Source organism: Salinispira sp., from assembly GCF_059431795.1.
Window position 1 is genome coordinate 57,672 of record NZ_JBXWXS010000014.1, and the last position, 57,671, is coordinate 115,342.

At 51.5% G+C, this 57,671-nt stretch carries 50 protein-coding genes and 1 riboswitch (2 of these 51 cut by a window edge); of the genes, 15 read left to right on the forward strand and 35 right to left on the reverse strand.

The features are described from left to right. Positions 1 to 464, reverse strand: the 5' portion of a protein-coding gene (udk, locus tag AC52PS_RS05305) for a uridine kinase (RefSeq protein WP_495562003.1). It extends 142 nt beyond the left edge of the window; the window shows 464 of its 606 coding nt (coding positions 1-464); it begins with the start codon at positions 462 to 464; the stop codon falls past the left edge of the window. A gap of 376 nt (positions 465 to 840) precedes the next feature. Between udk and AC52PS_RS05310 the strand changes: the two genes are divergently transcribed. Then, on the forward strand, positions 841 to 1,389 hold the full coding sequence (locus AC52PS_RS05310) for a MarR family winged helix-turn-helix transcriptional regulator (RefSeq protein WP_495562004.1): 549 nt from the start codon (positions 841 to 843) through the stop codon (positions 1,387 to 1,389). A gap of 2 nt (positions 1,390 to 1,391) precedes the next feature. Here AC52PS_RS05310 and AC52PS_RS05315 read toward each other — a convergent pair whose 3' ends face one another. From AC52PS_RS05315 to AC52PS_RS05330, 4 genes are all read right to left on the reverse strand, one after another. Beyond that, positions 1,392 to 2,903: a hybrid sensor histidine kinase/response regulator gene (locus AC52PS_RS05315; protein WP_495562005.1), complete on the reverse strand. Its 1,512-nt coding sequence runs from the start codon at positions 2,901 to 2,903 to the stop codon at positions 1,392 to 1,394. A gap of 88 nt (positions 2,904 to 2,991) precedes the next feature. After that, positions 2,992 to 4,290 carry an O-acetylhomoserine aminocarboxypropyltransferase/cysteine synthase family protein gene (locus AC52PS_RS05320; protein ID WP_495562006.1) on the reverse strand — a complete coding sequence of 433 codons (1,299 nt, stop codon included), beginning with the start codon at positions 4,288 to 4,290 and terminating at the stop codon, positions 2,992 to 2,994. Positions 4,291 to 4,390: 100 nt separating this feature from the next. Then, positions 4,391 to 5,317 (reverse strand): cysteine synthase A, encoded by a 927-nt coding sequence (gene cysK / locus AC52PS_RS05325; protein WP_495562007.1) that lies wholly within the window; start codon positions 5,315 to 5,317, stop codon positions 4,391 to 4,393. Positions 5,318 to 5,593: 276 nt separating this feature from the next. Next, complete coding sequence (locus AC52PS_RS05330; protein WP_495562008.1) at positions 5,594 to 6,808, reverse strand: OmpA family protein; 1,215 nt, start codon at positions 6,806 to 6,808, stop codon at positions 5,594 to 5,596. A 260-nt stretch (positions 6,809 to 7,068) separates the two neighbouring features. On the opposite strand from AC52PS_RS05330, the gene AC52PS_RS05335 reads away from it, so the two are divergent. Next, positions 7,069 to 7,989: a DbpA RNA binding domain-containing protein gene (locus tag AC52PS_RS05335; protein WP_495562009.1), complete on the forward strand. Its 921-nt coding sequence runs from the start codon at positions 7,069 to 7,071 to the stop codon at positions 7,987 to 7,989. 96 nt (positions 7,990 to 8,085) lie between these two features. Here the strand turns inward: AC52PS_RS05335 and AC52PS_RS05340 are convergent, their stop codons facing one another. Then, complete coding sequence (locus tag AC52PS_RS05340; protein WP_495562010.1) at positions 8,086 to 9,180, reverse strand: hypothetical protein; 1,095 nt, start codon at positions 9,178 to 9,180, stop codon at positions 8,086 to 8,088. Positions 9,181 to 9,225: 45 nt separating this feature from the next. On the opposite strand from AC52PS_RS05340, the gene AC52PS_RS05345 reads away from it, so the two are divergent. Next, positions 9,226 to 9,909, forward strand: coding sequence for an MBL fold metallo-hydrolase (locus AC52PS_RS05345; protein WP_495562011.1), 684 nt, complete (start codon positions 9,226 to 9,228; stop codon positions 9,907 to 9,909). A 97-nt stretch (positions 9,910 to 10,006) separates the two neighbouring features. On the opposite strand, the gene AC52PS_RS05350 is transcribed toward AC52PS_RS05345, so the two are convergent. Together AC52PS_RS05350 and AC52PS_RS05355 are read right to left on the reverse strand one after the other, a co-directional pair. Next, the gene (locus tag AC52PS_RS05350) at positions 10,007 to 10,453 is read right to left on the reverse strand and encodes a hypothetical protein (RefSeq protein WP_495562012.1); all 447 of its coding nucleotides are present in this window, start codon (positions 10,451 to 10,453) and stop codon (positions 10,007 to 10,009) included. A gap of 136 nt (positions 10,454 to 10,589) precedes the next feature. Continuing rightward, a complete protein-coding gene (locus AC52PS_RS05355; protein ID WP_495562013.1) occupies positions 10,590 to 10,946 on the reverse strand; it encodes a TraR/DksA family transcriptional regulator in 357 nt (118 codons plus the stop codon). 160 nt (positions 10,947 to 11,106) lie between these two features. Here AC52PS_RS05355 and infA point away from each other — a divergent pair, with 160 nt between their 5' ends. Then, positions 11,107 to 11,325: a translation initiation factor IF-1 gene (infA, locus tag AC52PS_RS05360; RefSeq protein ID WP_024269076.1), complete on the forward strand. Its 219-nt coding sequence runs from the start codon at positions 11,107 to 11,109 to the stop codon at positions 11,323 to 11,325. A gap of 85 nt (positions 11,326 to 11,410) precedes the next feature. Here the strand turns inward: infA and AC52PS_RS05365 are convergent, their stop codons facing one another. Genes AC52PS_RS05365 through AC52PS_RS05405 form a run of 9 tightly spaced genes read right to left on the reverse strand, consistent with a single transcriptional unit; the run spans position 11,411 to position 20,806 of the window. Further along, positions 11,411 to 11,854 (reverse strand): Smr/MutS family protein, encoded by a 444-nt coding sequence (locus tag AC52PS_RS05365; protein ID WP_495562014.1) that lies wholly within the window; start codon positions 11,852 to 11,854, stop codon positions 11,411 to 11,413. Further along, positions 11,847 to 14,003, reverse strand: coding sequence for a hypothetical protein (locus AC52PS_RS05370; RefSeq protein WP_495562015.1), 2,157 nt, complete (start codon positions 14,001 to 14,003; stop codon positions 11,847 to 11,849). The genes AC52PS_RS05365 and AC52PS_RS05370 overlap by 8 nt, the downstream gene beginning before the upstream one ends. Continuing rightward, the gene (locus tag AC52PS_RS05375; RefSeq protein WP_495562016.1) at positions 13,952 to 14,551 is read right to left on the reverse strand and encodes a tetratricopeptide repeat protein; all 600 of its coding nucleotides are present in this window, start codon (positions 14,549 to 14,551) and stop codon (positions 13,952 to 13,954) included. Before AC52PS_RS05375 ends, AC52PS_RS05370 begins: the two co-directional genes overlap by 52 nt. Then, the gene (locus AC52PS_RS05380; RefSeq protein WP_495562017.1) at positions 14,551 to 15,534 is read right to left on the reverse strand and encodes a vWA domain-containing protein; all 984 of its coding nucleotides are present in this window, start codon (positions 15,532 to 15,534) and stop codon (positions 14,551 to 14,553) included. The genes AC52PS_RS05375 and AC52PS_RS05380 overlap by 1 nt, the downstream gene beginning before the upstream one ends. Next, complete coding sequence (locus AC52PS_RS05385) at positions 15,531 to 16,544, reverse strand: VWA domain-containing protein (protein ID WP_495562018.1); 1,014 nt, start codon at positions 16,542 to 16,544, stop codon at positions 15,531 to 15,533. Before AC52PS_RS05385 ends, AC52PS_RS05380 begins: the two co-directional genes overlap by 4 nt. Next, positions 16,541 to 17,518 (reverse strand): hypothetical protein, encoded by a 978-nt coding sequence (locus tag AC52PS_RS05390; RefSeq protein ID WP_495562019.1) that lies wholly within the window; start codon positions 17,516 to 17,518, stop codon positions 16,541 to 16,543. The genes AC52PS_RS05385 and AC52PS_RS05390 overlap by 4 nt, the downstream gene beginning before the upstream one ends. Further along, positions 17,515 to 18,390: a DUF58 domain-containing protein gene (locus AC52PS_RS05395; RefSeq protein ID WP_024269084.1), complete on the reverse strand. Its 876-nt coding sequence runs from the start codon at positions 18,388 to 18,390 to the stop codon at positions 17,515 to 17,517. The genes AC52PS_RS05390 and AC52PS_RS05395 overlap by 4 nt, the downstream gene beginning before the upstream one ends. Continuing rightward, positions 18,387 to 19,382: an AAA family ATPase gene (locus AC52PS_RS05400; RefSeq protein ID WP_495562020.1), complete on the reverse strand. Its 996-nt coding sequence runs from the start codon at positions 19,380 to 19,382 to the stop codon at positions 18,387 to 18,389. The genes AC52PS_RS05395 and AC52PS_RS05400 overlap by 4 nt, the downstream gene beginning before the upstream one ends. A gap of 20 nt (positions 19,383 to 19,402) precedes the next feature. Then, on the reverse strand, positions 19,403 to 20,806 hold the full coding sequence (locus AC52PS_RS05405; protein WP_495562021.1) for a bifunctional ornithine acetyltransferase/N-acetylglutamate synthase: 1,404 nt from the start codon (positions 20,804 to 20,806) through the stop codon (positions 19,403 to 19,405). Positions 20,807 to 20,863: 57 nt separating this feature from the next. Here AC52PS_RS05405 and AC52PS_RS05410 point away from each other — a divergent pair, with 57 nt between their 5' ends. Both AC52PS_RS05410 and AC52PS_RS05415 read left to right on the forward strand, forming a co-directional pair. Continuing rightward, positions 20,864 to 23,488 (forward strand): DNA polymerase domain-containing protein, encoded by a 2,625-nt coding sequence (locus tag AC52PS_RS05410; RefSeq protein ID WP_495562022.1) that lies wholly within the window; start codon positions 20,864 to 20,866, stop codon positions 23,486 to 23,488. Positions 23,489 to 23,515: 27 nt separating this feature from the next. Further along, positions 23,516 to 24,271, forward strand: coding sequence for a uracil-DNA glycosylase family protein (locus AC52PS_RS05415; protein WP_495562023.1), 756 nt, complete (start codon positions 23,516 to 23,518; stop codon positions 24,269 to 24,271). On the opposite strand, the gene AC52PS_RS05420 is transcribed toward AC52PS_RS05415, so the two are convergent. The 3 genes from AC52PS_RS05420 to AC52PS_RS05430 are packed head-to-tail and all read right to left on the reverse strand — an operon-like array spanning position 24,261 to position 27,098. After that, positions 24,261 to 25,466 (reverse strand): endonuclease/exonuclease/phosphatase family protein, encoded by a 1,206-nt coding sequence (locus tag AC52PS_RS05420; protein WP_495562024.1) that lies wholly within the window; start codon positions 25,464 to 25,466, stop codon positions 24,261 to 24,263. The two genes, AC52PS_RS05415 and AC52PS_RS05420, sit on opposite strands and share 11 nt — an antisense overlap. A gap of 38 nt (positions 25,467 to 25,504) precedes the next feature. Beyond that, positions 25,505 to 26,515, reverse strand: coding sequence for a phosphoribosylaminoimidazolesuccinocarboxamide synthase (locus AC52PS_RS05425; RefSeq protein ID WP_495562025.1), 1,011 nt, complete (start codon positions 26,513 to 26,515; stop codon positions 25,505 to 25,507). Position 26,516: 1 nt separating this feature from the next. Beyond that, on the reverse strand, positions 26,517 to 27,098 hold the full coding sequence (locus AC52PS_RS05430; RefSeq protein ID WP_495562184.1) for an ATP-dependent Clp protease proteolytic subunit: 582 nt from the start codon (positions 27,096 to 27,098) through the stop codon (positions 26,517 to 26,519). A 368-nt stretch (positions 27,099 to 27,466) separates the two neighbouring features. On the opposite strand from AC52PS_RS05430, the gene era reads away from it, so the two are divergent. The 5 genes from era (at position 27,467) to AC52PS_RS05455 (ending at position 33,048) form a co-directional block, all read left to right on the forward strand. After that, entirely contained in the window at positions 27,467 to 28,354 is an 888-nt protein-coding gene (era, locus tag AC52PS_RS05435; protein WP_495562026.1) for a GTPase Era, read from the forward strand. A gap of 95 nt (positions 28,355 to 28,449) precedes the next feature. Next, positions 28,450 to 30,504 carry a hypothetical protein gene (locus tag AC52PS_RS05440; protein WP_495562027.1) on the forward strand — a complete coding sequence of 685 codons (2,055 nt, stop codon included), beginning with the start codon at positions 28,450 to 28,452 and terminating at the stop codon, positions 30,502 to 30,504. A 126-nt stretch (positions 30,505 to 30,630) separates the two neighbouring features. Next, entirely contained in the window at positions 30,631 to 31,206 is a 576-nt protein-coding gene (rbr, locus tag AC52PS_RS05445) for a rubrerythrin (RefSeq protein ID WP_495562028.1), read from the forward strand. Positions 31,207 to 31,351: 145 nt separating this feature from the next. Then, the gene (locus AC52PS_RS05450) at positions 31,352 to 32,203 is read left to right on the forward strand and encodes a hypothetical protein (RefSeq protein ID WP_495562029.1); all 852 of its coding nucleotides are present in this window, start codon (positions 31,352 to 31,354) and stop codon (positions 32,201 to 32,203) included. A gap of 128 nt (positions 32,204 to 32,331) precedes the next feature. Further along, on the forward strand, positions 32,332 to 33,048 hold the full coding sequence (locus AC52PS_RS05455) for a DNA-J related domain-containing protein (protein WP_495562030.1): 717 nt from the start codon (positions 32,332 to 32,334) through the stop codon (positions 33,046 to 33,048). On the opposite strand, the gene rpiA is transcribed toward AC52PS_RS05455, so the two are convergent. The 6 genes from rpiA to AC52PS_RS05485 form a co-directional block, all read right to left on the reverse strand. Next, entirely contained in the window at positions 33,011 to 33,733 is a 723-nt protein-coding gene (rpiA, locus tag AC52PS_RS05460) for a ribose-5-phosphate isomerase RpiA (RefSeq protein ID WP_495562031.1), read from the reverse strand. The two genes, AC52PS_RS05455 and rpiA, sit on opposite strands and share 38 nt — an antisense overlap. Positions 33,734 to 33,868: 135 nt before the next feature. Next, a complete protein-coding gene (locus AC52PS_RS05465; RefSeq protein ID WP_495562032.1) occupies positions 33,869 to 35,437 on the reverse strand; it encodes a sensor histidine kinase in 1,569 nt (522 codons plus the stop codon). Positions 35,438 to 35,546: 109 nt separating this feature from the next. Further along, a complete protein-coding gene (lysS, locus tag AC52PS_RS05470) occupies positions 35,547 to 37,211 on the reverse strand; it encodes a lysine--tRNA ligase (protein ID WP_495562033.1) in 1,665 nt (554 codons plus the stop codon). Between the two features lie 33 nt (positions 37,212 to 37,244). Next, positions 37,245 to 38,636, reverse strand: coding sequence for an ABC transporter ATP-binding protein (locus AC52PS_RS05475; protein WP_495562034.1), 1,392 nt, complete (start codon positions 38,634 to 38,636; stop codon positions 37,245 to 37,247). A gap of 41 nt (positions 38,637 to 38,677) precedes the next feature. Continuing rightward, entirely contained in the window at positions 38,678 to 39,697 is a 1,020-nt protein-coding gene (locus AC52PS_RS05480; protein ID WP_495562035.1) for a FecCD family ABC transporter permease, read from the reverse strand. A gap of 66 nt (positions 39,698 to 39,763) precedes the next feature. Continuing rightward, on the reverse strand, positions 39,764 to 40,792 hold the full coding sequence (locus AC52PS_RS05485) for an ABC transporter substrate-binding protein (protein WP_495562036.1): 1,029 nt from the start codon (positions 40,790 to 40,792) through the stop codon (positions 39,764 to 39,766). Positions 40,793 to 40,846: 54 nt separating this feature from the next. Next, positions 40,847 to 40,971: riboswitch (cobalamin riboswitch) on the reverse strand. 202 nt (positions 40,972 to 41,173) lie between these two features. On the opposite strand from AC52PS_RS05485, the gene AC52PS_RS05490 reads away from it, so the two are divergent. The 3 genes from AC52PS_RS05490 (at position 41,174) to AC52PS_RS05500 (ending at position 43,438) form a co-directional block, all read left to right on the forward strand. Continuing rightward, positions 41,174 to 41,803, forward strand: a complete 630-nt coding sequence (locus AC52PS_RS05490) for a MarC family protein (RefSeq protein WP_495562037.1) — start codon at positions 41,174 to 41,176, stop codon at positions 41,801 to 41,803. Next, positions 41,800 to 42,714, forward strand: a complete 915-nt coding sequence (locus tag AC52PS_RS05495; protein ID WP_495562038.1) for a DUF72 domain-containing protein — start codon at positions 41,800 to 41,802, stop codon at positions 42,712 to 42,714. The genes AC52PS_RS05490 and AC52PS_RS05495 overlap by 4 nt, the downstream gene beginning before the upstream one ends. A gap of 148 nt (positions 42,715 to 42,862) precedes the next feature. Beyond that, complete coding sequence (locus tag AC52PS_RS05500; RefSeq protein WP_495562039.1) at positions 42,863 to 43,438, forward strand: hypothetical protein; 576 nt, start codon at positions 42,863 to 42,865, stop codon at positions 43,436 to 43,438. A gap of 98 nt (positions 43,439 to 43,536) precedes the next feature. Here AC52PS_RS05500 and AC52PS_RS05505 read toward each other — a convergent pair whose 3' ends face one another. The 5 genes from AC52PS_RS05505 to AC52PS_RS05525 all read right to left on the reverse strand — a co-directional run bounded on the left by AC52PS_RS05505 (position 43,537) and on the right by AC52PS_RS05525 (position 51,054). After that, on the reverse strand, positions 43,537 to 44,025 hold the full coding sequence (locus AC52PS_RS05505; protein ID WP_495562040.1) for a hypothetical protein: 489 nt from the start codon (positions 44,023 to 44,025) through the stop codon (positions 43,537 to 43,539). A gap of 83 nt (positions 44,026 to 44,108) precedes the next feature. After that, entirely contained in the window at positions 44,109 to 47,228 is a 3,120-nt protein-coding gene (locus AC52PS_RS05510; protein ID WP_495562041.1) for an insulinase family protein, read from the reverse strand. Positions 47,229 to 47,485: 257 nt separating this feature from the next. After that, positions 47,486 to 48,763 (reverse strand): diguanylate cyclase domain-containing protein, encoded by a 1,278-nt coding sequence (locus AC52PS_RS05515; RefSeq protein WP_495562042.1) that lies wholly within the window; start codon positions 48,761 to 48,763, stop codon positions 47,486 to 47,488. Between the two features lie 144 nt (positions 48,764 to 48,907). Continuing rightward, positions 48,908 to 49,546: a tetratricopeptide repeat protein gene (locus AC52PS_RS05520; RefSeq protein ID WP_495562043.1), complete on the reverse strand. Its 639-nt coding sequence runs from the start codon at positions 49,544 to 49,546 to the stop codon at positions 48,908 to 48,910. A gap of 116 nt (positions 49,547 to 49,662) precedes the next feature. Next, a complete protein-coding gene (locus AC52PS_RS05525) occupies positions 49,663 to 51,054 on the reverse strand; it encodes a class II fumarate hydratase (RefSeq protein ID WP_495562044.1) in 1,392 nt (463 codons plus the stop codon). Between the two features lie 216 nt (positions 51,055 to 51,270). Between AC52PS_RS05525 and AC52PS_RS05530 the strand changes: the two genes are divergently transcribed. Continuing rightward, positions 51,271 to 51,825, forward strand: coding sequence for a GNAT family N-acetyltransferase (locus tag AC52PS_RS05530; RefSeq protein WP_495562045.1), 555 nt, complete (start codon positions 51,271 to 51,273; stop codon positions 51,823 to 51,825). Between the two features lie 106 nt (positions 51,826 to 51,931). Here the strand turns inward: AC52PS_RS05530 and AC52PS_RS05535 are convergent, their stop codons facing one another. The 4 genes from AC52PS_RS05535 to AC52PS_RS05550 form a co-directional block, all read right to left on the reverse strand. Next, positions 51,932 to 53,077, reverse strand: a complete 1,146-nt coding sequence (locus tag AC52PS_RS05535) for a citrate/2-methylcitrate synthase (protein ID WP_495562046.1) — start codon at positions 53,075 to 53,077, stop codon at positions 51,932 to 51,934. A gap of 69 nt (positions 53,078 to 53,146) precedes the next feature. Next, positions 53,147 to 54,646 carry a dihydrolipoyl dehydrogenase gene (gene lpdA, locus AC52PS_RS05540; protein ID WP_495562047.1) on the reverse strand — a complete coding sequence of 500 codons (1,500 nt, stop codon included), beginning with the start codon at positions 54,644 to 54,646 and terminating at the stop codon, positions 53,147 to 53,149. 26 nt (positions 54,647 to 54,672) lie between these two features. Continuing rightward, positions 54,673 to 56,079, reverse strand: a complete 1,407-nt coding sequence (odhB, locus tag AC52PS_RS05545) for a 2-oxoglutarate dehydrogenase complex dihydrolipoyllysine-residue succinyltransferase (protein WP_495562048.1) — start codon at positions 56,077 to 56,079, stop codon at positions 54,673 to 54,675. A 93-nt stretch (positions 56,080 to 56,172) separates the two neighbouring features. Then, positions 56,173 to 57,671, reverse strand: partial view of a 2-oxoglutarate dehydrogenase E1 component gene (locus tag AC52PS_RS05550; RefSeq protein ID WP_495562049.1) — the 3' portion only. It continues 1,405 nt past the right edge of the window; only the last 1,499 of its 2,904 coding nucleotides appear in the window; its start codon lies beyond the right edge, outside the window; it ends in the stop codon at positions 56,173 to 56,175.

Sequence of the window (57,671 nt, forward strand, 5' to 3'; positions counted from 1 at the left end):
ATAACCGATTCCATGGTCCTGCCCCGATCATGGATATCTCTGCGCATTCTGCGGATAAAGCGGATGTCATCCGGGGTATCAACAAATATTTTCAGGTCGATAAGGTCCCGCACCCGTTTATCGAAATACACCATAATGCCCTCAAAAATTACCACCTTCCGGGGTTCCACCACAATATGTTCCTCGCCTCTGCGGTGATTGACGAAATCATATATGGGCATGCGGATGCTTTCGCCCCGGCGCAGCAGCTCAAGGTGCTCTACAATGAGGTCTGTGTCGAATGCTGCGGGATGATCAAAATTAAAGGCGGTAATATTTTCGTTGTTGATGTATTCCGCACTGCGGTAGTAGTTATCCTGTGGAATACATACCAGATCAGGGTGAACCTCGGAAATCTTTTTGACTATGGTGGTCTTCCCTGATCCGGATCCACCGGAAATACCGATCACGGTTACGTTTTTCATGTAAGCTCCTTGGGTCTGTTAAGCTGTCATTGTAACCTGCGGAAGCTGCGTCCAGGAAGAGCGCAGCCGAATTCCTTCCCAGCTGAACACCCAGATAATCATAAGAATTTTTCAAACTTAATATTAGTATTCTAAATATATTCCAAGCACATAGTCAAAATACCCGGGCATAATTCTGATTCGGACAACATAAACCTCCCGAATTATAATTGAACACCCATCCAATTATCAACAATTTGGATCAATTTTGTCCAATTTCACCCTTAGTTCTGCTTTACCTCTCCGTTTTCCACAGATTTTTACTTCGTATACTAAACTATAGGGTTGTAATTTACTAGTATTTTGATGATAATAGACATGAGAAACGGAGTATGATATGAGTTCACTTTGGGATATACATGTGGAAAATTACAGCGATTTGATACTGGCCACGCTTCGCCAGATTATTCGGGCCATAGATCTGCATTCGAAAAATCTGGCTAAAAAGTATGGACTCACCGGACCTCAGCTATTGGTTTTAAAGGAACTGCATAAAGACAGCAGCAGAACCATCGGCAGTGTGGCAAAAAATATCAGTCTCAGTCAGGCAACGGTGACCAGTATTCTTGACCGTCTGGAAAAACAGGGATTTGTAACCAGAGTACGCCAACAAGCGGATAAGCGGAAGGTCAACCTCCAGCTTTCGGAACGGGCACTGGATATTCTGGCAGCCCACCCTTCCATGCTCCAGGAGGACTTTATCCGCAGATTCGATACCCTGGAAGACTGGGAAAAGATGCTCCTCATTTCCTCCCTTCAGCGAATTGCCTCAATGATGAGCGCAGAATCTATCAAGTCTCCTCCGGTTCTGGTAAGCGGTCCCCTGGATGCCAGCCATTCAGATGTGAAGACGTTTTTTGAAACCGACGAGAACCAGTACCGCTGACATCACTCCCGCCGGGCCGCCACGTGCACCGCTTGAAGCAGGGCATTATGAAGATCGGGAAAACGGAACGGCTTTCTGAGTACCGCATCAAATCCCTGCTGCCTTAACTCATCCGCGCTATAATCCATAGGAGCGGTGGATGCGTAAATTGCCGGAAGCCCCGATTGAAGCCTTTGAAGCCGCTTGAGCGTATGAAACACGTCGGGAATTTCTTCCCCGTCGTCCTCCAGGATTACCAAATGAAAGGGATAATCGGAATCCAGCGCACGTTCGAATTTCTCATATAGCTGTGACGTACTTGCCGCAAAGCTTCCGAATATTCCCAATTGATACAGCAGACGCTCCCACACTTCCTGCACCTCCGGATTATCATCCAGTACAAGAATTTTTAATCCCGGCGGCAGAGACCTTCTTTCGGGGGCGGCAGCTGCCTCCGCATTCAAGGGAAGGTAGATATGCACCCGGGTGCCTTTTCCTGCAGCACTCTCTATGTCCAGACTGCCGTTATATTCCAGAGCGATATTTTTGGCGATAAACAGACCCAAACCGTCGGCGTTGTCCTTGGTTGAAAAAAACGGCTGCTGTACCCTGGCGAGCACATCCATGGTCATTCCCGGCCCATGATCGGCAATGCTGATGAGCACCGAATCACGTCCATTCCGTTCCACCAACTCGGTTGATATTTCAATTTTATACGCTTCGCTGCCTGCCTGTACTCCATTGAGAATGATATTCTGAAACATCTGACTGATTTTTTCATAATTCCCGTGGAACGGCGGGAGGTCCGGAGTAAGGCTGAGATCGGGATGCTTGTTGGAGCCCATAAGACTGCGCTCCGCGGCTTCTCTCAGGCATGATTCAAGGGAGAAACTATCTCCGGCGTTTCGGGAACCATTGCTGAGCCCCAGAATTGTGTCCAGTTTCCCGTTACTCCGTTCCAGATGCCTGAGAATGCCATCCAGGCTTTCCCGCATGGAGGCGGCAGTACTCTCATCAGCCGGATCAGGATCTTTGAGAATTTCCTGGAGAAAGTCCACCGAACCGTAAAGAACCTGCAAGCGTTCCTTGAAATCATTCGCATAGCCTCTGATCAGGGGAAGAAGGGACTGGATGCGCTGAACCCTGCGGTACTCCTCTTCCATCTGCCGCAGCAGTGTAACATCTTCAAGGATGAGAAGGACTCCTGAGGCATCTTTTCTGCGGTGGAGTTCGGCCCGGTATATGCTGCGTCCGGACCAGCTGTTTTTAAAGGAAATTGCGTAATCCGCCCATGGTCCCTGGGATTCTCCCCTGGGCGATTGGAGCAGCGCGTGAAAACGTCTGGCATCCCCGGGTTCCCAGGGATGAAGATAGGCGTCCAGACTTTCACCCCGAATGGAATGAACGCCTGATGGAAGGAGCTCCCGGATAACGGGGTTATGATCTACCACCACCCCATTGCCATCCAGGATCAGGATGATCTGGGGCAGGATATCCGTGAGATGCAATACTGTATTCACCGAACTTTCATTCACACCCTTAATTGTAAGTCAGGAAAGCGGGCATTTCCAGCATCTCCCGCCCCCGGAAACCCGGGGACAAAATGACGGATATAGTGCAAGATCAGCCTCCGAGAGCCTGGTCCAGATCCTCTAAAATATCATCAATATGCTCAAGCCCCACCGACAGTCGCACAAGCTCTTCCCCGATACCCGCTTCCGTATGCTGATCGGCAGACATTTGACTGTGAGTGGTACTGGCCGGGTGAATGGCAAGACTTTTTGCGTCTCCCACATTGGCCAGCAGACTGAAAAGCTTTAAATTATTTATGAAACGTTCTCCGGCCTGACGTCCGCCCTTGATTCCGAACACCACCATTCCGCCCTTCCCCCGGGGAAGCAGTTTTGCCGCGTTTTCGCTGCTTTCGGCACCGGAAGCATTGGTATCTCCAGGCAGTCCGGGATAGCTGACCCAGCTTACCTGAGGATGAGAGCCAAGATGCTTTGCAACGTTTTCCGCATTTTCGCTGTGTCGTTCCATTCTCAGACTGAGGGTTTCCAGCCCCTGGAGAAAGAGCCAGGCATTATCCGGACTCATAGCGGCTCCCAGGTTCCTCAGGGGCACCAGGCGCATCCTCAGGGCGTAGGCAACGGCTGTGAGTTCGCCCAGGTCGTGGGCGTAGCGCAAACCGTGATAGCTCGAATCCGGCTCGTTCATGGTGCTGAACTTGGGGTATTTGGACCAAGGGAATTTTCCGCTGTCCACCACTATTCCGCCGAGCCCCGTACCATGACCGCCGATCCATTTGGTGAGACTGTGAACTACAATATCTGCACCATGCTCAATGGGACGAAATAAATAGGGGGTGGCGAAGGTATTGTCCACAATCAGGGGAACTTCCGCTTCATGTGCAATCTCCGCCCAACGGGGTATATCGGACACCCGGAGGGTGGGATTGTCGATGGTCTCCACAAACAACGCCCGTGTTTTTTCATTAATGGCCGAACGGATGGCCTGTTCATCCAGAGGATCCACCAGATGCACGGTAATGCCGTATTGGGGAAGAATATCGTTAAACATGGTGTAACTTCCGCCGTAGAGATTTCTGGAAGCAACAATCTCATCACCTGCAACGGCAATATTTATGAGTGAATAAAAAATTGCACTGGTGCCCGATGCGGTCGCCAAGGCGGCAGCCCCGCCTTCAAGATCCGCAACCCGCTTCTCCAGCACGTCGGTTGTGGGATTCATCAGCCGGGTATAGATATAGCCCAGTTCTTTCAGCGCAAACAGATTTGCAGCGTGTTCACTATCCCTGAACATGTATGCTGCGGTCCGGTGAATGGGAACTGCTCTGGAAGGTGAACTCTCTTCAATTTCCTGTCCCTGGTGCAGCGCCCGTGTCTCAAAATGATGTGCCATGATTTCCTCCGTTTAATCATGAGATTGGATCCTGAATGCATTCCCGTTCTTCCATAGGTATCAGGATGGCCTGTCTGAAGCTTCTGTGTATTAACTTGTATTAGTCGTCGAAAAGCCAGGTGCTTAAATACCGTTCGCCGCTGTCGCATATTACGGTAACAATTGTTTTTCCCCTGGACTCTTCTTTCCCGGCAATTTCCAATGCGGCATGCAGATTGGCACCGGCACTGATTCCGCCGAGAACCCCGTGGCCCGCGGCCAGTTTCCGTGCAGCGGCTCCGGCATCAAAGCTGCTTACCTTTAACACTTCATCGATAATTTCCGTATCCAGCACCCCGGGAATGAAGCCGGCGCCGATCCCCTGAATCTTATGGGGTCCGGGCTTACCGCCTGAAATAACGGGACTTCCCTCGGGTTCAACGGCCACAAGACGCAGCTCCGGGTTCAGTTTTTTCAGTTCCCCTCCTGCACCGCTGAGAGTACCGCCGGTACCAACCCCTGCCACAAAGATATCAACATTTCCTCCGCTGTCCTCCCAGATTTCCTTCGCAGTGGTGAGGCGGTGAATCTCCGGGTTTGCAGGATTTTCAAATTGTCGGGTAAGCATGGCGTTTTCCATGCTCTGAGCAAGCTCTTCGGCTTTTTTCACCGCACCACCCATCCCCTCATTTCCGGGAGTGAGGACCAGTTTGGCTCCGAACGCCTTCAGTAGTCTTCGTCGCTCAATGCTCATGGTATCCGGCATGGTAAGATATACCGGATGCCCTGTAGCCGCAGCGATGTAGGCCAAAGCTATTCCGGTGTTTCCGCTGGTGGCCTCAACAATAGCTGCACCGGGGAGAAGCTGCCCCTCCTTCTCAGCTCTGCGAATCATGGACAATCCGATCCGGTCTTTCACACTTGAGAGGGGATTAAAATTCTCCAGTTTCAGCAGCACCTGACCTGCCAGCTTCTCACCCTCTGCAGGCCGGTATCGCAGCAGCGGGGTATTTCCTATGAGTTCGGTGATTGAATCGTAAATCGGCATGGCATTCTCTCCGGCATGCGGGGGAGTTATCCATTGATGAAGTGGATACCGCAGGCAATTGTTAAGTTAATATACTCGATATATATTGTCAACATTATTGGAAACATAAGGAGAAACCTCGCCTACCATCGCCTGGAAACCGGCTCATTGAGGGGAAAACGCACTTTATGCAGCGCTCTGGATGATTTTTTCGGGGATGCCGGACCGCTTCTTCGGGGGCGTCGGACTGCTTCTTCAGGACCGGCGGACCGCTATTTCGGGCCGGAGGCATGGGAATCAGTTTTCCAAAATAGTAATTTCCACCCGTCGGTTGCGCCTCATTCCCGCGGGAGTGTCGTTATCCGCAACAGGTCTGGTTGCGCCGAAGCCCTGGAACATGATACGGCTTCGGTCCCGGGCCCCGAGATCAATAAGGTATTCCACCACCGCTGCTGCCCGCTGTTCACTGAGCCGCTGCCGCCCAGCTTCTGTACCCGCAAGAGCGGTATGGCCGCTGACGAGAATATCCCGGTTGGGGTAAGCTGAGAGAATCTCTGCAATTTTCCTGATCTTTGCCTGCTCTGAGGCCACAAGCCTGGAGGAATCCGGCGGAAACTGAATGTTTTCCAGGGATATGGTTACCCCGTCCTCATCATCCCGTACCGAACTGTCCTCAACCCCCAGATCGCTCAGTCTCTGCCTCAGGTCATCTTTCAAAGCATCCCGATCCAGTTCAGGACTTTCAATTACCTCGGCAGATGCGCTGCCCTCGTAGGTGACAGTGCTGCCGTCGCTCAGATGAAGCATTATTTCATAGTCTTCTTCATATGAGTGGGGACGGCCCAGAATATTATCGAAATACAGGTTCTGATCCGAGTATCCGGTAATAAGATAAGGATACAAGGGGTTCCCCGGGGGGATACTCTTCCGGTGAAAAATATTGTAGCGGATCACAATATGATGAAGCTCTTTCCCATCCATGGTTACCGGTCCGCGGTACTCATAACTCACGGGCATGGGAAACGAGAACACCTCCCGGATATTAAAGCCCTGGCGAAGATCGTGCACCTCATACCCCGGTGCAGACCAGGTCTCTCCCGGCTGTACATCCCGATCGGGAAACATGGGCACATCCCGTACCGTGGGTACAAAGTACTCGTCAGAAATATCATATTTTCCCAGGGAGTTACGCCAGAACTCGGCGGAATACTCCCTGTCCAGCTGGTATGCGTCTGTGCTGTTGCGCCGAGCTTCCACGGAATGCTGATAGTACACCTGCTCCCGCCCCGAATCACCCCGGGTCTCCAATACCTCAACCTGTATGCGGTTGAGCAGCTCCGCACTGTGCTGAAAAGCTCCATTCAGATAGACGTTTTGATCGATTTGAGAAAGTATGCGGTAGCGTTCTCCGTCCCGGAAGCGATAACGGAACGTTTCGGCATCTGTCATCCCCACAGCAAGGACGAGAAACATGAAAAAGAGAACCGGATATCTGCGATTCAGACTGATCATATGAGTACACCTTCCCATTATTGTATCGGTACAACCACCCATTTCTTGACAAAGAAAATCGGCAAAGCTATTGTTACATAAGATACAGCGGAATAGTCTGAGCATCAGTTTTTTCGCTATTTTTTTAGAAGGAGGATCAGACAGAGAACCATAGAAAGCGTCACACACAAACCAGTATGTTATTTTCAGCCCGGGATCACATAATTACATATCATGACCGGATCCCCCATCATGCCATCATACAGTTCTGTACATCTGCGTTGCAGAAATCAGAACAGAGAAAACATGCTGAAGCACCCCAGGGTCTGATTGTTGTGCAACGGGAAACAGAGATCGACCGCTTATTTCCATTGACTGCGGATCGTGAGCCGGCCTGGCAGACATTACCTGCCGCCGACAATGCCAAGGCTTTTCAAAGCCACAGGTCCAGCCCGGAGTTGATTATAGGAGCAGCTGCTTCAATGATCGACCTCATACGACGGGAGGACATTGTTCCCGATAACATCGGTCTGCTAATTATTATCGAAGCATATCAGGAAGACAGTTTTTGGAATGATGTGGAATTTATTCTCACCAAAACCGGAAACCGCAGTATCACAACGATATTCTCCCCTGAACTGCACGAAAATCATTACGGCATTATGCCGTATCTGCGCAGACCCGCTACCCGCACGCTTCAGCAGTGGTTAAACCAACAACAGGAGATGATTATGGCAAAACGTGATTATCAAGTTAATGAAGAACAGCTTTCCGATCAGCTGGACAGTATTTTGAAGGAAATACACGAAAACGAAGACCCCCAGGAATTGGATGAATTCCGTAAAGTCTTCAAGAAGAAAGTATCAGTATTCAAGAGAGCCTATGTGGCAGCATATATGCTGAAGTATTTTAACGGCGGAGGCAAGCGCCCCTCCAAACGCCGTCGGGAATCCAATGCAAACATGACCTCTGTGTTTATCGGTATCGGCAGAACCCGCAGGGTGTACCCCCGGGACATTGTGGGCCTGGTTCTGGATAAAACCGGTCTCCAGCGGGAAGATATCGGCAATATTAAAATTCTCGATAACTATTCCTTCGCGGATATCAATAAAGACAAAACCGACGAGGTAATTTCCGTGCTCAACGGGATTGAATACCGCGGCCGCACATTGAATGTGAACTACGCGAAAAAGAAAAACTGAGGCCTTGCCTCTCTCCCTGTGTAAACGGGACTCAATACAATCCATCACTGCTCAATCCGACCGGGAGCTCCTCCTGAGCCGGGTTGAGCAGCCCGATTAATAAAAAAACAGCAGAAACATCAACACCACCAAAGAAAAATTCAATGCCATACCCAACGCGAAGAAAAACAATGCCGCCCATTCATGGAACAGTGCTTTTCGGTGACATTGGTCTGCCAGTACCTCCGGGTCGCCCTGAATTGCCAGCCATTCTGCAAAGGGATCGTTACTATCCTCAGGATAGAAACACCACAGCCGTTCCTCATCTCCTCCCCGGAATATGCTGTTGCCCAGTCTAAACCTCGGATCATTCACCATTTCCCGTCTCTCGGCGGAGCAAATCGTTTTCACATAGCGGCTTCCATCGGGCAGCATGCCTTCGGGATACCTGAGCGGCAGGCGCAGCAGATCCCGTTGGGAACGAAAATTTCTTCCAACCCGCCACTGATTACGGTACAGAAAGTAGAAAAAAATCCCCGGCGGAGCAAGGATCAGCCCCGGAAGAAGGGCAAGAGGAACCAGAAACATCAGCCGGAAATCGTCGGCATTCTGCTGAAGGACCCGTAAGAGAAGCATCAATTCCAACATCACCCCGGAGAGCATTGAAAAGGGAGTAATGCTGTTCCAGAACTCATTGCGCTGCCGTCCCGTCTGAATTGACCTGGAAAGTACCTGTTCGGTATCCACATCATGAACAATCACCAGCATCCGGCATTCGGGATCGGGGTGAAAGAGGGGAACCAATGAAGATTCATCCACCGTGCCGTACACGAAGAACCGCGTCCCTTCCGGAAGACTGCTGAGATTCTTCCATGTGGTATACACCGGAGAAGCATCGCTCCTCTGAAGATCCTCGGTATTCAAATCATGCCCCGGGAGCACAAAAATATGGGGGGTGGAAAGATCCACCCGGACACGGTGCTTCCCGTCGCTGAGCCAAATAATATTTTCATCCTCTATGGCGTCCAAACTTCCGAAAAAACGTCTGGTCCGGGAATCCCTGCCGTTGGCGGGATACACCGGGACCGAGGAGGATTCAATAACCGATTGCCTGAAACGTCGCCAGCGGCTTCTGGTATGAAATGCGCCGAGAAACGGCAGGATTCCGAAGAAAACCAAGGCTATCAGCATTGCAGACACATAGATGTTCATGATTTGCTTGCCTCCCAAAGGATGAATGTCTATTCTATATACTATATGGTAGAACGGATAATAACAGGCCCGCTGCACACAAACAGCTTCGTAGTTTCCACTGGAAGAAAATCCTGCCTTCTCATCGATCCCGGTGTGGATGCGGAAATGATCTGGCAAAGCATGGAACGGATCAACCTCACTCCCCACACTATTGTATTCACCCACGGTCATATTGACCACACCGCAGGCGCGCTGGAAATCATCGAGCATTACAGGGAAAAAGGCGTCGAGATACAGGTGGGCATTCATTCATCCGATTCGGATTATCTTGGATTAAACGGTGAAGATCTCAACCGTAGGCTTCTCCCTGAAAACAACCAAGAGGCGGATGAGGTTTTTATTCAGCTTTATAAGCCCCGCCCTCAGGCGGATTTCTTTTTTACAGAAGGCGACAGCCTGCCTGAATCGGATTTACACGTTATTCACACCCCCGGTCATACCGAAGGAAGCGTGTGTTTCTATTCAGAAAGCAACTCGGCTCTATTCACCGGAGACTCGCTATTTTTTGATGCCCTGGGAAGAACAGATTATACCAGCAGCAATAAGGATGATCTTCTGGAAGTACTGAATTCAAAGATATTTCAGCTTCCACCGGAAACGCGGATCTATCCCGGACACGGCCCCCTTTCTTCCCTGGAACGGGAAATCCGGGACGACAGGTTCAAAACCAATCACGGCATGATTTAAAACTTCTCTTAGACCTTGCAATCCCGGGCTTCCCCCTGGATGCAATTCTGAGAGAGGGGTTGGCAGTACATAATTGTTTCGAGATGGAAGGAAGTACTCAGGCGGTCATATTCAGAAGAAGTGCGTTTTGGCTGTCGTGTACTCCGAAATTTGCTCCCAGATCCTGTGAAATCCCTTCAATTCCCGTACGTTGAATGTTGCGGTATTTCTGAGCATATTCCCGTATCATTGCATCAATGGCTTCGGCACTCAAACCGCTCACATCTTTCTCGGAATCCTGATCCATGGAGCGCTCTTTCATCTGTACCAGACGATCAATCAGGGTATCAAGAACCCGCAGACGGGAAGAGGAATACCCGCTGGCATTGTCCGGAGAAGGCGATACGGTAATGTGCTTGAATTGGGCATACACGGAAAAGTCACGAACGTTCACCGCAACCTTCCCCCCAACTGTTCTGGGTCTCAACATTTGAGATAGGGGTATGGTGGTCGCAGGAAGGTGTTGCTGATTGTGTAGATTGAGGTTGGCTGCACTCAAGTCCATTACGTTCCTCCTGCTTACCTTTTCGGCAAAACAGGAGAATGTATGAGAGATTTATATGCATGCCAAAGAAATACCCACCACACAGTACTCACATTGTAGAGGGCCGGCATTCCCGGAAATTACAGTTCGGAAGAACTCAGCGGTTCCTCCGTTCCAGCTCATTTTGATATTCTATGGTATAGAGAGCATATGGGATTGCCTCCAGACGTTCAGCAGGGATCGGTTTCCCGGTTTTGAGACAATATCCGTATTTTCCGTTTTCGATTCTGGAAAGAGCGGCTTCAATGAGATTTAATCGCTTCACTTCCTGGGCGGAAAGGGTGCTGAGCAGTTTTTTATCGATATCTGAACTGGCGGCATCCACCAAGTCCTTTTTGTCGTTAGACGAGGCAAGTTCGAGAAAATCCTCATCCTCGTGAATGAGGTTTTGGATGATTTCGCTCTTCATCTGAAGAAGCTTGTCTTTCATCCTGTCTACGAATTCTCTATCCATGGAGAACTCCTCAAGAACGGGGGTTCTTATTAAAATTTGCGATAAAATGCCTGAAAGCAAGGGAAAAGTCAACAAGTTGACAAAAAAAAACCAATTTTTTATTATGCACATCTGAACCTCCGAATACGGAGGCAGTATCAACTATATATTTGGAGTATATGTGGCAAAAGAAGAGGCAATAGAAGTAGAAGGTATCGTTAAAGAAGCTCTACCCAATACCATGTTCCGTGTGGAGCTGAAAAACGGTCATGTCATTCTCACACATCTTTCCGGAAAAATGCGGAAGCATTATATCCGAATCGTTCCCGGAGACCGGGTCAAGGTTGCACTTTCCCCGTACGATCTTACCAGGGGACGGATTATCTACCGCGAACGCTAAGCATTTTTACCCAGTCTCAGTGCAGCCAGCAGGGTCGCCCATCATTCAGTCAGTGCAAAAGATTGGGCAGTTGAGACCATCGGGATCATTTGATTATCAGCCAAAGAGCACCGCTTCCACCTAATGACCTTCCGGGCACCCCATGCCGCCCTGCATGTGGATGCTCTCGCACAACCTGCATCACCGTATCCCTGAGAACCGGGCCATTCTTACTATGATTTCCTTTGCCGTGGATGATAAGAATCTTCTTCCATCCACGGCGGTAGGATTCATCGATAAACCGCTGCAACGTCAATTCAGCCCCTTGGGAAACCATACCATGAAGATCAATAGTCCCCTCAATTTTTAAATTTTTGGGGTTTACCCCGCTGTGCAGCCTCTCTTCCGTTTCGGTTTTCCGGCTGCTGAGGTCATCTGTTTCCAGATATTTCTCCAACATCCGTTCAAATTCCGAAGATGATTCACTCTCAGACCTGCCCCGGGAACGCATCCCGTCCCATTCTTCAAGAATTTTACCAAAGTCAGTCATTTCCGGCCCCCTGACCTTCCCCATTACCGTTCACCGAGGAAGCAGAAGTTTCATCACCTGTCGGCGGAAGGTATGCCCGCTGATCGGCAATCCAGGCTTCAATCCCGTATGCAGTACGGATCTGGATAAAGCCCGAGGCGGAGACTCCGGGGGAAACGGTGGTACCCTCGGGTAGAAAAATCCAGTTCTCGGCTTCCCTATCGGGGATTTTTTTCAGCATTACCCCCCCTTCCTTGATCACTGCAACCGGACTGTCAACACCGGATCGGTATACAAAAAACAAGGTGGCGCTCAACGCCAGAACAATGATTACCACAACGGTACCCACCACAAAAGATGCATTCCAGCGGGGCTTAAAATCCTTATGGACCAGGTACACGGCACTGAACAGAATGGAAACATACATCAACAGCAAAGACCAATCCCAGTGGGGAATTCTGTTGATACTGAATTGCCGGGTTAATTGAAGCTCCTGCTGAAGCGTGCGTAACGCGGAGCGGAGAAAGGGATCCAGAGGCGCCAGGCTGACCGCGTTTCTCATAAGCATTACCGCCCGGGCATTATTCCCGGCAAGATGTTCCAATCGGGCCACATCGAAATGAAGACGGGTATCCCGGGGACGGACGCCCAGAAGGCTCTGCCCTCTGAGCAGAAGAGCCTGAAGGTTCTCCCCGTCGTCCACTTGTTCGGCTGCAGTGAAATAGGACTCAAGCTGCCGGGACATCGGCACCTGGGGATCTGCATTCACCAGAATAATCAGGGCGATGCTGAGGGAGATGACGGTGTACACCAGAATTCCTGTGGCGGAAATTGCCGAACGCTTTTTCCCGATGATCCGCTGAATAATAAGAATGGGAGGTATCAGAGAAAACATCAGGGCGCCGATCCAGTTCTGAGCAAGATCCATGGGAAGCTTCTCCACCAGTCCACGGCGAATGGGAAAACGCAGTTGGGCGAAACTGGGCTGTTTTTCCGTCACTTCCTTTTCTCGAACGCTAATCCGGTAGATCCGTGCACCGCTGCGCTGCAAATCCTCAAGGAAGGGGTTGAACCACTGAAAATCCGGCACCACAATGGTCGTTTCACCGGGGTTGTCCGCCCGGATTCTATAAATTTGCCGCCGGGACCCGCTATAGCCGTTTTCCGTCGCCTCATAGTCGGCGAGCTGATCCCGGCCTTCCACGGTGCCGTTTCGAACCTCAATTTCCGGCATCTGGAGGACTCCCAGACTGCCTTCTCCGCTGATAATCAGCTCGAAAACCAGTTCATCCCCCTCTTCCAGTTCATCCGGAAGAGATGATACCGAGAGCTCAAATCGTCCAACTGCCCCATTTTCCATACTCGGGCTGTCTCTCAGTGGCTGAACCTGGATGGTCTGGGAGGAAACTGAGCGGCGGTAGCCGCTGAAACTCACCTGAGCGGAAGGAATTCTCAGGTTTCCACTTTCCAGAGGGGTGTACAGGAAGGTGGCCAGGGGGATTCGATTGAATGTTTCATTCATGAATTCATAGCTGGTAAGTTCGCCTAACCCGGTAACCTCCTCCAGAATACCATCCCTTGCAGATTCCACCTGCAGACTTTCGGGGAAAATAATTTCCTTGGCCCGGTGCATATCCAGGGAGATATACACGGTTTGCCCTTCAAAGACCGGTCCCGGAGGGAGGCTCCACTCCAACTCCGGGGGAACCATATTCCCGTCGGCGGTAACCGGAACCAGGATTTCGGCGGTCTCCAGGCTCCGTTCCGGCCAGATCAGGGTGAAAGGCCGGATGCTCACATACCCGGCTACATCGGCAACATAATTATATCGGTAACGGATCCGGTCTTCGGGGATATCTGCGGAGAAGGAACTTTCGTAGCTGGGCCCCGAGTAGTACCGCATTCTTTCAGGAGTCTCGGGACGCTGGATGCGCAATCCCGGTTGGTACTCCCGGGGAATTTCAATATAGAGATTGAAGCGGCTTCCTTCCTGTACCGGCTCCTGCTGAAGGTACACGGAAATATCATCCAGGCTCTGGGCATTTCCGGAGACGGTCACACCGAAGCCCAGGAGCACAGCAAAGAGAAAAAATCGTACTGGAGTGGCGATCCTGGTGCTCACCAGTCCTTGATCTCCGGAAGCTGCCGGTCCTGGTGCTGCTGTATCCATAACTGTTCTTCCTTTCGCCTGATGTATTCAAACATCCGAATACTGTCTGCTGACAGTTCTCCTTCCTCATCCGAAGCCGGCTGGGGTCTGAACTGGCTGCCGCTTCCCTTGGCTCCCTGGAGCTTCAGCAGGGTCAGCTCGAGATTATACTTGGTGCCAACATGTTTGGGATCGTAGGACAACGCAGCCTTGAAGCTTTCAAAAGCCTCTTCGTATTTTCCCTGCTCGTAATAGAGAATACCCTGATTGAATTTTACTGCGAACAGCAGTTCAAGATCTTCAGTTGTCAAAGATTCTTCCCAGAGCTCAAATGCCGCATCGAATTCTCCCAGGGAATGATACACATTTGCGAGATTATATTTCACCCATGGCTGGTATTCATCCCGCTCCAGAGCCTCCAGGTACTGCACAGTGGCCTCCTGGTAGTCTCCCCGGCCGTAGGCATAGTTTCCGGCCAAAACCGGAATATGCGGCCCCTGGAAGTTGCAGGCGGAAAACCCTGCAAATCCTGCCAACAGCAGTGCAATACGCCAAATGACTCTTCCCATTAGAATAACCCCCTGAGCTTGATCCTCCGGATTAAAATGTGACCGATGTAAAACAGCAGGGCAAGGGTTAAGAAAAACCTGTAGCGGGTAATGCTCACCAGCCTGAATCCGTCGGTTCCCCTCTGGCCGGTAAGCTCCTTGATGCGGGTATCCAGAGAGCCAAGCCCGCCGGCGGCTTCAAAATAGCTTCCGCGGCTCAGGCGGGCTATCTCTTCAAGAGATGTACTGTCCAGCCGGGTCACCACAGGATTCCCTTGGGGATCCCGGACTATCCGGTTATCGCCCTGGGGAATGGTGGATCCTTCCCTGCTGCCCAAACCGTAGGTGAAAACAGAAATTCCAAGACGGCCCGCTTCAAGAGCGGGATCCACAAAATTGCCCGACAATTCCTCACCATCGCTGAACAGGACGATAATCCGGTGTCTGTTTGAACTCTCAGGAAGCGCCTTCAATGCACTGTTCAACGCCGCTTCAAGGTCGGTACCCGGGCTGGATATAACTTCGGTGTTCAGATAATTCAACGCATTCTCCAGGGCATACACATCTTCGGTGGCGGGGAGAAGCACGGTCCCATCCCCCTTAAATGCCACCAGTCCGAAGCGTGCGCCGGGAAGATTTTCACTCAGCCCCCGAATTACCTCTTTGGCCCTTCCTATTCTGCTGGGGGGAATATCTTCCGCCAGCATGCTGTAGGATGCATCTACCACATACATGATATCCAGGCCCACCCGGTCCTCCTCAATGGGCTGCTCACCCCAGTTCATACCGGCGAGACTGAAGGTGAAAAACGTGTATGCCAGAATCATAAACAGGGAAGAGAGAAACCACTTGATGAAAAATACCGAGCGCACCCCTTCATTCTCCCAGAATCCCCCGATACGGCGGAGATCTTCCCGGTTCATACTGTATTCCCGGAATTGCATGAGAAGAAGTACAGGAATGCCAAGGAGCAAAAGCAGCACAGAAGGATACACGAGGGTCATAGCAGCTCCCTGAGAAACATTTTCCGGATAATGTAATCACTGAAAAGGAAGATAAACGCCAAGATGATCAAGCGCCGGTGAACCGGCTCTTTCCGGACCTCCACTTTCAGCCGGGTCTCCACCCGCTCAAGGCTGTCTATGGCCAGCAGAACCCCTTCCAGACTTCCCGGATTGGAAACGGCGTAGTATTCGCCCCCGGTGCTCCGGGCGATTGACTGGAGAAGATCCTCCTGGAGCTCTCCCCGGTAGGTCGCACGGTACGGCTTGCCGTTCCGGGGGTCCACGAATTCCAGCAGGACCTCTTTATCGCTTCCGATACCGATCACATACACCCGCACCCCCGCCTCTGCTGCGATATTCGCTGCAGCTTCGGGCTGAATTTCACCGGCGTTGCTTTCACCGTCGGTGAGAAGTATCATCACCTTTTCCCGTGCGCTGGACTCCCTGAGGTGAAGAGATCCAAGGGCGATGCCCATTCCCAAAGCGGTGCCTTCGCCCAACTCCATCACCTGGAGCGCTTCCACTGCATTCTTGAGATAGCCGTAATCCAGGGTGGGAGGAACTCTCAGCGCGGCCTGACTTCCGAAAATGGCAAGCCCCATGGGGTCATTTTTCCGCCTGTCGATAAAGCGGAGAATGGTCTCCTGGGCACTTTCCAGCCGGGAATTATTGGAAAAATCCTGGGCGGCCATGGAGGGGGAAATATCAATGACAAACATCACATCAATACCCCGGGAGGTGAAGACTTTTTCCCGGCTCACCCGGGACGGCCCCGAAAGGGCAATAACCGTGAGAATTATTCCCGCCCATGAGAGGCCCATGGACAGCACATATACCAGGCTTGGAAGGGTGAAAGGATTTCCGAAACCTTTTCCCTTCCAGTTGGAAAATGCAAAGGTGAGCTTTCCTCCACGCTGTTTCCAGATATGCCTAATATAATACAGAGGAATGAGCAAAAGGAAGATAAGCAGCATCTCCGGATGATCCAGCGTCCATTGTTCGGAATTCATGCCTTGCGCCTCCCTCTTACCCGGCGGGAAACTGTTTCCCCAGCGGCGCTGCGGGTCCTGCCCTTTCCCCGTTGAGAGGAGAAAGCCCCTTTTTTCTGAACCGATCCCCGGCTGTTTTCAATATGGTCAAGTACTTCCTGAAGCTGAGATAAATGATCCATCCTGGATTTAAGGGTGGAAGGCTGGGAAGCAAATTTCACCAGGTCTCCGTGGTGAAACAGGCGGATAATGAAATTCCGGTCGGCAGGATTTTCAACCCCTTTATTCAGGGCTGCCTCCAACTCCCGGGTGGTGGCGGATCGGGCGTCCACCTGAATTCTGCCGCTTAAATACACCCGGACCAAGTCCAGCAGAGTAATGTAGAAATTTCTTCCGTCCATGGTTCCCGCATTGCTGGTAAGCTCCTTGAGGCTTCTTACCAGCCGCCGGTACGGCAACCCCTCCCGGTAGCGCTGGATGAGCGTACTCAAATACTGACGTCCCCACTTAAAAATGGCAAGCCAGAGCAGAGGGATGCTCAGCAGCAGGAGCGCCCAGAGAATAATAATCACCTGTGTTCCGGGCAGAATTATCTGGCTTTGACTGGGAACCAGATCCTGCTCGTTAGTATCCAGAATAGAGGTGACGAAAATGGAAATATCATTCAACACTATGGGACCAAGGTTGATGGCAGGAAGGGTGCGTGTACCCGGATAATAGCTGGTAAAAAGGATCCGGATATCTTTCTCATCGCCCCTGTCAATGATCCGGATATCGTGAATATCCCCCCAGGAAGGCTGGGGGGGATCCTGGGGCAGCTGAATCTCATCCAGGAGGGGACTGCGGAGACTGAGGCGCAATTCCACCCTGTCCCCCACATAATACACCGAGGGGAGAAACACGGTCCGGGTAATACTGTATTCCTGGGAATTCAGGCTGCTCAATGATACGATCAGCAACAGGGCTCCCACTGCAATGCCTCTCAGGATTTTCATCGCCGCCGTTTTCTCCTCTGGAAGAACTGAAACAGCTTGAGAATCGGATCCTCATTGCTCTGAATTTCAATGGGACTCACCCCGCGCTTTTGGCATTCCCTGAACCACTGCCGGCGCTGCTGAGCCCAATATTCCTGGTATTTTTTTCGAAACCGTCTGTTTGAGCCCAGTCCGAGCAGAGTTCTGCCGGTTTCCGCGTCCTGCATTTTAATAAGACCGGTGGCGGGAAAATCCACCTCTTCAGGACTGGTCAGGCGGACGGCAATTACATCGTGGCGCTTCGCCAGGATGCTCAAATCCCGCCAATATCCGCTGGATTTAAAATCCGAGAGAACCACACAGATTCCCCGGCGCTTGAGCGCTTCGCCGGTGGTCTTAATGGCAAGACCTAAATTGGAGCCTGTTCCTTTCGGCTTGTAGCGAATCATGTCTTGAATAAGACGGAGAGCATGTTTTCTCCCCTTCATGGGGCTCACCCAGTGCTCAATCTCCTCGGTAAAGAAAACCGCGCCAACCTGGTCGTTGTTATTAATCGCCGCAAAGGTGAAGATGGTAAACAGCAAATCCGCCGTTTCCCGGAGCGTGTGGCTTCCGGCGGCGGAAAACACACTTGCAGACAGATCAACCAGGAGAAACAACACAATCTCCCGTTCCTCCCGGAAGGTCTTGGTATACACCTGATTCATTCGGCTGGTCACATTCCAGTCAATGAGACGGGGATCATCCCCCTCCACATACTCACGCACCTCGGAAAATTCTATTCCCGGTCCTTTGAACACCGAACGGTAGTTTCCCGACAGAAGGCTTTCCACCAGTTTGGATGAGAGCAGTTCAAGATTTTTTACTCTGGCGAAAAGCCGGGCTGCATTCATGGTACCGGCACCGCAGAAAGCAGGTAGGAAATAACATCCTCGCTGGTCATATCTTCACTTTCCGCTTCATAGCTCAGATTAATCCTGTGCCTGAGCACCATGGGCGCTACATATTTCACATCCTCGGGAACTACGAAACTCCGTCCTTCAAGGAGAGCCTTCACCTTGGAGGTGCGGTACAGATAAATGCTGGCCCGGGGAGATGCGCCGAATTCAATAAAACGGGCGAAACTGTTAAGTCCCTGATCATTCTGCCTGCTGGCAGCCACTATATTCACAATATAGCTCTCTATGCGTTCGTCCATGGTGATACGTGCGGCGTTATCCCTCAGCCGTTTAATATCAGATTTCATAATCTGCCGGGTAAGTCTGATATGCTCCGGATTGCCCATCCGCCGGAGAATCTGAAGCTCCTCCTCCGGAGTGGGATAATCCACGGTGAGTTTCAGAATAAAGCGGTCCAACTGGGCTTCGGGAAGCGGATAGGTTCCTTCCTGTTCAATGGGATTCTGGGTGGCCAGAACAAAGAATGGTTCGGGCAGAGGATAGGTGTTATCCCCGATGGTCACCTGATTTTCCTCCATGGCTTCGAGCATGGCTGACTGAACCTTGGCCGGTGCGCGATTGATCTCATCGGCAAGAATAATATTGGAAAACACCGGGCCCTTCCGGGGAACGAATTCTCCGGTCTGCTGACGGTATATCATGGTTCCCACCAAATCCGCCGGCAGAAGGTCGGGGGTAAACTGAATCCGCTTGAAACTTGCATCCACCACTTCCGCCATACTTTTTATGGCCAGGGTTTTCGCCAGACCGGGCACACCCTCCAAGAGAACATGTCCTCCGGCAAGAATTCCCAGAAACATTCCTTCGATCATATCACTCTGGCCCACAACCACATTGGATATCTCTTCCATTGCCTTGCGGATCAGATCTCTGGAGCGCATCACCTGAAGCTCCAGTTCAGAACGCTCACTTTCTTTTATTTCCATGTTTTCCTCTCTCACCGGAATCAGCTGCGGTAATCGGCATTCTCATGAACATATTCATGCCCCAAATCCGAGGCATACACATGCACCCCGCCGGAAACGGCGGGCTGCTCCGACTCACCCAGGTCTATTTTAATGTGAACACAGCGGTCATGCTGAGGATATCCGGTAACCCGTGGATTCTGGGACCGCTCCTTCAAATATCCGCTGAGAATTTCCTCTTTTTCTTTATCAAGATGGAATACTCCCTGGGAGAACACCATCTCACCCCCGATAAAAATGCTCAGTCTTTTGCCGTCCAGCTGAAGATTCTTGTTTCCCAGATAGTCACCCACTGCAGATAATATTCTCCCCACATTGGGATCATTGCCGTATACAGCAGTCTTAACCAGGGGGCTGTTTCCCACGGCCTTGCCGATTTCCCGGGACAAATCCCTGTCGGCACTTCCGCAAACCTCTATATCCATAACATGTGCAGTGCCCTCTCCGTTACGGACAATGTCCATACTCAGATCCCTGCACAGTTCGGTGAACTCTCTTCTGAAGTCCTCCAATTCTACACCGAATTTTCCCGAACTGAAAGCCAGCACCATGTCGCTTGTGGACTGATCCGAGTCAACGGATATTCTGTTAAAACTGACATCCACCGCGTCCTTAAGGATTTCCCGCAAAGCATCCCTTGGCACATCAAGATCGGTAAAAATGAACCCCAGCATGGTTGCCATATTGGGTTCGATCATTCCCGCACCCTTGGCCACAGCTACAATCCTTCCCCGGCCCAATTCTCTGACCCTGATTTTCGGAAAACTGTCGGTGGTCATAATTGCCCGGGCAAATTTCAGCAGTGCGTCAGAGGATTCCGGGGATCGGGGGGATTCGGGAGACCGGGCCCGGTCATCTCCCGCTTCCTCCGCTTCCTCCGCTGCCTCCCGGGCAGCTCGGGCATTCATCTGCGTGCCGTCATTCCTCAGAGGGCCAAGCAAATCGGGGAGAGCCTTAAGCATCTCCTGCTCGGGAAGCTGCCAGCCGATAATTCCCGTGGAACTGGGAAACAGCGATCCGGATTCAATTCCCAGAATTGACTCGGCGGCAGCTGTAAGACGAAGTGCAGCAGCCCGCCCGCCCCGTGCTGCCACATTCGAAATCCGGTTGTTCACCAGAATCCCCCGCATAAATTCTTTTTCCAGCCGTTCTCTTCCGATACGCACCGGAGCGCCGGGTACGGCATTTTTCGTAAACACCCCTGCGAAGGAGCGGCAGGGTTCTGATGCCGCCACTGCCGCCATATTCATCCGGTAGGGTTCTTCACTGGGCCGCTCCAGGGGGAGAAATGTAAAGGAACTCACAGAGGCCTTAAATCCAAGGGGAAATCCGCCCAGAGATCGCAGATAGTCATAATATTCAGTTTGATTGTTGCAGCAGGACATGGTGTTTCCGTTATAAAGTAAGGCAGAAATAAATGCAAGCTGATATACTCCCCCCACATGAGCAGAACGCCCGAACAATTTTTTGCCAGCCTCATATATATCCGCTCCCGGATGCTCCAGGGAAAAGAGCACATTCTCCTTCAGGGGAGACTATCGGACGGCCGGAATTACGGAATCGTCCAGCCGTTCCAACCCCGTTTTTTTATTCCCGCAGCCTGGAAAAGTCTGGCCGCCGAACGTGCTGCAGAGCTCCGTCTGGATCCAACATTTCACCTGGATGAAACATGGGAAAGCATGGCCGGCACTCCCCTTCTTAAAATCAGCTTTTCCGCCATGCATCAGCTGCAGACCATGCACCGCTCACTGAAAAGCGAATCTATCCCCTGTTATGAAGGAGATATTAACGCAACCCAGCAATTTCTCACCGATCATCCAATCCCTCTCTATTTTCATTTCCGGGGCACCCCCATTTCTGGAGATCGGGTGGATATCCGCTTCCAGGATGTACAACTCGAATCCTCTGCCGCCACCGAGGCGGAAGCAGAACCGGGAATCGCCCCGGGGAATTCATCCCTGCCTCTGCCGGAAATTCGGACCCTTGCTTTGGACATCGAGACCACAAGGGACGGCTCCGTACTCTGCATTTCGTTGAGCGGAACGCCATGGAAAGATTGTGTGCTCATGCTGGACCGGGGACTGCCGTCCCGGTTGTCACATAATTCTTCCGGGGATTCTTCCAATAATTCTTCCGGGGATGATCCGGGCTTTACCATTCTCCCCTATAAAAATGAAGCAGCGTTGCTCACGGGCTTCAGGGAAAATCTGCGTGCCAGGGATCCGGACATTATCACCGGCTGGAATGTAATTTCTTTCGATATGGCAGTAATACTCCGCCGGATGGAACAACTGGGAGTACCCGCAGATCTGGGACGCTCCCGGGAACCGGCCCAATTTACCCCCGGACGGGAGGATTTCCCCGACATGGCGGATGTTCCCGGACGGCTGGTTATAGATGCCATGAAACTTCAAAGGATGAGTCCGGGACATCTTGAATCCTACAGCCTGGAACATGTGGCTCAGCGGCTGTTGGGTGAGGGAAAAACCGAAGAGTTCCAGAGTCACTCTAAAATGAGGGAGCTGGAGCTCCTCTGGGAGAATAATCCCGGGGAATTTGTGCGCTACTGCATGAAGGATGCCCGGCTGGTTTTAAAAATTCTGGACGCCAACGGACTCCTGGAAATCAGTTTTCAGAGAAGCAGACTCTGCGGAACGAGCCTCTCCCGGGCATGGGCCAGCATTCATTCCTTTGAAATACTCTATATGAGCCGGATGCACAGACTGGGAATTGCCGCTGCGGATGAAGACAGCGAACGGTTGGAAATGAATGAAAGTCCCGGGGGTACGATTATATTCCCCAAAAGCGGCACCGCGTCCCGGGTTCTGATCCTGGATTTCAAAGGACTGTATCCGTCCATCATCAGGACGTTTGGTGTAGATCCCCTTGCCCATGCCCGGTGGCGGTCGGCAGGCGCCCCCCTTCCCCGGGGCTACGCATCCTGGAGCGACCATCTCCCGGACTCGGGCCCCTGGATCATCAGCCCTAACGGAGCGGGATTCAGCAGAAACGGGGGCATCCTTCCACCCCTTCTGGACCGCTTTTATAAATTCAGGGAAAAGGCAAAAGCCGCCGGCGACGCCAATGCGGCATATGCCTACAAAATTCTTGCAAACTCCTTCTACGGGGTCCTGGGAAGCCCCGGATGCCGCTTTGCAGGCAGCGACCTTTCAACTGCCATTACCGGCTTCGCCCGGGAGATCCTTTACTGGAGCAGGGATCGGGCGGAAGAACAGGGCTTCGAAGTGATGTACGGGGACACCGACAGCCTGTTTCTGATTCCCCCGGATGACACCCCGGATTCCGAAATTGCAACCCGGGGAACCCACTTCGCCCGGTGGCTGAACTCCCGGTTGGGGGAGTTCATTCAAAAGGAATACAGACTGGAAAGCCGTCTGGAGATCGAATTTGAAACCATATTCGCCCCGCTGTTTATCCCCCCTCTGAAATCGGTGTCCGGCCGGGAGTTCCGGGACATGCTCGATTCCGCCGGACTGGACGCCCCCCAGGGGAGGGCTAAGAGTTATGCGGGAATAGCCCATAATCCCCAAATGTTTCCATCACCGGAGGCCGGATTGGTGATCAAAGGAATGGAAGCGGTTCGCAGAGACTGGACGGCTCTTGCCCGGAGAATTCAGGAAGATGTCCTTATGTTGATTTTCTCCGCAGCTTCCCGGGAAACCGTACACAAATACATTCAGGATGCGGTTGACGGTATGGGAGATACAGACAAATATCACGAATTAATCATTAGCAGACGGCTGAGCAAACCGGCATCCGAATATCGGGAAAGCGCACCCCCCCATGTAAGGGCAGCCCGAATTGCGGAAGAGACGGTTAGACCCGAGCGGCCTTTGAAGAAAATCCGCTATGTGATGACCGATGAGGGCCCCCGTCCCGTACTCTCCGGGGAAAATTTCCCCCTCCCGGTCCCCGATAAACAATGGTATATTCAGAAACAGATTCTCCCGGTGCTGGAAAGCATAAACGCAGCGGCAGACTGGGATCTTCATGGCAGCTGTATGCGCCGCTATGAACCGGGGGGACAAATGGATCTTTGGCAGTAAATTCCGCAGAACGATTGGGAGACGGTAATGACAGACGCTACAACCGCAGCAGATATCCTGAGGGTTACAGAGAGTGTGAACAGGGAGCTGGCCTCCCTGAATTTCAGCGAACCGGTACATACAGTCTACAATCCCCAGGAGTACGCATACTCGGTTCACCGGGAATATGTGGAACGCTTCGCCCGCTCAGGTCTGAGGGCCGTTTTTTTAGGAATGAACCCCGGCCCCTGGGGAATGGCTCAAACCGGAGTGCCTTTCGGGGCGATCCCCTGGGTTCGGGACTGGATGAACATCAGCAGCGATGCATGGAGAGACATAGGGAAACCCGGGAGCGAACATCCCAAACGTCCCATCCAGGGGCGTAATTGCAGCCGTGTTGAAGTGAGCGGCGACAGACTCTGGGGCCTTATGGCAGAGCGCTTCGGTGGTGCGGAGGCGTTCTTTCGGCAGCATTTCGTCATTAATTATTGCCCCCTGGTGTTCATGGAAGAGAGCGGCCGGAACCGTACCCCTGATAAGCTTCCCCGGGAGGAAAAAACGGCTTTATTCCGGATCTGCGACCGGTCGCTGTCCAAGATTATTGAGATTCTCCAGCCCGAATACCTTATCGGGGTGGGAAAGTTCGCCCAGAACACCCTTACCCGGATCTTCAAAGATTCGGAATTTGAGATTCACGGTATTCTCCACCCAAGCCCTGCAAGCCCTGCCGCCAACAGAGGCTGGGCGGTCCGTGCGGAACAGCAGCTTGAGGAAAGAGGTATCTGGGCGGGACCTACTCCCTGAGCACAAGAAGCAGCGGAAGATGGTCCGAATAGCCGTATCCGTTATGGGACCGGTATGCCGCAGGCTCACCGTCACCGTCCAGCAGGTACCATAAATTTCCCACTTGAAATTCCCGGAGGGAGTATCCGGAGCGCTCCAGAAGCAGGTCATTTGCAGCAAGCTGATCTATCCGCTCCCAACGCCCGCGATAGGCATAGCTTCCCTTCACTTCACCGCCGGTGTTGGGCCGCTGCGACCGGGGCCCGCCCCAAAAATGATACATAACCGGAGGGTCTGAGAAATTGGATAGGTATTCATCCAGAAGGGGATCTCCCAGGCTTTGTTCACCTGCGAGCATCAACGGTGTACCCGCATCTTCTTCCACGTCAGGAAACTGAAATTCCCCTGCTGCAATTTCAACTGGCAGAGGTCGGGCTCCGGAGAACACATCCGCCGGCAAGAGCGCTCCCGAATACCTGATGCTGCTCCCGCTGCTCTCGGCATCCAAAAACCCCTCGTGAAGATCCTCGTTGGCATCTCCGGCGATAAGCATTGCAGCATAGGGAAATTCCCGGCGGCGGGCGCTGATCACCGAAGAAAGCTGCCGGGACTCGGCAATGCGGAGTTCTGCAGATTCTCCCTCCCGGTCTCCCAGCTTGCTTTTCCAGTGAAAGGCAAAAACGATCAGTGTGCCTCCGTTGGGAAGCTCCAGGGATACTTCCAGGAGGGGCCGACGGGATTCAGCACCTATCTGAACACCGTGGACCCTGCGGCCCAGGACCTTTAAACGGGTCAGCACCGCAAGCGAGAGAGGAGAGGCGGTTTCACAGGAGGCGGAAAACCCCGTCCGGTAGCCCAAATCCCTAAGGTACAGGTTGTTCAAGTCGGAGAGCACCGAAGCATTTTCGATTTCCTGGAGAATGATAACATCAGGTCCGCCGGGAACCATATCCCGGAGAACCCTGGATAATCGTCGCAATCTGTTATGGTACTTTTTCGAGTTCCATTCCTGGGGATGGGGTACGAACTCAGGAAATTCTCCTCCGTCATTCACATCATTGAACAGCGTCTGCACATTGTAGCTGAGAATTCGCAAAGACCCCTCTTCAGGCTGCTGAACTTCGCAGGCTGAGGCGCAAAGTATCAGCATAACCGGCAAGGTCAGAAATTTCAGAAGGGAAGGAAACGTACGGGAAGTCGGTTTTGGATCATACATCTGCACCTCCGAATTCGACCGGAGCTGCACCCCGGCCTCTACATGAGAGACCGGATATTTTCGTATTCTGCTTGGATATCTGGAAAATCCGGTTCAAAATCCCGTCCGCAAATCTGCTGATATGCAGAAACATACTTCCACGCCAGTTCAAGAAGCACATCCTCGGGTATCTCCGGCGGCGGTCCGTCCCCGCGGAAGTTCTGATCCATGAGCCATCTTCTCAGGTACTCTTTATCCAGCTTATTCTGGGGCCGGCCCTCATGAAAATCGGCCGCATAGCTGTGGGCAAACCAGTAACGGGAACTGTCGGGGGTATGAATCTCATCCACCAGAATCAGCTTGCCGTCCACCAGTCCGAACTCATATTTCGTATCCACCAGTATCAGCCCCCGCCGGGCTGCAATTTCACGCCCCCGGGAATAAAGTTTTGCGGCAGTTAGTTCAACTTCCTTCCATAACGACTCGTCCACCAATTCCCGCCGGATAATTTCTTCCCGGCTTACCGGTTCATCGTGGTCACCCAGATCCGCCTTGGTTGAGGGGGTAATGAGGGGAGTTTCAAACTCCTGATTTTCTTTCATCCCCGGAGGTAGTGAAATGCCGGAAACCGCCTTGCCACGCCGGTAATCCCTCCACGCCGAACCGGTGAGAAAGCCACGAACCACCACCTCCACCGGCAACACCTGTGCAGGTGTCACCTCAAGGCTACGACCGCCCGGGCGGCTGATAATATGGTTGGGAATAATATCTTCTGTCTGCCGGAACCACCAGGATGAAATCCGGGTAAGCACCTCACCCTTCATGGGAACCAGATCCAGAACCCGGTCAAACGCGCTCACCCGGTCACTGGTTACCATGATAATCCGCCGGGGAAATATCAGACTGTCCCGCACCTTACCCTGGTAAAAGCGAATATCTCCGCTCGCGATACCCTGATGCAATCCTGCGGGTAATTGCGGTGCCTGTATACCGTGTACCCGGTTCTCTCCCAACGCGGAAAAGCCGGGGAATACCTGGCCCTTCCGCTGCCATAGCTCTTCCCGATTCACCTTAATCGTCCAAGTCGCTCCGGGAGGTAATCACCCGGGAGATAAGACCGTAATCCAGACTTTCATCCGCATTCAGCCAGTAGTCCCGGTCAGTGTCTCTTTCGATTTCCTCCAGAGTCTTACCGGTTTCTTCGCTGATAAGCTTGTTGATTTTCGCCTTGGTTTTTTCAATCTCTTTGGCATGAATTTCAATATCTGTAGCAACCCCCCGCATGCCGCTCAAGGGCTGGTGAATCAGATAATGACTGTTGGGGAGACCAAGACGCTGCTCCTTGTCCGCAGCCAGCAAAATAAGGGCCCCTGCACTGGCAACCAGTCCCATGCCGATGGTGTACACTTTGGGCTTTACGAATCGGATCATATCGAAGATCGCATATCCTGCATCCACGTCACCCCCGGGACTGTCAATAAATACTTTAATCGGCTCATCACCGGATGCTTCGAGAATCAGCAGACTTCGGATAACCCGTTCAGCCAAATCTTTGTTTACTTCTCCGCTGAGCAGAATCGAGCGGGTCTTCATCATTTTGAGAATGAGCGGATCCTGCCCCTGCTGTTTGTTGTCGGATGTTTCTTCTTCCATTCTGATATGTGACTGTACGTTCATACACGCTCCAGTTTTATTTTGTTGAACTCGGTAAAATCAATAATTTTGATTATTAAATCACTGAAGTTTTCATGATGCACTAGGTATCAATAATGCAAATAGCTACCAATTTTACCTGTTTAGGGGAGATCTTCCAATATCATTTGGAAAATATCCCGATTGATGTAATATAGTGAAAATACAACGAGTAAACCATACTATATTCAAATGATCTCCGGCAACATCAGTTTTTCCCGGAAGGGTTATTGCGGCAGGTACCATGCTGTTGGGTGCCCATATTGTATGGAATTGTCCGGGGTGCAGCGGGTCAATCGCTAAGAATCCCCGGAGAACAAGGAAACCAGATGAAAAAATCGGCAATGATTGCCATTGTGGGCAGACCCTCATGCGGAAAATCCACCCTGATGAATGCCCTCTGCGGTGAAAAAATATCCATAGTCAGCCCTATTCCACAGACTACCCGGAATAAAATCAAGGGCATTATGAATGACCCCCGGGGTCAGATAGTGTTCATGGACACGCCGGGTTTTCATAATTCCATAAGAAAATACAACCTGGAAATGCGCAGCCTTGTGAGCGAATCTCTGAATGACTGCGATGCAATCCTGTATGTGCTGGATGCAAGTCGTACTCCGGGGGAGGAGGAGATGCAGCTTATATCTCTGCTCAGCGGCCAGAAAGCCCCCCTCGTGGTGGCGTTTAATAAGACGGATATGGCCTCCTCCCACAGTCTCCGGAACCTGCTGAACCAATCCGCACCTTCCCTCCCCCAGGGCGTGGAAATTTCGGCAACACGGGGCAGCGGACTGGATGAATTGCGGGAAGCTTTGTTCAGTATCGCCCCCGAAGGGGAGGCCCTGTATCCCGAGGATTATTATACCGATCAGGATCCGGAATTTCGCATTGGGGAAATTATCCGGGAACGGGCAATGCTCCATGCCCGGGATGAACTCCCCCACGCCATTTATGTGGAAATTCACGATATGGAGATTAATGAACGGGAAGAAGGGAAAATTCCCCAGTTATGGATTCGGGCTTCGGTTGTTGTAGAGACGAAAAGCCAGGTTGGACTGGTTGTAGGCAAAGGGGGAACCGGAATCAAGGAGATACGGGTGAAGAGTCAAAAAGAGATCGGAAGGCTCTTTCCCTATCGAATACACCTTGATCTTCGGGTCAAAACCAACCCTAAATGGCGTCGAAACGATGCGGTGCTTCGCAGATTGATGAAATAGGCGGCTATTCGGATTTTTTTCCCTGAATGGGCTGCGGCAATTTTGAAAGACCCTCGGGCTTTGAATCAACTTCGCCATAACATCAGGAGATACAGATGAAACGATCTTTCCCACACATTCCGTGTATTCTTATGTGCTTCCTTGCGGGAGCAATACCCCTTTGGGCGCTGGGTACACAGGAGCCGGCTGTTGATCCCCAGGTTCGGGAAATCACCATGTTTACCAATGGAACCAGTCTTGTGAGCGTGGAAACGGAGGTTGAAGGACCGGGCATTCTTGAGTTCCCGGTCCGCCAGGATGAACTGCTGGACATACTCAAAACCCTGGTTGTCCGGGACCTGGATGGAGGAAGAATTCTCTCCGCAGGATTTCCCGCCAGCGAACCCTTGCAGCGAAGTCTCAGCCGCCTTGCCCTGGACCTGAGCGGCAATCCCGGCATGGAAGAGATGCTCAGGAGGGCAGCCGGGCAGGAAGTGAGCGTACACACTCGAATGGGAAAAGTCCGAGGGGAAATTCTCAGTGTTGAGGCAGGGGGTCTGGAAACCGCCGGCCCGGCACAGCCTGAGGGGACCGTACTTAATCTGAACAGCAGCGCCGGTATTCGAAGGGTGCAGCTGAGTTCAATCACCCGGCTTGAGTTCCAATCGGCAGCCATTCAAAACGATCTTGAACAGGCCGCGCGGCAGCTGCGCAGCTCATCGGACAACCGGGAGAAGATCCTCAGAATAGCCCATGAAGGAGAGGGTACGCGGCGGATCCGCCTCACATATCTTCGTCCTTCTCCCAGATGGAAAAGCAGCTACCGGCTGTTAGTGGATAATTCCGTTTCCCCGGACAAGGAAGCCAGGCTGGAAGGCTGGTCCATTATAGAAAACACCGGAAGCAGGGACTGGAATGGTATTCAGCTCAACCTATCCACCGCAAACCCGGTCTCTTTTGTTATGGATTTGTACAGCCCGCGCTACATCAACAGGCCTGAACTCAGTCTGCCGGATGAACCAACTGCGAAACTTCCTAATGAGGCAGAAATGAAACAGGAAATGTTCGCCGCCGCACCGGCCATGCGGGACAGCATGGCAATAGAAAACCGCTCAGCCGCCGAGAGTTTTTCCGGTTCCTCTGTGGAGGCTGGTGCCCGGGCGGCGGACCGGGGAAGCCTGGGTACTCTGGTTGAATACGGAATTTCAGAACCGGTGAGCGTACTCTCGGGCAGTTCGGCGATGGTTCCCATTATCAGTGAACTCTTGGAGGTCCACAGCCACCTCAGCTACAGCGGCGGGGGAAACCAGTCGGTGTATCGGGCCGTGAATTTCACTCTTCCGGAGAGCCTGCAGCTGGTAGGCGGTCCCCTGGCCATCTATGACGGATCGGCATTTGCGGGTGAAGCACTCCTGCCCTACATCGCCGGAGGTTCATCCCATGTTGTAGAGTACGCCGTTGAACCCTCCCTGAAAATCTCCGAAGAGCGGCGAATCGACGATGAAATAGTCTCAAACGTACTCATCAGCGGCGGCCTTATCCGGAGCGAAGTAGTACAACGCCGAACTCTGGATTATCTCATTCACAATACCGCGGGTATTGCCAAAGCGCTGCGTATCCGCCACCGGGTGAACGGCGGTTGGACTCTTGAATCGGGTACGCTGATACGGGATGGGGGAGAAGAAAACCTGGAGCCGGCTCCCCGGGAGGAGGCATCAAGCTACGAATTCCGTCTTGAGCCCGACCATATTTCCGGCAACTCTCTCACTACCTTGAAGGTAACCGAGGAAAAGGTTCTCTCCAGGGAATATACACTGGATTCCGCCAGGCAGGAGGTCTTTGTACGGCTTTTAAGCTCTTCTGCGTTGAGTGCACAACAGCGGCAGGTAATGAACCGGCTGCTGGAGATCCGAAGCGGCATTGATTCCCTGAGCGATGAAGCTCTGCTGCTGCAAAACCGCAGGCAGCGAATATACAATGAACAGCAAAGGATATCCCGGAATATGGAGAACCTGGACAGGGAAAGCGCAATTTACCAGCGCTACCTGAGAGATTTGAATGAACAGGAAAACAGTCTTGATGAAATTCGAGGCAATCTCGATCGAATTGACGGGGAGATTCAGGAAAAGCGGAATGAACTGGAGGATTTCATCGCAAATCTTCAAATCTAATGCCATGATCCGGCTGCCCGCCGTCCCCTATAGTCAAGTCCTTTACTCAACATAAAGTCCTTGCGTTAATTCCTTCAAAGGTACACACTTGTGGAGTACCGAAGCCACAAACTACAGGAGGTTTATATGGCAAGTGTAAAAGGCACAAGGACGGAAAAAAACCTGCTAACAGCATTCGCAGGGGAGTCCCAGGCCAGGAATAGATATACGTATTTTGCAATCAAGGCCCGGGAAGAGGGCTATGAGCAGATAGCGGAGATTTTCGAAGAAACAGCCAACCAAGAACGGGAACATGCAAAACGTTTCTTCAATTTTCTGGAAGGCGGCGAAGTGGAAGTCCAGGCGGCATTTCCTGCAGGTGAAGTACTGAGCACCGCAGAAAACCTGAAGGCAGCAGCTGCGGGTGAAAATTACGAGTGGACCACCATGTACAAGGAATTTGCAGATATTGCCAAAGAAGAAGGCTTTCCTCAGATTTCTGCGGTCTTCAACGCCGTCTGCGTTGCAGAGAAGCAGCATGAAAAGCGCTACAATGCGCTGAGAAACAACATTCTTAACGAACAGGTTTTCAAGAAAGATGAGAAAGTTTTATGGGCATGTCTGAATTGCGGATACATTTATGAAGGTGAAAAGGCCCCCAATAAATGTCCCGCCTGCGGATTTCCCCAGGCATATTTCGAACTTATCAGGGAAAACTGGTAAGCACAGCTTTACGGCCCGCCTCCCTGGCGGGTCGTAATTTTTACACAGCAGACAAATTTCTTTACCCCAAGGCTCCTTTTAACTACCTTTTATCCATCAATCACCTTCAAAACAGCCGTTTAGCTGTAAACAAAGGAGCCTTTGTATGAAACAGTTCGTATCAGTAAAATCTGCAGTTCTTTTGCTGCTGGCACTCATCGTATCCCTGCCGGTATCGGCGGAAGACGAGAGTCCGGCCGCTCTTTCTCCCTTTTTTGAAACCGAAGCGGGTTTCGTGAAAGTTCTCACCCATGTATTTCAGTCCGGTGATCCCGGTACTAAATTTAATTTCATAACCCAGGGCGGTCAGGAGATACTGTTTCCCTTCAGCAGGTACAGACTGGGCTTCACCCTTAACCGGCGGCACCTTTTTACGGCCCTGTATCAGCCCCTAACAATCAACACCGCGGTCACATTCCGGGAAGACGTTACCATTGACGGTGTAACCTTTTCCGAAGGAACTCCCATGGAACTGACCTACGGATTTCCATTCTGGCGCTTCAGCTACGGATTCGATCTTCTCCCCGCCGATAACCTGGACCTGTACACCGGAGCTGCCCTTCAGTTCAGAAATGCTTCTATCCGCTTTGCAGCACGGGACGGAAGTGACGCCACCACGAATCAGAATCTGGGACTGGTACCCAGTTTGTACGCCCACTTCGGCTACACGCTGGGATCGGGGCTTCGCGTTGAAGCCGAAGCCACGGGAATATACGCCAGCTCAGCAATCATTAATGGTGCAGATTTCCAATTCACCGGCAGCCTTCTGGACACTTCGCTGAGAATTCTTGCTCCGGTGAAGACAGGGGTTCACAGCTTCCTGAACATCCGCTTTCTGGGGGGTACCAGCGAGGGAATCAGTCAGTTTGAAGATAGATTCTGGACACAGGCCGTTGGAAACTACGGTTTAAATAACCTGGGAACTATGAGCTTCACTGCAGGGCTCAGGATTCAATAATTCCGTCCGGTCCGGTACAATGGAGGCGGCGTAAACATGCGCCGCCTGCATACGCCAGATCTGGGCCGGAGGTAGAGACAGATGTGGGCCAAAGACGGAGACAGAGACGGGGGCAGAGGTGAGACAGAGTGAAAATAGCGGGCACATCAGCTGAGGCTTCAGTACTTGTGGAGCAGATACTCCCTCATCTGAAGACTATCCTGAAAGAACATCCCCGAGGAATATCTGAGTATGAATTGCTCAAGCTGCTTTCCGGCAGGTTTGAAGGGGTTTTCACATCAAAACATTCAGCTTCCCTTGAAATATTCCACTCCCATTTTTTTCTGTTCCATTGTCTGTACCAGCTCCAAAAACAGCTGAGAAGCGAGGGTCTGGATCTCCATATCTTTTGTCTGGATATTAGAATAATAGAACCTCACCGGGATCGCAGCGCCGCGGACGCCGGGAAAGAACGGAACAGTCTGGAGGCAGTGGATCGCTTACGGGAATACTATCTGGATTGGTCTAATTACCAAGAAGCAAACGAAGAATCGGTGGCTCAGATGATTCGCTCAGCCGCAGCCCTTCTGGAAGCCCACTGGCACAAGGAGGAGGCAATGAAGGTTTTGGGACTCACAGCGCCTTTGAAAAAAGATGAACTGAACCGCCGCTACCGACAGCTGAGCAAGAAGTATCATCCAGACAGCGGCAGCGCTGCGCGGCACTCACCCGGCAGCAGTGTGGGAAATTCGAGACGGGAGAGATCCAACTCGGAGGAATTCCGGAAAATCACCCGAGCCGCAGATACGCTCAGACGGATTTTGGATATCACCCCCGGGTCTGGATACCGTCAGGAGTTCCAATAAACACCCGGCTCACCGATCGGGTGAACAACCCCGACTCCACCACTCCGGGAATGGTGTTCAGAAATTGTTCCATGCGCAGAGGGTCGTAGTCTCCCCCGGCGGCCATTCCCTGCCCGTCTGCGGTGTAAATATCCAGAATTTGGTTTCCACTATCGGTAATCACCGGTCCCGCTTTGGCCTTTGCCATCCGAAGCTCCGCCGAAAACCCGGTTTGTTCAAGCCTTCGGGTTACCGCCCGCCGGCTTTCGGGAATGATTTCCAGGGGAACCGGAAATCTGCGGTTGAGAACATCTACCAGTTTGCTTTCATCCACAATCACATAAAAATCATCAGCACTGTATTCCACCACTTTTTCCAGGAGATGGGCCGCACCGCCGCCTTTGATAAGCTGATTGGAGGGATTTACTTCATCGGCCCCGTCAATGGCACAGTCCAGCCAGCCGTCGATTCTGCTGTCATTCAGGCTGAAGACCGGGATTCCTTTCTCCTGACAGACCGATTGTGTAGAAAAACTGGTCGCCACAGCAACTACGTTCTGCAGGGTACCGTTTTGAAGATGCCAGGCAAGGCGCTCAATGGCATAATATGCGGTACTGCCTGTTCCCATTCCCACTTTCATACCGCTTGAGACACATTGGTCCACCACCGCGTAACCGCATGCCTTCTTCATTTCATTCTGTTCCATACTCTCCCCCCCATTAGCCGATCCATGCTTTACATTGTTCTGTGAAGGCCATCTTACACCGTTTCCACTGTTACCGTCCAACATGGAGTACACAGAACGATATGCCCCTGATGGTATAACAGAGGGATACTGGCATCAGTTGGGGTGTACGGGTATTCGTATAATAAACCGGGCGCCCATACCGGGACTGCTTACGCAGTGCAGCGCTCCTCCCATTTTTTGAATCAAGTTATACACGATGTTCAGACCCAAGCCTGTGCCCCCTTCCTCCCGGTTGGTGGTAAAAAACGGCTCATAAATCTTTTCTCTCACAGAATTAGTCATTCCGGTTCCGTCATCGGCAAAACTGATAATCAATTCCTGTTCTTCCCCTTGGTTCAGCTGGACTTCAGCTCCGGCCTGTTCCTCCGAATGAGAATGTTCACCCGCTTCGCCGGCATCTTCTTCGTCAAGTTCCACCAGATATTGGGAATCATCCCCCCACAGGGAATACACAATTCGAATGGTTCCCCTTCCGTCGGGAAGACCGTGTTTTAGAGTGTTCTGAAGGAAATTGGTGAGAATCTGCCATATCATGCCCGGATATCCCACCACATCAAGATCTTCAGGACCTTCAATATCTATGTGCAGCTCATTCAAACGTTTGAGTGTGTTTTGGTGAGCAACCAACACATTGTCGATTTCGTTCCGGACATTGAAACGTTGAGGTCGTTCTGAATGCTGATCCGATGAAATACGTTTAAACCGTTCAAGCAGGGCAATAGCCGCCTCAAGATTCCGCTGTATGACTTTATGGGACTGCTGAATATCATCAATTCCTTTGGCAAAACCCGACTTACTCATGCTCCCGGTCCGAAAATCCGCCAAAAGTCTGTTAAGCGTATTTTCCCCATGGGTTACCGCAGTCAAACTGTTGCCCAGGGGAGTATTAATTTCATGGCTGATCCCCCCAACCAGCCCTCCCAGCGCAGCCAGCTTTTCCGCTTCCACCAGCTGAGCCTTGGAGTGTCTCAGGCTGTTCAGAGTTTCCTGGAGCTCCCCGGTTCTCTGCTCTACCTCGTCCTCCAGTTCATTGTTCAGTTGCTGCAATTCGGTAAATGCACGTTGGAGCTGCATGTTCAGAAACAGTGAAACAAAGGTTGCTGCGAAGAGAATGAGCATTACCGAAGCATAGCTGTCGTACAATCCCACAAATTGTCCCGGTTCCACTGCTCCGGGTTCATGGGATGCAAGCTGTTCCGGTACAATCCTGAAAAAGAAAAACCAGCTGCCCAATATCATAGAAATGAGTCCGGTGAAGGCGCTCTGGTGCCAGCTTGTACCCACCAGACCGGCAACCAGGATAATAAATATATAATAAAACCCGAGATTATAGATCTTGAGCACATTCCTGCCGGTACTGAGGAAAACAATCAGACTGAAGGCCAGCATCAGGGAAATAATACTGAAATACACAGCCAGATGAATCCGCTTGCGACTGAGGAGGATCAGATTAAGAAATACCAGGGCAGCAAGGGAAAGCAATATTTGCGCATCCTGTGCGAACGCTCCGGTGAAAATCAGGTTCATGGAAAAAAAGAGAAGTATGAGAACGAGAAAAAGAATATTGAGAATGGCGATTGTCTGGGCTTTCTTATAAAGATCCCGCCGTTCCCCGGCATACCTGCGGGTGAACATGGCAAGAAGCCGGGAAAATGGCTTCACATCCCCCCCTTTCTTTGGGCACCATAGATGCACTCTTGATACCCTATTATATAAAAGGGGTGGAATGATTACAAATTATGGCCTCACAACAGCTGCGAAAGCTACAATATCAGGATTCCCTGTAGGGTTCCAAAATGGAGATAACCCTTGATTCTCCAAGGGTTTTAAGAAATCCCGCAAGTCTCGGCCCTTTATCCTTGGAAATAATGAGCCTGTATAACAGAGTAAAGAACTCCTTCGGCTCAATGCCGGAATTCCTTGCAATGCCGTATATTTCATCCTGAAGAGCTTTATCCTCAAGATCTGCGATTCCTTTCTTCAGCAGCTCAAGTAGTGCGGAAACAGCCGACCTCTCAGAAGGATTCAGATCAAGAACCGGCTCCCCCTCCTGATTAACTGTGAAACGAAAATCCTCTGGAGCGTAATCCTGAATCCAGTTCCAGGCACATCGGCCTCTCTCCAATGCGGCCTGAAAATCATTGTCGTCCAGGCGTCCGTCGGATCGTGCGTCCTGAAGACCGGGAAATGCGCCGATGGCTGACTCAACATTTCCGTTATGTATAAGGAGAAGATTGCACAGATGACGAAAGGGAATTTGAAAGGGTTCTCCACCCTCCGCAAGCCGGCTCTCTTTTCGGGCGACGGCATTCGGATCCACCTGACTCAGTTCATAGATCCGGCCCTCTTTTGCCTGACGCTTTTCATTGGCCTGTTCAATTCCGAAGTAGATCCGCTCGCAGCGGTCATAGTCCTCGTAGATTTTAATTACATCCAAATCAAAGCTGATGGCGAACTCGGCGTTGGGACGGGTTCCGGCAAACAGGTAGCGAACAATTTCCGGCTGATACACCTTCAGCACATCTTCAATGCTGACCACATTGCCCAGAGAAGAACTGATTTTCCCCCCCTGCCCTTTAATGCTGATAAAATCGTACTTGAAACTTACCGGTGCATCGTAGCCGTACACCGCTTTGGAGATCCGTTTTGCGGTGTCAAACGACCCTCCGGCTGAATGATGTTCTTTCCCTGCCGGTTCGAAATCCACAGTTTCATAGTCCCAGCGCATGGGCCAGTCAATACGCCAGAGCAGCTTCACATTTGAGCATGTGCGCAGATCCAAAGTTTCTTCTTTCCCGCTTTCTTCACAGAGATAGCGGATACTCCATTCCCCGTCCCGGCTCAATACCCGGGTGGTATCCTTGTGGGTAAAACTGCTGAACACGGAAATGGGCCACCAGTCGTCGGCCAGGGGTGTTGTGCGGTGTTCATTGAGAATATCCATAATCTCACGTCTATGCTCCAGGGCTCTTCGCATCCCCTCCGCGTAGTCGCTGCGGCGGTACTTATCCGCCTGATATATATAATCGGGGCGGATACCCAGCTTTGGAAGTACCGATTCAACCGCCATTTCCATGGCCCGGGCATAGCTGTTCTCTTTCGCCCAGGGGTCCGGAGCGTCCACAATGGGCCAGCGCAGATACGTTTCCAGTTCTTCCTGGCGGGGCATATTTTTGGGAATTTTGCGGAATACATCATAATCATCCCAGCTGTAAATAAAGCGGGAATTGACTCCACGATCCAGAAGAGCCCGGTGTACCAGATCCACGGTTATTATCTCCCGGAAGTTTCCAATATGGACCGTCCCTGAGGGGGTTATGCCCGAGGCACAGGTGTATTGTTCTCTGGGGCTGCCGTCCTGATTCTTTCTGCTTCCGGTTATCCGCTGGGCGTTCTGATCCGCCCAATGACTGAGATTTTCATGATATTTTGCCATAGTGGAGGGAGTATATACGGATTCGGCGGGCTCTTACAAGAACCTGGCATCCTCATGGGAGTCCAGAAATTGACTGAGCCGGGAGAAATTCATGATAATCCCCTTACGTCTTGCTATGCTGAACAGTCCCTCTCCCCGGGGATCGTGAAAACTTCGCACACTGCTCCATCCTTGAGTAGAAAATCCGGCGGAATCTTCCCCCCGTATTGCACCCCGTGGATCGGAGCTTTGCCCGGCCAATTCATGAGAAGAGGGAACGGAATTATCCATAATAATCAGTCGGGAAGCACGGGCTGCCAGTTCCAGATTTCTCAGATTTCCCCTTCCCACCGGGAAACTGCATAAAATTGTATAATCTGCTTCCCGGCACAGTTTTTCAGCCCGGGAAAAGCTGTCATCATCAATTTCACTGAAGGGTTCAATCTCCACCATGGGAATCTCCAGAGAATTCCACAATTCGGCATCCGAGTCCAAACGGTGGGCAATCCCGGCAGTGAATTGTATGCCTCTGCGGATAAGGAGTCGGGTGATATTGATCCCGCTTCCGGCGCCTCCGATTATATGAAAGCTCTTTCTCCCCCCCTGGGGATAATTTCTCACAGGATGAACCGAAGGCGCACCGCTGCTCTTGTTTCGTCCGATCATTACCCGGGTGGAATATGCCGATTCAATATGTTCTCTCGTAAGCACCTCTGCGGGATCCCCCTGGCTGACAATCCCTCCACGATCCAGCAGAATCAGACGGCTGCAGTATTCCGCAGCCAGATTAAGGTTGTGAATGGCGATCACCGCTCCCCGCCCCTCCCTGGTCAGTTCCTCAACCATTTCCAGGAGGGTGTTTTCATGACCGATATCCAGATTAGAGGTGGGCTCGTCCAGAAGAAGCACCGGGGTATTTTGCATGAGCAGTCTGGCAAAAAGCACCAGCTGACCTTCGCCGCCGGAAAGATGATTGAAATGACGGTTTCGGATATGTCGCAGTCCCACATAATCAAGAGCTTTTTCCGCAAGGGCTCTATCATCCGCCGAAGAGCGTCCCCCTCTCCCGATGCCCCGATAGGCCCCCATTTCAACCACCTCCAGGGCGGAAAAGCTCAAATCCCCCGGGCCGTCCTGGGCCACATAGGAAATGCGCCCGGCCCGGCTTCGGTTGCTCAACTCTTCCAATGAATCGCCAAGAATCCGTATGCTCCCTGCCCCCGTGTTGAGGAAACCCAAAATACACTTCAGCAGGGTGCTCTTTCCCGAACCGTTGGGTCCGATGAGACCAATAATCTCTCCACGATTCAGTCGAAACGAGATCTCGGAAAGAATCTGTGCATCTCCAATACTGCAGCTCAGCCCATGTATGTCCAGAAGAGGATGGGATTCTGAAAGCGAATCTTCATCTCGGTGATTCAACGTCAACGTATTCTTCGGGGACATGTTTTTCGATGTCATGTTCTTCGGCGACGTGTTATTCGGCGTCATCCTATCTGTCCTTTTCTCTGGTAGCGGATGATGAGGTAAATAAAATACGGCCCGCCGATAATGGATGTAATAATTCCAGTCTTGATTTCATACGGCGGGATCAGAATCCTCCCCAGGGTATCACAAAGAAGCAGAAACAGCGCTCCTGCAGCTGCGGAAACCGGTAATAGCCGCCGGTTATCCGCTCCGATAATCATCCGCATAAGATGGGGAACCATCAGCCCCACAAACCCCACCGGTCCGGCCAGAGAAATGGCCATTGCGGTAAGTAATGATGCCAGTGCAAGAATTCCCAGCTTGACCGCTTCAACCCCAACGCCCAGGCTGTGAGCCTGCTCATCCCCCAGAGCCAGGAGATTCAATGTTCCTGACATGAGGAACAGTACCGTTCCACCGGCAGCGATCACCGGGACAGGCCAGATCAAACGGTTGAACTGCACCCCTTCCAGACCTCCCATGGTCCAAAACAGAAACTGACTCATTTCGTATCTATCGGAGAAAAGCAGCAGGGCGGATACCATGCCGTTCAGAAAACTGGAAACCGCCAGTCCCGCCAGGATGACAAATAGAAGGTGGGATCTTCCCCTGCTGGATCCAATCAGATAGACAAAGAGCGACGCGAGCATGGCTCCGGCAAATGCGGCTGCGGGCAGTACCGACGAGTGCATCATATTCGCACCCAAGGCAATAGTCAGAACGGCACCGAAACTGCTTCCGGCGGAGATTCCAAGAATATCCGGGCTGGCCATAGGGTTCCGAAAAACCCCCTGCACCGCTGCACCGCTCACCGCCAGGGCAGCCCCCGCAAGCAGGGCGGCAAGACTCCGGGGGAGACGGATATGCCAAACAATTGCCAGATTGGAAGAAGGGATTTCATGTGCCGGAGCGAACATTCTGCCCCAGAGCACTTCCACCACTTCCCCCGGAGAAAGGGACACAGCTCCGAGGGCAATGGATAATAGTAAACTCAGTGCTGTCAGAACTATCAGCACCGGAAGGATCATTTTCAGCTTCATAATATCCTGAATTACCGGGAACAACCGCCGCAGATAGCGGCAGCTGATCGATGGTAGCGGAACTCCCTAAAACAGACGGGGATAGGCCCGCTCTGCAACAAAGAGTACCGATTCTGCTATGTACTGACTGTAGGTGGATTTCAGATGTTCAGGAACCATATAGAGTCGGGCGTTTTCCACCGCGGGCACACCCTGCAGGGAAGGGTCATTCTGCACTTCGCTCTTAAACGCCCGGGCTGCTTCCGGTTCGCCCCAGACCCAGCCCGGTAGGAACAGAAGATCGGGCATTTCCGCTACGAGAAGTTCTTTGGATACAGGAACCTGACCGTAATCATCGCTTCCGTAAGCTGCGGCAATATTGATAAGCCCCGCATGCTCCAGTATTACATTCCAGGTTGTATCTCCGCCGCTTGCGCTGCCCCAGGTATTGTAGTCCATGGTTCTGAGCCTCTCATCCGGCTCCACTTGTTCCAGCGTCCGGGCCACCTCTTCAAGAGTCCGGTTCATCTCATCAACAATTCCACGGGCTTCTTCCCGGGCATTGAGTATGCGGCCCAGCGTCATGATCTCGTCCCGGATTCCATCCATGCTTACCGGCGTCTGGATACGGTACACGGTAAGCCCCGCCTGCTCCAGCTGCTCAACCTTCCCCTGGTCGCTCCAATTGGCAACAAACACAATATCCGGGTACATTTCGATGAGCAGTTCAACATTGAGATCTAGCTGATTCGGGATTTGCCCGGCACGGTCGGCAACATTTGAATATACGGGATCGGAAGCCAGGCTTGTGATGGCTGCGAGGCGGTCAACGGGGATCATATCCATCAGTACTTCATCGCTGAATAAGGTGAGACTTGCCACTGATTCCGGTTCCCTCTGGATGGTAATCTGATTATCCAACCCGTCGGTTACCGTTAGAGGGTAGCTTGTGAGAGAACCATTTTCTCCTGGCTCCCGGGATTCGCTCCCATCCTGTTCAGTTGTAATAGGCCGGGTTTCGGCCTCCTGCTCTCCGCTTCCCGCTGCAGTAAGGGGAAACACCAACACCACGGCCAGTAACAGGCCGGCAATAACCCGTTTCATTCGAAAATTCATTGGGCACTCCTGTAGAATTAGATTCGCGTACAGGTTGTTTGTACGAAGGCTCCCGTCTCCTGGCTTCCGGAGTGGATATAGATCCTTCAGAATTCAGCCTTCCCAGTGTCCCAGTGGCAAAACGATTCCGATACATCCGGTTACAGTGGCGCGTCCGCAGCGGATTTTCACCGCTTTCCGTTAGAGCCTTATCTCTTTGTACAATCCGCCGGTGAAATAATCAATAGCGCTGCCGTACCCTGCACGGCGCCCCTCCCACTCAGTTCATGGGCGCCGGAGAATACCGGCCGTAATCTGGTATTTCCAGTTCTCATATTCACAGTATGATATATTCAGTCTGAATGCTTGATATTGATATCTGTGAACGTTACTCTTCACCCTATGATAGAAGAATTTCTCCCGGTTTTCCTCACGATGTTTATTCTTATCGATCCCCTAGGTGTTTCCATGGTGTATCTCAGTCTGGTAAACGGAACCCACCTGAATAGACAGGAGGAACGGCTGGTTGCATTCAAGGCTCCCACCATCGCCTTTTTTGTACTCACAATGTTTATCTTTTTCGGCCGTCAACTCATCTCAGCCCTGGGAATCCAACCCGGAAGTCTCTATGTGGCGGGGGGAATCCTTCTATTCTTCGTCGCCATGGACCTGCTGTTCGGAAAAGCGAAGCGAACCACCGAAACCCGGAAAGATGCCGGCGAGTACGACGGTACTGAGATTGCCATTTTCCCCCTTGCACTCCCCCTTCTCTCCGGCCCGGGAGCAATTACCGCCATACTGATTTTCACCTCAGAGCACAGCGGTTCACTGAGATTCACGCTTACCCTGCTGGCCGTTGTAGCCCTGGTACTGTTCACCGCGATGATCACCATGCTCGGCGGCAGATTTGTCCGGAAAATTCTCCGGCGAACAGGGGTCACGGTAATCGAACGGATCATGGGAATTCTTCTTTCGGGCATGAGCGTGCAATTTGTATACAATGGAATTGAGCGTCTGGGCCTTATCCCATGAACACAGGGAACGAGTCTCCCCGGCTGGGTAGCATCAGCCTGGGAACCTGCAGCTGGAAATATGACGGCTGGAAAACACATGTGTATCCGGAAACTATCCGGGGCCGCAGCGCAGATTATCTTGAGGAATTTTCAAAAATATTCCGCAATGTGGAGATTGATCAGTGGTTCTGGAGCCTGTTCGATAACAATCCCCGCATCCCGGATCGGCGGGTCGCAGAAGAATACAGCAGAAGGACTCCCGACGATTTCCGTTTTACCGTCAAACTCCCGGACAGTCTCAGTCTCACCCATCACCGCAGCAGAAGCAGCATTCAGGGCGAAAACCCGTATTTTCTCTCCCCGGATCTGATGCACCAGGTACTTGGAAATTTGTCACCCCTTCTCCCCAAAACCCATGTATTGATGCTCCAGTTTGAATATTTGAACAAAAAAAAGATGCCGGATGTTTCACAATATTATACACAGCTGGAGTATTTTTCCCAAAATGTCTTTTCCCATCCGGAATTTTCAACCCAAGAAGCTCCCTTCCTTGGGGTAGAAATACGAAACCCCGGATATCTTTCAGCGGATCATTTCCGTTTTCTTGACCGTACGGGAATGGTCCCCGTACTGCTCCACGGTTATTACATGCCGCCGGTGTACCGGACCCTGAACGATTTTGCAGGGCTTCTGAATCCCCGTCGTCCTCTGGTAATCCGCCTCCACGGTCCTGACCGAAAAGAGATGGACCGGCTCAGTTCAGGCCGCTGGGACCGGATACTGCGCCCCATGGATGAGGATCTGAATCGGGTGCTGGATGTAGTGCAGGAGCTTATGGGGCGGGGCATCCATGTCATACTGAATGTGAATAATCATTATGAGGGGTGTGCCCCCCTGACTATTGGGAAAATATTGGACCGTCTGAGATAATGGTCACAGGTGAAATCTATTTCCTCTTTGACGAAGTGGAGTTCAGACTCTATAATAAGATCAAATATTCGGACCACCCTGCTTTTCTTCCGGAGGCCAGATGTGCTGCGGAATCCCAGGGTATCTTTACTAGGATAACAGACCACCCATGAAACACAGCTTCAGCAAAAACCGCAACTTGTCTCGTACTGTAACAGTCCTCGCCTTTTTTCTTGGAGTGTTGGCAACAACCGCATGTTATGACATCACCACAGAAAATGACTCGGTGCTGGGTGATACTCAGCTCCGCCTGGGCATGAGCGAAGAATCCTTCAGAGAGCTCTTCCCCAATGCCCGGGAAAACGGCAGGGCTCGGTATATTCGCGATACCCGGGAATTTGGCGTAAAAGGCAGTTGGATATATTCATTTCACGATGGGGGCCTGAATTGGTATATCTTTAATTCCCATGAAACCGAGGTAAGCGAAGAACGTTTTCAGAAGAAATTTCAGGCTGCAAATCAGATGATCGCCGATCTGTCCATGGAATACGGGAATCCTTGGAGAGAAGACAGCGGGTACAGTGATTATATCAACCCGGATGTTCAGGCTCATCAGGGGTACAAGGTCAGAGAAGCACAGTGGAGAACCGAAGACGGGGAAGTGACAGTGGACTTTACATTTCTGGGAGACGGGGGAGTATACAGCCTGCTTCTAACTCTGCAGGCCACAGGCAGCAACTCCTGATACGATATCGGGTCCGACCTGCTACAGTCCGGCACAGTTTTTAGCCCCGTAAGATTTCAGCCTTGTGTATCATCAGCCCGGTACCGAGGCATTGGGGTTTAGTCCTCAAGTCCCAGCAGAGCGGAAATTCGCCCCCAGGCTTCCTTGCGGAACATCTGATATGCTGACCCGTTATCCCCTTCATCTTCAATAAAATTCAAAAGCGCACCGGCCATATTATCCAGAATGCCGTAACTTTCAATCATATCAGTTACAACCCTGGCTTCCTCTTCGGCAATCACCTGGCTGTCAAGCAAATCCTGAAGGGCATCCCGGGAATTCCCGTTCAGAAAAATGGTTTCCCGGGCAATACTTTTCGTAGTCTCAAGGTCATAGCTGCCGTTCACATATCCGTCGGCAACAGTACCCAGTACCAGGTAACTCAGGTACAAATTTGAAGCCGAAAGAGATCCCACAGCAACCAGACTGGGATCACTGGATGCATCGCCGGATTCATTATTCCCGGTCTGAGCTGTGAGCAGGACCGGATTGAGAATCAAAAAAATACATAGGGCGGCAAATACCGCAGGCGTTATTATTTTTCGCATCTGAACTCCATCTGTAAAAATATCGGCCACATATGGGCCCTACATAAGGACCGATATATCTGTTTCATCATGATTCCGCCGGCCTATAGTTTCACAACCTGCAAATCCGGCAAATCTTTTTCAAGTTCCTTCAGGGAAGACTGGTCCGCAAGAACGGCCCGGTATCCCGACTTCATATTATTGAGAAGCCGTGACGCTGCAGCACGAATATCCTCCGGGCTTGTCTGAATAAGCCATTCCCTTCGCTGTTGCCTCAGTTCATCGGTAATATTATATTTTTGCCGTTTAAAGCTGATCATTCCCTTTTCCGCAGGGGACATGGGTCTCAGTTCCCTTCCCGCAACCGCCACCTTGGCGAAATCCAATTCCTGTTCACTCAGGGCTGTATCTGCAAGATGCTCCAAACCTTTTTCATAGCTTTTCCAGCTGCTCTGGATCGCCGGATCCCGGTAGGAACCGAACATCATGGTACCGGCCAGGGAATCGCTGACGCAAAAAGCACCGTACGCCCCCCCTTCCATGCGGATCTTCTCCCAGAGAAAACCGCTTCGAAGAATATGGGCCAGAAGCTGCTCATGCACCTGGGTTTCCAGGTTAATGCGTGAAGCTTCAAGGGCCATGGCGGTGAAGTTCACCTTGCAGCTGTGAGCGATTCCCTCCACTCCGGGCTGTGTATTCGAAATTTCCGGGACAATATTTCCGGCTACTGCGGTGAGCAATGGATTTTCAACCGGAGAAACCTCCGATACCGCGGTAAGTTCCCGGACAAAACCTGCCAATTTACCGGCCAGCGGGGTACGCTGGTCACTCTGACAGGTAATATTCGCCAGGAGATTTTCAGTTCGGAAGACCCGGTAAACAAGATAGCTGAGAATTTCACCCAGCATCTGTCCCGCCTGCTCCTTACCCATCTCTTCACCCTTGCTGTGGATCAGTTCAATAAAGCCGCCCTGAATTACCCCTTTCCATACATCATCCCGCAGGGACTGACGGCTCACACCTCTGAGAGCCCGTATTGCGGCAAAATTGGTTCCGCTTGGAACAATATGGGAACGAAAATCGTTCCGGAACTCCAGAAATAGATCCCAGAGATAGCCGTAATCATTCAGGTCCGGTGCAACCAGTACATCTCTCACCAGTTTCAGCCCCGGTTCGCTCATTTCATCCAGGGTCTTGAGCCGCAAATATGCATATTCAAGGTACCGTCCATCCACACTGCGTGAATGTTCACTGTACATGCTAAAACCACCTGTCTGCAGCCCCCACTGCATGTTCATTTCGCTGTAGTTTCGCTCGCCTGCACCGATCTGTGGGAGAATGTGGGCAAGGAACGGGACAAAAAGCTGAAATTCCTCCTGAAGACCGGCAATATCGAACCCCAGATCGATGTAACTGATCCCATTGGTGAATACCTCATGGACATACATAGGCTGTCCAGTTCCAGGCACCTCATCCAGTTCATTGGGAATGCTGCGCACATTCCGGGGAATATCATCCACACCTAAATAGGGCAGGCTGGCTATCGCCTCGGGACTGTCTGGTTCATGCTGGAACTCCCGGAAACTCATGGTATCTTCCCCGATCTGCTTTAAAGCATCCTCGCCTATAGTCAGGATCTTCTGCTGGAGAAGTTCCTGTTCATTTTGCTCTTCACGCTCATTCTGTTCTGCATCGGGATACACGGTGACCCGGCTTCGGTGGGGGTTTTCCACAAGATAGGTCTTCACAAGGTGTATGAAGTAGTTCGGATCCTCTTCAATTCGTTTTTTCAGCTCATAGAGATATGGGGTGAACTCCATACTTTTCCCGGGAGCCCGGCCATGCAGCCAGCCCCTGAGTCCCCGGATGAGGAGCTTCAAGCCGTACGGGCCGCCCCCCTTGATCTCCCGGGCTCTGAACTCAAATCGTGTCATGGATGCTTTCACAAGCTCGGGGTCGAAGCCCTCCCGCGCAAGCTTCTCCAGTCCTTCCAGAATGAGCCTCTCGATCTGTTCCGCCCTATCCTCATGGGTGCCTCTCATACCGCAGGTAAATACCAGTTGACGGAGATCATTTTCCAAACCACTGCTGTTGCTTAAATCCTCACCCAGATCGGATTCGTTGATAATCCGCTGAATCGGACTGGCCGGACTGCCCAGGAGAAGGTCGCTGAGAACCTCCATTCCAAGGGCATCAACGGGATCTGCCAGTTCAGGTAAGAGCCAGTTCAAATTCACTGAGCTTTTCTCATCATTCTCCGGTGAAACCGGGTAGCTGTAGGAAAACTGCGCCGGCGCCTCCCACTGCTTTTGAACGGGAACCTCAACTTCGGTACGCTGTTTCAGTTCCTCTCCGCCGAAACGTGAAAACACCATGGTATCCACAAATTCGAGATACTCTGATGTGGGAATGTTTCCGTAGAAGAAGAACAGACAGTTTGACGGATGATAGTACTGCTTGTGAAATGCCAGGAATTCTTCATAGCTCAGCTGGGGAATTTCCCGTGGATCTCCTCCGGAATCGTGTTTGTAGGGGGTATTGGGAAACAGGCTGCGATAACACATGTCTCCGGCTATGGAATCGTGGGTGGAATAATTGGCTTTCATTTCGTTGTACACCACCCCGGCTATTCTTGGCTCACCTTGCTCATCCAGCTCAAGCCGATGCCCCTCCTGGCGAAAGTGATCCTCTTTTAAAAGGGGGAAAAACACCGCATCTGCATACACAGACATAAGATTAAACAAATCTTCCTTTACCGTGGACGCCGCAGGATATATGGTTTTATCGGGGAAGGTCATGGCATTGAGAAAGGTCTGCATGCTGCTCCGGTAGAGCATCACAAAGGGATCCTTCACCGGATATTTTTCGGACCCGCAAAGTACGGTGTGCTCCAGAATATGGGCAACCCCGTTCGAATTTTCCGGAAGGGTTGCAAAATTGAAAGAGAAAAGATTTTCCTCATCCCGGTTATACACATGGTACAATTTGGCTTTGCTGTTCTGTTCTTCCAGCAGCACTCCCACGCTGTTGTATTCCGGGAGAGGTTCCCTTGAAACCACGGTAAACCTGCCTATTGCTTCCCCGGGTGTGGGAAGCTCACGGAGCATTTGCTCCATTTCGGCTGAATCCTCCTGCCTGCTGCCCTGTACCGTTCCATCATGAGATCCAAGTGGATCCTGATTATGTGAATGAAAATAGTGTAAAGATTTCTGATTCTCCGGCATTGCCGCTCCTATGAAGATTATTAATATAATGCACGGGTCTTTCTTGGCGTTGAATTAATACGTACGATATTTCGAAAATCTGTTCGGCTGTATGACCGTCTTAGGTACAAACCGCTTTGGTGAGAACGTTTTTTATGAGGCACTGAGATAAACAGCGTTCTCCCTGTACCCGGACATTACCTGAATATACGTATGGGAACCGCTTTGGGCAAGCAGGAACAGGTCTGGGAACCAGGAGGGTTATTGCCGGGCATACATTACAGGATGTAGCGGTTCTTACCCTGAGCTTTCGCCTGATATAACTTTCTGTCGGCCTTCCGCAGCGTCTGTTCCACGTCCTTGCCGTCGCCATAGCAAATCCCTGCACTGACGCTTAATTGAACCAGAGAATCCCGCATATGGGGATCATCCAGAGAGAGTTCTCTCGTCCCTTGGACCACAATGTGTACAAGAGACTTCATCCGCTCTTGCGGAATATCGGGAAGAAATGCAATAAACTCTTCCCCGCCGTATCGCCCTACGTAACCGTCGTTTCCCAGAACCTGCTGCAGATGCTCGGCAAATACTCTCAGGGCGGAGTCTCCCGCCAGATGGCCGTGTTTATCGTTAATCAGCTTGAAATCATCCAGATCGAACATTACCACTGCAGCTCGCTCGGGATTCTCCAGAGTCTTACAACTGTTCTCCAGAACACTCATGATCTTCCTGTGGCTGTATACACCGGTAAGTCCGTCATAGTCGGCCAGTTGCTGAAGCTGCGCATGACTCTCAGCCAGTTCACGGGTCAGGGTATATGCCCTGATATTTGTACGCAGCCGGGCAAGGAATATCGAGGCGTCAAAGGGCTTGGTAATATAGTCATCCGCCCCGGAGAGTAAAACCTGGCTCACAGTTTTGGTGTTCGAGATGCCGGACAGAGCTATGATACTGGACCCGGGATTGGATCTGCGAAGATGGAGTATTACCTCTTCCCCGGACATCCCGGGGAGTACCAGATCCACAATAAACAGATCGTATTTCTTCCCCGACTCCAGAAGCTGTTCGGGAACACGATAATAATCCACGTTGAAAATACCGTTCATCCGGAAGATATTTTCCACCAGCGCCAGACTGGTTGTGCTATCGTCCAGAACCGCAATGGCCAGTTCAGATAGATTTCTGATCAGTTCATTGGCAGAACCCAGGTTATCCAGGTACTTCCCCAGGCGCTGAGAACTGATATCCTGTTTCAAAAGGAAATCCACAATGCCCAGATCAAACAGTTTTCGCCTGAAATCAAGGCTCTCGCTGGAGCTGACAATTAAAACGGGAATATCCCTGAAACCTGCGGAATTGAGGGCGTGTACCATATCTTCCACAGAGCCGTCTGAGAGTGCTGCAGCCGAAATAATCAGATCCCCAGGAGCAGATTTCAGCTCCCGGAGAAGCCCCTCCACACCGGGAACACGCCGATATTCCATACCCCGTTCCCGGATAATTTCCTGAACGATTTTACCAAAAAAATCTGAGGGCTCGACGTGCAAGACAGATTTCATCTATCATCCTCTCTAATTCTTTAAAGACTGACCTTTCTATAGGTCTGTACTGCTGCACACAGACCTGGCTTTAGACCGGTACTGCTGCGAAACGGCATGCTCCAAAGCGGCATACTGTGCAGCGGCATACGGCAGGGCGGCGTGTTACCATTCCAGATCAGTCATAAGGGTAAGCTTGGTCTTTGCCCGGGGATCATCCGGATTTATTTCCAGTACCTTCCGAAACGACTTGATGGCATCGGTGTTCCGGTGCAGACCATAATACGCCTGCCCCAGCATATAATGACCTTCACTGAGATTAGGAGTCTCTTCGAGCAACTCTGTGAGAAGCTTGATTGCTTCATTAAAGTGCTTTTCCTTTATTTTGATTTGAGCCAGAAAAAAGTTTGCTATCATGGACTCGGGTGCAATTTCATGAAACGCCGAAAAAGCCTGATCAGAATCATCATCCCTTCCAAGAAAAAAATTGATGAGCCCCACGAAATAAGATGCCATGGCATGACTTTGATTCTTTAGCTCAATCACCTTGTTGAAGGATTCAAGAGCTTTGATGAGTTTTCCAGCCCGGAAATACGTGACTCCCAGCTTATAGTATGCGACCCCCCATTCGGGTTCTTTTTCCAAGGCTTTGAGATAGTATTCGATACTCTTATTCAAACTACCCTGAGAGTAATGGATATTTCCCAGATTCAGGAGGATGAATCCGCTTTCAGGGTACTCCTTCAACAGACTCATGAAAGATGACTCCGCATCACTCCAGTTACCCTGCATGAATTCGCTCATTGCTTTAATATACTGAGGATCTGACTGATTCAATTGTTCCATATCTTATCCTTTTCCTTGTAGCTTAACCGTTCCTGAACTATCCCGCAAGAAGAAATCCCTGCTTTTGCACCGCCTTAATCTCTGTTGGAAATCATCCCCTGGGGATCAAGAATAGCATCTATTTCAGCCCCGGAAAGAATTCCCTCGTCCAGTACCACATCACGGATTTTCCGTTTTTCCTTGAATGCTTTATATGCCAGTTTCGTGGCACTGTCGTAGCCGATTTTTACGGCAAGGGGCGTCACCATGGCCAGACTCCAATCGATCCAATGACGGCAGCGCTGCTCATCGGCCTGCATTCCCCGTATTCCCTTATTTGCAAGTGTACGGCAGGCATTGCTCAAAACCTCTATGCTTGTGAGCACCTCATATGAAATAAGAGGATTCATCATATTCAATTCCAGAGGAGCATTCTGTCCTCCCATGGTTACGGAGGTGACCTTTCCATGAACAAACGCCGCCACCTGTATGAGCATTTCAGGTATTACAGGATTCACCTTCCCTGGCATAATGGAACTTCCCGGCTGAAGACTGGGTAGAATAATTTCTCCCAGCGCTCCCCGGGGGCCGCTGGCTAAAATTCTAAGATCATTTCCGATCTTCATAAGGGAAGTGGATAGAACATTCAGCGCTCCCATGAACTCAACCTGAGCATCTCTGGCTGCAATCCCTTCAAAACAATTTTCAGCGGGGCGGAACGGCAGGGAAATTTCCCCGGCAATACCATCTATGGCAAGGGGGGCAAAATCTTTATGGGTATTGAGCCCCGTTCCTATGGCTGTTCCCCCCAGCGGAAGTTCCTCAAGGTTTTCAAAGGTTCGCCTGATCCGTTTTTCAGCCTTCCTGATCTGTACCCCATATGCGGAGAACTCCTGTCCCAGGGACATGGGAACCGCATCCTGGAGATGGGTTCGCCCCAGCTTCAGGACCTCGGAAAACTCTTCCGCCTTTTCCTCGAAGGCGGTGGCAAGATCATCCAGGGCAAGCAGAAGTTGTTCGGCCTCAATCCTGTTGGAAATATGCACGGCAGTGGGTATTACATCGTTTGAGCTCTGACCGCGGTTCACATGATCGTTGGGATGCACAGGTTTACGTTGTCCGATGGGTTCGCCCAGAATTTCATTCGCCCGATTGGCTATCACTTCATTGGTATTCATATTACTGCTGGTACCACTTCCTGTCTGAAACACATCGATGGGGAAATGCTCATCCCATTCACCCTGGATCACCTCATCTGCGGCCTTCACAATTGCATCGGCAAGGGCCGTATCCACCAACCCCAGCTGGGCGTTGGCTCGGGCTGCATGTTTCTTGATCAGGGCAATCGCCCTGATCATGGGAACCGGAAGGGGTTTTCCGGATATTTGAAAGTTCTCAACCGCCCGCTGGGTTTGAGCCCCCCAGTATGCCCAACCGGGAATTTCTATGTTGCCCATGCTATCGGATTCACTGCGTGTTTTTTCCATCTCTCACTCCAACATGTTCGGTTTCCCGGTCTTCCGGGTATGTATGAGCATAATATGTCCAACCAAATAGCTCAACAAAATTTTTCTTTAGCAAGATTATCAGAATTATATCCGGACGAGGGTTCAGGTCCTCAGAGAAGGGATGGGCATATCTTTTTCTCTCCTTTCCCTTTAGAGAATATTGCCTTCCTGCATAACACCTTCTACAATATCTCCATGATTACATATCTCACCGCAGCATTGCGGCACTTGGACCCCATTCCACTGGAACTCAGTGAAATGGTCAGGACACAGCTGAAAGAAGACGGCATGGAGCTGAGCACCACGGAGACGGAAAACCGACTTCGGCAAGCCTCCCAATCCGGACTTGCGGTATATATTTGTGCCGCGCTGGAAACCGATCCTCAGAATGAGAACGCAGTATCAGGGCAGGATGAGCGTCCGCTGTTTAACAAACTGAATGACGGCGCACTCCTGGGTTTTGCATTTTTCAATATCTGTTATGGTCTGGAATGCGGGGGAGAATACCTGTGGCTGAATGAACTCCACGTTGACCAGGAAAGCAGAAGAAAGGGAATTGCATCTGGAATCCTGAACTCAATAGAGGAATGGGCCCGGAAGCGGGGCTGCGCCTACACTGCCTGCCTAACCGGGTCGGATAATGAAGCAGCGCAGGGTATGTATCGCCGTCAGGGTTTCAGCATCAGCAAGGTTAACTGGGTGGAAAAGGATCTTACAGTTCCCGGCGAGGCTGACTCCGGGCTGGATTAGCGTCCATTATTCAGAAACCTACTCCGGGATCTGGAGGAATTCCCCCCAGCCGCATGCCCCAGTCCCGCTGCTTCAATTCCACCCCTGCAGCCTAACGACCTACCTTTCAGGCCCGTTCTTCCAGAGGCTTCACACGTTTCCCCTCGGGTCCGGTGTAAATTGCAGTGGGCCGGTAGATCCTGTTATCTTCCCGCTGCTCCAGTATATGCGCAAGCCAGCCGGCTACCCGTGAGGAGGCAAATATGGGGGTAAAGAGGGTTTTCGGGATCCCCAGAAGATCGTACACCGCACCGGAAAAGAAATCCACGTTGGGGTATACGTCCTTGCCCTTCTTTTTCATGTGATCCCCCACAACTTCTTCAATGGTTTTCAATATCCGGAAAGAGCTGTCGTCCCCCTTCTCTTTGGAGAGGGTCTCCAGAAACTCTTCCATAATCACCGCACGGGGATCCTTGGCACGATACACCCTGTGTCCCATTCCCATAATTTTCTGTTTTTCTTTCAGGGCGTTTTCCACCCATGCCCTTGCATTGTCCGGTGAACCCACTTCATGAACCATATTCATCACCCGTTCATTTGCGCCCCCGTGAAGGCTTCCGTAGAGTGCCCCGATGGCCGCAGATATGCTGCTGTAGCAGGTTGATTTGGTGGATGCAACAACCCTGGCAGTGAAAGTGGAAGCATTGAAATGATGTTCGGCGTGAAGAATAAACGCCGCATCCATTATTTGGCCGTCTAGTTTGCTAGGTTCCTCCCCCTTCAGCATATACAAAAAATTGGCTCCGAAACTCAGATCTTTTCTGGGTGGAACGTATTCTTTGCCGTTTTTTATCCGATGAAAGGCGGCAACCACAGTCGCCAGTTGGGTCACCTGATGAAGGGTGCTGGTGCAATGGCAATTCGGGCCGTGATGGATTTTGTGATCGATGTAGGAACTGAGATAGGCAATGCTTGACTGGAGAAGTTCCATGGGGTGGGTATCCCGGGGGAAGCCCTTCACCATATCAAGAATCTCAGGCTTAATGTCCCGCTGGGTTCTCACCCTCAGGTGAAACCCTTCATACTCGGACTTTGTTGGAAGATCTCCATACAGCAGAAGGTAAATTACCTCTTCGAAAGATGCTTTACGGGCAAGCTCGGAAATAGGATATCCACGGTAATACAACTCACCTGCCTGTCCGTCGATCCGGCAAATGGAACTTTCTGCGGCAACAACACCTTCCAGCCCTTTTGAGTACTCAACTTTCGTCATTCAAATCCTCCATATGTGTTTTCAGTCTTCCATCCTCCGGGATGCTCCGATTGGATGAAACAGTCCGGCTTAACGCAGACTGTGAATGCTGCGGTTTTTTACCGCCAGCGCAGCTTCCTTTACGGCTTCGGGCAGTGTGGGATGGGCATGCACGATTCTCGCAATATCTTCGCTGCTCCCTTTCATTTCCATAACGCTCACCACTTCACTGATGAGATCGCTTGCCCAGGGACTGAGAATCTGAGCACCCAGAATCCTGTCGGTTTTTGCATCCGCCAGGATTTTTACAAACCCGCTGTCAACCCCCATTGCCAAAGCGCGTCCGTTTGCCGGAATGGGGAATACTCCCTTGGCGTATTCGGTTCCTGCTTTTTTCAACTCATCTTCATGGACTCCTACTGTGGCGCCCTCCGGATGGGTGTACACCACTCCGGGAATGACGGCATAGTCGAAGTGAGCCGGGATTCCAGCCATCCGTTCCACTGCAGTAACCCCGTCTTCTTCCGCTTTATGCGCCAGCATTGGGCCGTGAATCAGGTCCCCGATGGCGTACACCCCGGGAATACTGGTCTGATAATCCTCATCCACGGCAATTCTCCGACCGTCATCGTCAAGCCCGATTCCGGCTTCCCGGATCCCTGCGGACTCAAGCGCGGGCCTGCGCCCCACTGCTACCAGCACTTTTTCCGCTTTTACTTCTCCAGGGTCGTTCTCCAGGGTCAACTTCACCGAGCTTTTCAGTTGTTTCGCCTTGGTGACCGAGTTCTTCAAAATAAACTCAATACCCAATTTCTTCAGATCCCGCATTAGGGTTCTGGCGAGTTGACTGTCCCAACCGGGAAGAATCTGATCCATCATTTCTATTACGGTGACCTTGGAACCCAGAGATGCCCACACCGAAGCCATCTCCAATCCAATTGCCCCTGCCCCGATTATCGCCATACTTTTGGGAACGTCAGTCAGGCTCAATGCACCGGTGGAAGAGAGAATTTGCCCTCCGTCAAAGGGCATGAAGGGAAGCTCTACCGGCACACTGCCGGTTGCCAACAGTACCCTGGAGGCTTTAATCTCTTCTCTGGGTTGGGTCTTGCTTTCCCGGGGATTTTCCGCTGGAGGATACTGGTTCAATCCTCCGCTGCTGCGCTCCCATTGCCGTTCATCATGATCGTATACCTGAATGGTATGAATATCGGATGAGCCCGGCTGATTCAAAACTCCCCGTCCCTCAATCCTGGCAATTTTATTTCCCTTGATAAGGGAATCAACGCCTCCGGTGAGCTTCTTCACCACCGCCTGCTTTCTTTCAAGCATCTTCTCCAGATCCAGGGTTACCGCTTTTGCCTGGATTCCGTGTTCAGGCAGGATTTGCTCCACCTCATGATAGCGATTGCTTGAATCGAGCATGGCTTTAGATGGAATGCACCCCACATTCAGACAGGTACCTCCGGGGCTTTCCATTTGTTCGATTATCGCCACCTTCATATCCAGCTGTGCTGCGCGAATGGCCGCCACATAGCCGCCGGGTCCGGCACCGATTACTGCCAGGTCATAAATTGTATTTTCGCTCATATCGGTCTCTCCCTTTTCACCCGGACTCATACATCGAGAAGCAGGCTGTTCGGGTCCTCCACAGCTTCTTTGATGGTTTTCAGGAACCCTATGGCCTCTCTACCATCCAGAATCCTGTGATCATAGGTCAATGCAAGATACATCATCGGACGAATGACAATTTCTCCATCCCGGACCACAGGCCGCTGCTGAATGGTATGCATTCCAAGAACTGCAGTCTGGGGAGGGTTGGGAATGGGGGTTGAGAGCATGGAACCGAACACTCCGCCGTTGGAAATGGTAAACGTTCCCCCCATAAGCTCGTCGGGCATAATCTTCTTTTTTTGGGCCCGCTGGATGAAGTCAAGAATAATGGACTCGATCTCTGCGAAGCCCTTGGACTCGCAGTCCCGGACCACAGGGGTCATTAATCCCCGCTCCGAGGATAGGGCCACACCGATATCAAAAAACTTGTTGTAGATAATATCGGTTCCGTCAACAAATGCATTCACCTGGGGATATTCTTTCAGAGCCTTCACAGCAGCTTTCAGGAAAAAGCTCATGAATCCCAGTCGGACACCGTGTTTTTTTTCAAAGCTTTCTTTGTACTCTTTCCGGATATCCATAACCGCCTTCATATCCACTTCATTAAAGGTGGTAAGATGGGCCGCAGTTTGTTTGCTTTCAACCAGACGCTCTGAAATTCGCTTGCGAAGATTGGTCATGGGAACCCGCTCCTGTCTCTGGGGATCAATATCTCCATGAAGGGGAGCGCTCCTGGAGGAGGACTTGGCATCGGAACCGCCGGAGCCGGCACCCTGCTTTACATAGCGCTGGATGTCCTCTTTCAGCACACGCTTATCGGGGCCGCTTCCGGGAATATCCGAAGGATCCAGATCCAGTTCCGCAACCAGTCTCCGAACCGCGGGGGATAGATCATCAAGACTGCGCTGCTTTTTTGCCGGACCCTGTTGCTTTGTGGTATCGGCCTGTCTCTGCCCGGCCCCGGATTTCTTCGGTCCGTCGGACGTTTTCTGTGCATTCTTCTGTTCCGGCGCCGGTTTTCCGGACCCAGTTCCGGCGGAACCCTGAGTTGATGTTGCGCCGGAGCTTTCTTCAGACTTGGATTCAGGTTTCCCTTTAGATTTCCCTTCGGATTCCCCTTTAGAATCTTCTATAGACACCGGGGCATCATCCCCGGAAGACTGAGCCGGGGCTGCTGCATTTTCATCAATGCGGCCCACGGCTGAGCCCACATCCACCTCACTTCCCTCCTGGGCGTCAATATGAAGAACTCCGGATGCGGTGGCGGGAACTTCCATGGTCGCTTTGTCGGTTTCCAGCTCAAAAAGGTTATCGCCCTCTTCCACAGCCTCACCGTCTTTTTTCAACCATGTTGCAATAATTCCCGAACTTACCGATTCACCAACATTGGGAACAACAATTTCAATCATGCAATCAACTCCTGGGTCTGTTTCGCTTCAAATGCACCTTTCATATATTCAATACAGCGGCCTTCCAACCATGGCGCCTTGCAACACTTTCACTCACGAAAATGCGGCTTCCATTATATCCGCCAGTTCCTGCACATGCTGTTTATGACTTCCGGTTGCCGGACTTGGAGATGCCTTGCGTCCAACATATTCAAGGCGGCTGTTCCCGGGCATAAATCGGTCCTGACGGTAATGAACGAACTGCCAGGCTCCCCGATTCTCTGTTTCTTCCTGAACCCACAGAAAACGTTCAGCTTTGGAATAGGAAGAGATGACTTCGCTCAATCGTTCAGCCGGGAAAGGATAGGGCTGTTCCAGTCGGATTATTGCCGTTTCAGCCCCATTCCGCTTTTCCCGTTCTGCTGCCAGGTCGTAGAATACCTTACCGCTGCAGAGGATCACCTTACGGACGTTCTGTTTATCAACATCATCATCCATCACTGTCTGGAAATGCCCGTTTTCCAGTTCTTCAATAGTGCTGGCACAATCCTTTGAGCGCAGAAGGCTTTTAGGACTCATAATAATCAGAGGTTTCCGGTAATCCTGCTTCATCTGCCGGCGAAGCACATGGAAATACTGCGCGGGAGTGGTTGCGTTCACAACCTGCATATTCTGGTCTGAGCATAGACTTAAGAAACGCTCATAAAACGCACTGGAATGCTCAGGGCCCTGCCCTTCGTATCCGTGGGGTAGAAGCATCACCAGTCCCGAAGAGCGGAACCATTTGGTTTCAGCCGCAGCAATAAATTGATCGATAATTACCTGGGCACCGTTCACAAAATCGCCGAACTGCCCTTCCCAGAGAATTAAATCGTTGGGCATGGCCAGGCTGTACCCGTAATCAAACCCCAAAACTGCGAATTCACTTAACGGACTGTCGTACACCGAAAACCAGCCCTGATTGTCCTCCATAAATCTCAGAGGTACATACGACTTGGGTTCGGAACTCTCCACATCCCACCATACTGCATGGCGCTGTGAAAATGTTCCCCTTCGGCAGTCTTCTCCGCTGAGACGAATGGAGTGATCTTCAAGCAGAAGGGAGCCGAATGCAAGACTCTCGGCGAACGCCCAGTCTATGTTATCATCTTCGAAATATTGCTTCCTGCGTCCCTTGGTGAAGCGTTGCAGCTTGGGGTGTACATGGAAGTTCTCCGGAAGTGTGACCAATGTTTCGGCGATTTTGTCCAACACCTTCCGTTCCACCCCGGTGGGAACCGGAGCATGGCTGTATGTACGCCGAAAATCCTTCCATACTGCACCCTGGTAGGCGTCATCCATGCGGGGTTCGAAACCGTCCCGGGCTTCCTCGAGATGCTGCTTCAATTCGCCTACATATTGGCCGGCGTACTCTTTCTGATCAGCCAGCTTCCAGACTCCCTGATCATCCAGAGTATCTGCGTACAGTTCCCGGCCGGTTTTATGACTTTTAATCTGGTTATACATCTTGGGATGGCTAAAACTGGGCTCATCCGCCTCGTTATGACCGAGACGGCGGTAGCAGATAATATCTACTATCACGTCCTGACCGAATTTCTGTCGGAATTTCAACG

Bases quoted from the DNA above. Each gene is read 5' to 3' on its own strand.
- AC52PS_RS05380 (WP_495562017.1), bottom strand. From the start codon at position 15,534: ATGACCCTCGTGTATCCTTCTGTGCTGCTTTTGCTCCTTGGCATTCCT.
- AC52PS_RS05510 (WP_495562041.1), bottom strand. From the start codon at position 47,228: ATGCCGGAGAATCAGAAATCTTTACACTATTTTCATTCACATAATCAG.
- AC52PS_RS05515 (WP_495562042.1), bottom strand. From the start codon at position 48,763: ATGAAATCTGTCTTGCACGTCGAGCCCTCAGATTTTTTTGGTAAAATC.
- AC52PS_RS05485 (WP_495562036.1), bottom strand. From the start codon at position 40,792: ATGAATTTTCGAATGAAACGGGTTATTGCCGGCCTGTTACTGGCCGTG.
- rbr (WP_495562028.1), top strand. From the start codon at position 30,631: ATGGCAAGTGTAAAAGGCACAAGGACGGAAAAAAACCTGCTAACAGCA.
- AC52PS_RS05385 (WP_495562018.1), bottom strand. From the start codon at position 16,544: ATGAATTCCGAACAATGGACGCTGGATCATCCGGAGATGCTGCTTATC.
- AC52PS_RS05480 (WP_495562035.1), bottom strand. From the start codon at position 39,697: ATGAAGCTGAAAATGATCCTTCCGGTGCTGATAGTTCTGACAGCACTG.
- AC52PS_RS05405 (WP_495562021.1), bottom strand. From the start codon at position 20,806: ATGTCCTGCTGCAACAATCAAACTGAATATTATGACTATCTGCGATCT.
- AC52PS_RS05535 (WP_495562046.1), bottom strand. From the start codon at position 53,077: ATGACGAAAGTTGAGTACTCAAAAGGGCTGGAAGGTGTTGTTGCCGCA.
- AC52PS_RS05390 (WP_495562019.1), bottom strand. From the start codon at position 17,518: ATGAAAATCCTGAGAGGCATTGCAGTGGGAGCCCTGTTGCTGATCGTA.
- AC52PS_RS05420 (WP_495562024.1), bottom strand. From the start codon at position 25,466: ATGTATGATCCAAAACCGACTTCCCGTACGTTTCCTTCCCTTCTGAAA.
- AC52PS_RS05395 (WP_024269084.1), bottom strand. From the start codon at position 18,390: ATGAATGCAGCCCGGCTTTTCGCCAGAGTAAAAAATCTTGAACTGCTC.
- era (WP_495562026.1), top strand. From the start codon at position 27,467: ATGAAAAAATCGGCAATGATTGCCATTGTGGGCAGACCCTCATGCGGA.
- AC52PS_RS05345 (WP_495562011.1), top strand. From the start codon at position 9,226: ATGGTAGAACGGATAATAACAGGCCCGCTGCACACAAACAGCTTCGTA.
- AC52PS_RS05365 (WP_495562014.1), bottom strand. From the start codon at position 11,854: ATGACTGACTTTGGTAAAATTCTTGAAGAATGGGACGGGATGCGTTCC.
- rpiA (WP_495562031.1), bottom strand. From the start codon at position 33,733: ATGGAACAGAATGAAATGAAGAAGGCATGCGGTTACGCGGTGGTGGAC.
- AC52PS_RS05375 (WP_495562016.1), bottom strand. From the start codon at position 14,551: ATGGGAAGAGTCATTTGGCGTATTGCACTGCTGTTGGCAGGATTTGCA.
- AC52PS_RS05340 (WP_495562010.1), bottom strand. From the start codon at position 9,180: ATGAACATCTATGTGTCTGCAATGCTGATAGCCTTGGTTTTCTTCGGA.
- odhB (WP_495562048.1), bottom strand. From the start codon at position 56,079: ATGATTGAAATTGTTGTTCCCAATGTTGGTGAATCGGTAAGTTCGGGA.
- AC52PS_RS05520 (WP_495562043.1), bottom strand. From the start codon at position 49,546: ATGAGCGAATTCATGCAGGGTAACTGGAGTGATGCGGAGTCATCTTTC.
- AC52PS_RS05400 (WP_495562020.1), bottom strand. From the start codon at position 19,382: ATGGAAATAAAAGAAAGTGAGCGTTCTGAACTGGAGCTTCAGGTGATG.
- AC52PS_RS05495 (WP_495562038.1), top strand. From the start codon at position 41,800: ATGAACACAGGGAACGAGTCTCCCCGGCTGGGTAGCATCAGCCTGGGA.
- AC52PS_RS05410 (WP_495562022.1), top strand. From the start codon at position 20,864: ATGAGCAGAACGCCCGAACAATTTTTTGCCAGCCTCATATATATCCGC.
- AC52PS_RS05320 (WP_495562006.1), bottom strand. From the start codon at position 4,290: ATGGCACATCATTTTGAGACACGGGCGCTGCACCAGGGACAGGAAATT.
- AC52PS_RS05450 (WP_495562029.1), top strand. From the start codon at position 31,352: ATGAAACAGTTCGTATCAGTAAAATCTGCAGTTCTTTTGCTGCTGGCA.
- lysS (WP_495562033.1), bottom strand. From the start codon at position 37,211: ATGGCAAAATATCATGAAAATCTCAGTCATTGGGCGGATCAGAACGCC.
- AC52PS_RS05350 (WP_495562012.1), bottom strand. From the start codon at position 10,453: ATGGACTTGAGTGCAGCCAACCTCAATCTACACAATCAGCAACACCTT.
- AC52PS_RS05355 (WP_495562013.1), bottom strand. From the start codon at position 10,946: ATGGATAGAGAATTCGTAGACAGGATGAAAGACAAGCTTCTTCAGATG.
- AC52PS_RS05490 (WP_495562037.1), top strand. From the start codon at position 41,174: ATGATAGAAGAATTTCTCCCGGTTTTCCTCACGATGTTTATTCTTATC.
- AC52PS_RS05525 (WP_495562044.1), bottom strand. From the start codon at position 51,054: ATGGAAAAAACACGCAGTGAATCCGATAGCATGGGCAACATAGAAATT.
- AC52PS_RS05440 (WP_495562027.1), top strand. From the start codon at position 28,450: ATGAAACGATCTTTCCCACACATTCCGTGTATTCTTATGTGCTTCCTT.
- AC52PS_RS05475 (WP_495562034.1), bottom strand. From the start codon at position 38,636: ATGTCCCCGAAGAATACGTTGACGTTGAATCACCGAGATGAAGATTCG.
- AC52PS_RS05370 (WP_495562015.1), bottom strand. From the start codon at position 14,003: ATGGATACAGCAGCACCAGGACCGGCAGCTTCCGGAGATCAAGGACTG.
- AC52PS_RS05310 (WP_495562004.1), top strand. From the start codon at position 841: ATGAGTTCACTTTGGGATATACATGTGGAAAATTACAGCGATTTGATA.
- AC52PS_RS05415 (WP_495562023.1), top strand. From the start codon at position 23,516: ATGACAGACGCTACAACCGCAGCAGATATCCTGAGGGTTACAGAGAGT.
- AC52PS_RS05505 (WP_495562040.1), bottom strand. From the start codon at position 44,025: ATGCGAAAAATAATAACGCCTGCGGTATTTGCCGCCCTATGTATTTTT.
- cysK (WP_495562007.1), bottom strand. From the start codon at position 5,317: ATGCCGATTTACGATTCAATCACCGAACTCATAGGAAATACCCCGCTG.
- AC52PS_RS05530 (WP_495562045.1), top strand. From the start codon at position 51,271: ATGATTACATATCTCACCGCAGCATTGCGGCACTTGGACCCCATTCCA.
- AC52PS_RS05500 (WP_495562039.1), top strand. From the start codon at position 42,863: ATGAAACACAGCTTCAGCAAAAACCGCAACTTGTCTCGTACTGTAACA.
- AC52PS_RS05330 (WP_495562008.1), bottom strand. From the start codon at position 6,808: ATGATCAGTCTGAATCGCAGATATCCGGTTCTCTTTTTCATGTTTCTC.
- lpdA (WP_495562047.1), bottom strand. From the start codon at position 54,646: ATGAGCGAAAATACAATTTATGACCTGGCAGTAATCGGTGCCGGACCC.
- AC52PS_RS05430 (WP_495562184.1), bottom strand. From the start codon at position 27,098: ATGGAAGAAGAAACATCCGACAACAAACAGCAGGGGCAGGATCCGCTC.